The 54,947-nt window shown below is 67.7% G+C and carries 57 protein-coding genes and 1 tRNA gene (1 of these 58 running past the window's edge); 41 read left to right on the top strand and 17 right to left on the bottom strand.

What is annotated here, in order from left to right; all coding sequences use genetic code 11:
* Positions 1–1,228, top strand: the 3' portion of a protein-coding gene (gene recN / locus ACFYLW_RS15300; protein WP_312065134.1) for a DNA repair protein RecN. It extends 470 nt beyond the left edge of the window; 1,228 of the gene's 1,698 nt are visible here — the last part of the coding sequence; its start codon lies off the left edge, out of view; its stop codon occupies positions 1,226–1,228.
* Between the two features lie 5 nt (positions 1,229–1,233).
* Complete coding sequence (locus ACFYLW_RS15295) at positions 1,234–1,539, top strand: GIY-YIG nuclease family protein (protein WP_312065133.1); 306 nt, start codon at positions 1,234–1,236, stop codon at positions 1,537–1,539.
* A gap of 159 nt (positions 1,540–1,698) precedes the next feature.
* Here the strand turns inward: ACFYLW_RS15295 and ACFYLW_RS15290 are convergent, their stop codons facing one another.
* From ACFYLW_RS15290 to ACFYLW_RS15275, 4 genes are all read right to left on the bottom strand, one after another.
* On the bottom strand, positions 1,699–2,619 hold the full coding sequence (locus tag ACFYLW_RS15290; protein ID WP_312065132.1) for a cobalamin biosynthesis protein CbiG: 921 nt from the start codon (positions 2,617–2,619) through the stop codon (positions 1,699–1,701).
* Between the two features lie 88 nt (positions 2,620–2,707).
* Complete coding sequence (locus tag ACFYLW_RS15285) at positions 2,708–3,223, bottom strand: hypothetical protein (protein WP_312065131.1); 516 nt, start codon at positions 3,221–3,223, stop codon at positions 2,708–2,710.
* A gap of 3 nt (positions 3,224–3,226) precedes the next feature.
* Entirely contained in the window at positions 3,227–4,012 is a 786-nt protein-coding gene (locus tag ACFYLW_RS15280) for an exodeoxyribonuclease III (RefSeq protein ID WP_312065130.1), read from the bottom strand.
* A 103-nt stretch (positions 4,013–4,115) separates the two neighbouring features.
* A complete protein-coding gene (locus ACFYLW_RS15275; protein ID WP_312065129.1) occupies positions 4,116–5,078 on the bottom strand; it encodes a hypothetical protein in 963 nt (320 codons plus the stop codon).
* Positions 5,079–5,209: 131 nt separating this feature from the next.
* On the opposite strand from ACFYLW_RS15275, the gene ACFYLW_RS15270 reads away from it, so the two are divergent.
* From ACFYLW_RS15270 to ACFYLW_RS15245, 6 genes are read left to right on the top strand one after another with little or no spacing between them, the layout of a single operon-like run.
* Positions 5,210–6,283 carry an MBL fold metallo-hydrolase gene (locus ACFYLW_RS15270; RefSeq protein WP_312065128.1) on the top strand — a complete coding sequence of 358 codons (1,074 nt, stop codon included), beginning with the start codon at positions 5,210–5,212 and terminating at the stop codon, positions 6,281–6,283.
* Positions 6,280–7,056 carry an enoyl-CoA hydratase gene (locus tag ACFYLW_RS15265; protein WP_312065127.1) on the top strand — a complete coding sequence of 259 codons (777 nt, stop codon included), beginning with the start codon at positions 6,280–6,282 and terminating at the stop codon, positions 7,054–7,056. The genes ACFYLW_RS15270 and ACFYLW_RS15265 overlap by 4 nt, the downstream gene beginning before the upstream one ends.
* A gap of 51 nt (positions 7,057–7,107) precedes the next feature.
* Positions 7,108–7,617, top strand: coding sequence for an N-acetyltransferase (locus ACFYLW_RS15260; protein ID WP_312065126.1), 510 nt, complete (start codon positions 7,108–7,110; stop codon positions 7,615–7,617).
* 48 nt (positions 7,618–7,665) lie between these two features.
* Positions 7,666–8,217 carry a DUF1285 domain-containing protein gene (locus ACFYLW_RS15255; RefSeq protein WP_312065125.1) on the top strand — a complete coding sequence of 184 codons (552 nt, stop codon included), beginning with the start codon at positions 7,666–7,668 and terminating at the stop codon, positions 8,215–8,217.
* Positions 8,214–8,876, top strand: a complete 663-nt coding sequence (locus ACFYLW_RS15250; RefSeq protein ID WP_312065124.1) for a CoA pyrophosphatase — start codon at positions 8,214–8,216, stop codon at positions 8,874–8,876. The genes ACFYLW_RS15255 and ACFYLW_RS15250 overlap by 4 nt, the downstream gene beginning before the upstream one ends.
* On the top strand, positions 8,873–10,078 hold the full coding sequence (locus tag ACFYLW_RS15245) for a CCA tRNA nucleotidyltransferase (RefSeq protein WP_312065123.1): 1,206 nt from the start codon (positions 8,873–8,875) through the stop codon (positions 10,076–10,078). The genes ACFYLW_RS15250 and ACFYLW_RS15245 overlap by 4 nt, the downstream gene beginning before the upstream one ends.
* Here the strand turns inward: ACFYLW_RS15245 and ACFYLW_RS15240 are convergent.
* Positions 10,053–11,012 (bottom strand): endonuclease/exonuclease/phosphatase family protein, encoded by a 960-nt coding sequence (locus ACFYLW_RS15240; protein WP_312065122.1) that lies wholly within the window; start codon positions 11,010–11,012, stop codon positions 10,053–10,055. The genes ACFYLW_RS15245 and ACFYLW_RS15240 overlap by 26 nt on opposite strands.
* 221 nt (positions 11,013–11,233) lie before the next feature.
* Between ACFYLW_RS15240 and ACFYLW_RS15235 the strand changes: the two genes are divergently transcribed.
* From ACFYLW_RS15235 to ssb, 16 genes are all read left to right on the top strand, one after another.
* Positions 11,234–12,733 carry a DUF2793 domain-containing protein gene (locus tag ACFYLW_RS15235; RefSeq protein ID WP_313472554.1) on the top strand — a complete coding sequence of 500 codons (1,500 nt, stop codon included), beginning with the start codon at positions 11,234–11,236 and terminating at the stop codon, positions 12,731–12,733.
* Between the two features lie 5 nt (positions 12,734–12,738).
* A complete protein-coding gene (locus ACFYLW_RS15230; protein WP_292081763.1) occupies positions 12,739–12,894 on the top strand; it encodes a hypothetical protein in 156 nt (51 codons plus the stop codon).
* Positions 12,891–13,163, top strand: a complete 273-nt coding sequence (locus ACFYLW_RS15225; protein ID WP_312066116.1) for a hypothetical protein — start codon at positions 12,891–12,893, stop codon at positions 13,161–13,163. The genes ACFYLW_RS15230 and ACFYLW_RS15225 overlap by 4 nt, the downstream gene beginning before the upstream one ends.
* A complete protein-coding gene (locus ACFYLW_RS15220; RefSeq protein WP_312066117.1) occupies positions 13,160–13,477 on the top strand; it encodes a M15 family metallopeptidase in 318 nt (105 codons plus the stop codon). The genes ACFYLW_RS15225 and ACFYLW_RS15220 overlap by 4 nt, the downstream gene beginning before the upstream one ends.
* Before the next feature lie 62 nt (positions 13,478–13,539).
* The gene (locus tag ACFYLW_RS15215) at positions 13,540–13,965 is read left to right on the top strand and encodes a hypothetical protein (RefSeq protein WP_312066118.1); all 426 of its coding nucleotides are present in this window, start codon (positions 13,540–13,542) and stop codon (positions 13,963–13,965) included.
* A complete protein-coding gene (locus ACFYLW_RS15210) occupies positions 13,919–14,176 on the top strand; it encodes a hypothetical protein (protein WP_312066119.1) in 258 nt (85 codons plus the stop codon). The genes ACFYLW_RS15215 and ACFYLW_RS15210 overlap by 47 nt, the downstream gene beginning before the upstream one ends.
* Before the next feature lie 234 nt (positions 14,177–14,410).
* Complete coding sequence (locus ACFYLW_RS15205) at positions 14,411–15,268, top strand: flagellin (RefSeq protein WP_312066120.1); 858 nt, start codon at positions 14,411–14,413, stop codon at positions 15,266–15,268.
* Between the two features lie 115 nt (positions 15,269–15,383).
* Positions 15,384–16,190 (top strand): flagellin, encoded by an 807-nt coding sequence (locus tag ACFYLW_RS15200; protein WP_312066122.1) that lies wholly within the window; start codon positions 15,384–15,386, stop codon positions 16,188–16,190.
* A 113-nt stretch (positions 16,191–16,303) separates the two neighbouring features.
* On the top strand, positions 16,304–17,158 hold the full coding sequence (locus ACFYLW_RS15195) for a flagellin (RefSeq protein ID WP_312066124.1): 855 nt from the start codon (positions 16,304–16,306) through the stop codon (positions 17,156–17,158).
* Positions 17,159–17,271: 113 nt separating this feature from the next.
* The gene (locus ACFYLW_RS15190) at positions 17,272–18,084 is read left to right on the top strand and encodes a flagellin (RefSeq protein ID WP_312066125.1); all 813 of its coding nucleotides are present in this window, start codon (positions 17,272–17,274) and stop codon (positions 18,082–18,084) included.
* Positions 18,085–18,199: 115 nt separating this feature from the next.
* Positions 18,200–18,442 (top strand): flagellar protein FlaG, encoded by a 243-nt coding sequence (locus ACFYLW_RS15185; protein WP_292084606.1) that lies wholly within the window; start codon positions 18,200–18,202, stop codon positions 18,440–18,442.
* 133 nt (positions 18,443–18,575) lie between these two features.
* The gene (locus tag ACFYLW_RS15180) at positions 18,576–19,457 is read left to right on the top strand and encodes a flagellin (RefSeq protein WP_292084605.1); all 882 of its coding nucleotides are present in this window, start codon (positions 18,576–18,578) and stop codon (positions 19,455–19,457) included.
* Positions 19,458–19,712: 255 nt separating this feature from the next.
* Positions 19,713–22,403, top strand: a complete 2,691-nt coding sequence (locus ACFYLW_RS15175) for a transcriptional regulator (RefSeq protein WP_312065563.1) — start codon at positions 19,713–19,715, stop codon at positions 22,401–22,403.
* A gap of 132 nt (positions 22,404–22,535) precedes the next feature.
* The gene (locus ACFYLW_RS15170) at positions 22,536–23,213 is read left to right on the top strand and encodes a hypothetical protein (RefSeq protein ID WP_312065561.1); all 678 of its coding nucleotides are present in this window, start codon (positions 22,536–22,538) and stop codon (positions 23,211–23,213) included.
* On the top strand, positions 23,213–23,641 hold the full coding sequence (locus ACFYLW_RS15165; RefSeq protein ID WP_292084602.1) for a hypothetical protein: 429 nt from the start codon (positions 23,213–23,215) through the stop codon (positions 23,639–23,641). Before ACFYLW_RS15170 ends, ACFYLW_RS15165 begins: the two co-directional genes overlap by 1 nt.
* A gap of 89 nt (positions 23,642–23,730) precedes the next feature.
* Positions 23,731–24,240: a single-stranded DNA-binding protein gene (gene ssb, locus ACFYLW_RS15160; RefSeq protein WP_312065559.1), complete on the top strand. Its 510-nt coding sequence runs from the start codon at positions 23,731–23,733 to the stop codon at positions 24,238–24,240.
* A gap of 61 nt (positions 24,241–24,301) precedes the next feature.
* Here ssb and ACFYLW_RS15155 read toward each other — a convergent pair whose 3' ends face one another.
* The gene (locus ACFYLW_RS15155; RefSeq protein WP_312065558.1) at positions 24,302–24,874 is read right to left on the bottom strand and encodes a nucleoside 2-deoxyribosyltransferase domain-containing protein; all 573 of its coding nucleotides are present in this window, start codon (positions 24,872–24,874) and stop codon (positions 24,302–24,304) included.
* Positions 24,875–25,003: 129 nt separating this feature from the next.
* On the opposite strand from ACFYLW_RS15155, the gene ACFYLW_RS15150 reads away from it, so the two are divergent.
* The gene (locus ACFYLW_RS15150; RefSeq protein WP_312065556.1) at positions 25,004–25,906 is read left to right on the top strand and encodes a DMT family transporter; all 903 of its coding nucleotides are present in this window, start codon (positions 25,004–25,006) and stop codon (positions 25,904–25,906) included.
* Between the two features lie 4 nt (positions 25,907–25,910).
* Here the strand turns inward: ACFYLW_RS15150 and ACFYLW_RS15145 are convergent, their stop codons facing one another.
* Complete coding sequence (locus tag ACFYLW_RS15145) at positions 25,911–26,441, bottom strand: superoxide dismutase family protein (protein ID WP_390183220.1); 531 nt, start codon at positions 26,439–26,441, stop codon at positions 25,911–25,913.
* 213 nt (positions 26,442–26,654) lie between these two features.
* Here ACFYLW_RS15145 and gyrA point away from each other — a divergent pair, with 213 nt between their 5' ends.
* Genes gyrA through ACFYLW_RS15120 form a run of 5 tightly spaced genes read left to right on the top strand, consistent with a single transcriptional unit; the run spans position 26,655 to position 32,554 of the window.
* On the top strand, positions 26,655–29,423 hold the full coding sequence (gene gyrA, locus ACFYLW_RS15140; protein ID WP_312065553.1) for a DNA gyrase subunit A: 2,769 nt from the start codon (positions 26,655–26,657) through the stop codon (positions 29,421–29,423).
* Positions 29,424–29,452: 29 nt separating this feature from the next.
* Positions 29,453–30,253 (top strand): aminotransferase class IV, encoded by an 801-nt coding sequence (locus tag ACFYLW_RS15135; protein WP_312065551.1) that lies wholly within the window; start codon positions 29,453–29,455, stop codon positions 30,251–30,253.
* A gap of 52 nt (positions 30,254–30,305) precedes the next feature.
* Positions 30,306–30,788 (top strand): pantetheine-phosphate adenylyltransferase, encoded by a 483-nt coding sequence (coaD, locus tag ACFYLW_RS15130; RefSeq protein ID WP_312065549.1) that lies wholly within the window; start codon positions 30,306–30,308, stop codon positions 30,786–30,788.
* Between the two features lie 14 nt (positions 30,789–30,802).
* Positions 30,803–31,645: a peptidylprolyl isomerase gene (locus ACFYLW_RS15125; RefSeq protein ID WP_312065548.1), complete on the top strand. Its 843-nt coding sequence runs from the start codon at positions 30,803–30,805 to the stop codon at positions 31,643–31,645.
* 24 nt (positions 31,646–31,669) lie between these two features.
* The gene (locus ACFYLW_RS15120; protein ID WP_313472548.1) at positions 31,670–32,554 is read left to right on the top strand and encodes a peptidylprolyl isomerase; all 885 of its coding nucleotides are present in this window, start codon (positions 31,670–31,672) and stop codon (positions 32,552–32,554) included.
* Here the strand turns inward: ACFYLW_RS15120 and ACFYLW_RS15115 are convergent.
* The gene (locus ACFYLW_RS15115; protein WP_313472607.1) at positions 32,527–33,654 is read right to left on the bottom strand and encodes a Ppx/GppA phosphatase family protein; all 1,128 of its coding nucleotides are present in this window, start codon (positions 33,652–33,654) and stop codon (positions 32,527–32,529) included. The two genes, ACFYLW_RS15120 and ACFYLW_RS15115, sit on opposite strands and share 28 nt — an antisense overlap.
* A 148-nt stretch (positions 33,655–33,802) precedes the next feature.
* Here ACFYLW_RS15115 and hspQ point away from each other — a divergent pair, with 148 nt between their 5' ends.
* Complete coding sequence (hspQ, locus tag ACFYLW_RS15110; RefSeq protein ID WP_292084589.1) at positions 33,803–34,117, top strand: heat shock protein HspQ; 315 nt, start codon at positions 33,803–33,805, stop codon at positions 34,115–34,117.
* A gap of 72 nt (positions 34,118–34,189) precedes the next feature.
* The gene (gene phhA / locus ACFYLW_RS15105) at positions 34,190–35,065 is read left to right on the top strand and encodes a phenylalanine 4-monooxygenase (protein WP_312062299.1); all 876 of its coding nucleotides are present in this window, start codon (positions 34,190–34,192) and stop codon (positions 35,063–35,065) included.
* A gap of 327 nt (positions 35,066–35,392) precedes the next feature.
* Here the strand turns inward: phhA and astB are convergent, their stop codons facing one another.
* The 4 genes from astB to ACFYLW_RS15085 form a co-directional block, all read right to left on the bottom strand.
* Positions 35,393–36,727 carry an N-succinylarginine dihydrolase gene (gene astB / locus ACFYLW_RS15100; RefSeq protein WP_312062301.1) on the bottom strand — a complete coding sequence of 445 codons (1,335 nt, stop codon included), beginning with the start codon at positions 36,725–36,727 and terminating at the stop codon, positions 35,393–35,395.
* 174 nt (positions 36,728–36,901) lie between these two features.
* Positions 36,902–38,317 (bottom strand): succinylglutamate-semialdehyde dehydrogenase, encoded by a 1,416-nt coding sequence (astD, locus tag ACFYLW_RS15095; protein ID WP_313472547.1) that lies wholly within the window; start codon positions 38,315–38,317, stop codon positions 36,902–36,904.
* A gap of 14 nt (positions 38,318–38,331) precedes the next feature.
* The gene (locus ACFYLW_RS15090) at positions 38,332–39,339 is read right to left on the bottom strand and encodes an arginine N-succinyltransferase (protein ID WP_312062305.1); all 1,008 of its coding nucleotides are present in this window, start codon (positions 39,337–39,339) and stop codon (positions 38,332–38,334) included.
* A gap of 4 nt (positions 39,340–39,343) precedes the next feature.
* Entirely contained in the window at positions 39,344–40,594 is a 1,251-nt protein-coding gene (locus tag ACFYLW_RS15085; protein WP_312062307.1) for a hydrolase, read from the bottom strand.
* Between the two features lie 117 nt (positions 40,595–40,711).
* On the opposite strand from ACFYLW_RS15085, the gene ACFYLW_RS15080 reads away from it, so the two are divergent.
* The 3 genes from ACFYLW_RS15080 to arsC are packed head-to-tail and all read left to right on the top strand — an operon-like array spanning position 40,712 to position 42,085.
* The gene (locus ACFYLW_RS15080) at positions 40,712–41,185 is read left to right on the top strand and encodes a hypothetical protein (RefSeq protein WP_312062309.1); all 474 of its coding nucleotides are present in this window, start codon (positions 40,712–40,714) and stop codon (positions 41,183–41,185) included.
* Positions 41,186–41,207: 22 nt separating this feature from the next.
* Complete coding sequence (locus ACFYLW_RS15075) at positions 41,208–41,744, top strand: hypothetical protein (protein WP_312062311.1); 537 nt, start codon at positions 41,208–41,210, stop codon at positions 41,742–41,744.
* Positions 41,744–42,085 (top strand): arsenate reductase (glutaredoxin), encoded by a 342-nt coding sequence (gene arsC / locus ACFYLW_RS15070; RefSeq protein WP_312062314.1) that lies wholly within the window; start codon positions 41,744–41,746, stop codon positions 42,083–42,085. Before ACFYLW_RS15075 ends, arsC begins: the two co-directional genes overlap by 1 nt.
* A 132-nt stretch (positions 42,086–42,217) precedes the next feature.
* On the opposite strand, the gene ACFYLW_RS15065 is transcribed toward arsC, so the two are convergent.
* The 4 genes from ACFYLW_RS15065 to ACFYLW_RS15050 form a co-directional block, all read right to left on the bottom strand.
* Positions 42,218–46,435 carry a translocation/assembly module TamB domain-containing protein gene (locus tag ACFYLW_RS15065; RefSeq protein WP_312062316.1) on the bottom strand — a complete coding sequence of 1,406 codons (4,218 nt, stop codon included), beginning with the start codon at positions 46,433–46,435 and terminating at the stop codon, positions 42,218–42,220.
* A complete protein-coding gene (locus tag ACFYLW_RS15060; protein WP_312062318.1) occupies positions 46,432–48,225 on the bottom strand; it encodes an autotransporter assembly complex family protein in 1,794 nt (597 codons plus the stop codon). The genes ACFYLW_RS15065 and ACFYLW_RS15060 overlap by 4 nt, the downstream gene beginning before the upstream one ends.
* Positions 48,226–48,281: 56 nt before the next feature.
* Positions 48,282–48,560, bottom strand: coding sequence for a hypothetical protein (locus ACFYLW_RS15055; protein ID WP_313472546.1), 279 nt, complete (start codon positions 48,558–48,560; stop codon positions 48,282–48,284).
* A 110-nt stretch (positions 48,561–48,670) separates the two neighbouring features.
* Positions 48,671–49,765, bottom strand: a complete 1,095-nt coding sequence (locus ACFYLW_RS15050; protein ID WP_312062321.1) for a CaiB/BaiF CoA-transferase family protein — start codon at positions 49,763–49,765, stop codon at positions 48,671–48,673.
* A 185-nt stretch (positions 49,766–49,950) separates the two neighbouring features.
* Here ACFYLW_RS15050 and ACFYLW_RS15045 point away from each other — a divergent pair.
* The 6 genes from ACFYLW_RS15045 (at position 49,951) to ACFYLW_RS15020 (ending at position 54,244) form a co-directional block, all read left to right on the top strand.
* A tRNA-Lys gene (locus ACFYLW_RS15045) sits at positions 49,951–50,027 on the top strand.
* Between the two features lie 312 nt (positions 50,028–50,339).
* The gene (locus ACFYLW_RS15040; protein WP_390183212.1) at positions 50,340–50,612 is read left to right on the top strand and encodes a toxin-antitoxin system, antitoxin component; all 273 of its coding nucleotides are present in this window, start codon (positions 50,340–50,342) and stop codon (positions 50,610–50,612) included.
* Positions 50,613–50,680: 68 nt separating this feature from the next.
* Positions 50,681–50,875, top strand: coding sequence for a hypothetical protein (locus ACFYLW_RS15035; RefSeq protein ID WP_390183211.1), 195 nt, complete (start codon positions 50,681–50,683; stop codon positions 50,873–50,875).
* Positions 50,876–51,156: 281 nt separating this feature from the next.
* Positions 51,157–52,365, top strand: coding sequence for an NAD(P)/FAD-dependent oxidoreductase (locus tag ACFYLW_RS15030; protein ID WP_390183210.1), 1,209 nt, complete (start codon positions 51,157–51,159; stop codon positions 52,363–52,365).
* Positions 52,293–53,270 carry an NAD(P)H-binding protein gene (locus tag ACFYLW_RS15025; protein ID WP_390183209.1) on the top strand — a complete coding sequence of 326 codons (978 nt, stop codon included), beginning with the start codon at positions 52,293–52,295 and terminating at the stop codon, positions 53,268–53,270. The genes ACFYLW_RS15030 and ACFYLW_RS15025 overlap by 73 nt, the downstream gene beginning before the upstream one ends.
* A 140-nt stretch (positions 53,271–53,410) precedes the next feature.
* Positions 53,411–54,244 (top strand): IclR family transcriptional regulator, encoded by an 834-nt coding sequence (locus ACFYLW_RS15020; RefSeq protein WP_390183208.1) that lies wholly within the window; start codon positions 53,411–53,413, stop codon positions 54,242–54,244.
* 13 nt (positions 54,245–54,257) lie between these two features.
* Here the strand turns inward: ACFYLW_RS15020 and ACFYLW_RS15015 are convergent, their stop codons facing one another.
* Positions 54,258–54,671: a VOC family protein gene (locus ACFYLW_RS15015; protein WP_390183207.1), complete on the bottom strand. Its 414-nt coding sequence runs from the start codon at positions 54,669–54,671 to the stop codon at positions 54,258–54,260.
* Between the last annotated feature and the right edge of the window lie 276 nt (positions 54,672–54,947).

Here is a 54,947-nt window from a genome sequence, read left to right as displayed (position 1 = left end):
GCTGTCGGGCGTGGCCGCCGCCGCCGAGCGTCTGAAGGCGGCTCAGGGGCGTTTGGACCAACTGGAAGCCTCCGCCGCTGAAGCCGCCGCCAAGGCGGAGGAGATCGCGCTCAACCTCGCCGACCTCGACGCCCTGGACCCGCAAGCTGACGAGGAAACCGAACTGGCGGGCGAACGCGCCATCCTGGGCGCGGCGGAAAAGGCTGTCGCCGACCTGGCCGACGCCCGCAACCTGCTAGGCGGGGACAAGTTGAGCCAGCGTCTGGCTTCGGCCCTGCGCGCCGTCGAACATGCCCGCCAGCGCGCCGTTCAGGCCGGGGCTGAGGGCGACAACCCCATCATCGTCAAGCTGGCCCTGGCGGCCGAGGCCGTGGACCGCGCGCTCGTCGAGGCGACCGAGGCCGTCGCCGCCGTCGACTCCGCCGCCGACGCCTTCGACTTCGAGCCGGGCCGTCTGGACAAGGCCGAGGAGCGCCTGTTCAGCCTGCGCGCCGCCGCCCGCAAGCTGAACACCACGGTCGACGCCCTGCCGGCGCTGCGCGTCCGTCTGCGCGAGCAACTGCGCCTGATCGAGGACGGGGCCGAGGCCCTGACCAACGCCCGTCGTGACGTGGCCGTGGCGATCGAGGCCTATGATGTGGCCGCCATGCTGCTGACCTCGGCGCGCGAGGCGGCGGGCGATCGTCTGGTCGCCGCCGTCATGGCTGAGCTGGGTCCGCTCAAGCTGGATCGCGCCCGTTTCCGCGTGACGCTGGAGCCCATCGAAGGCCGGCGCGGCTCTCTGGGCGTCGAGACGGTGCGTTTCGAGGTCGCCACCAACGCCGGCACGCCCTTCGGCCCGCTGGACACCGTCGCCTCAGGCGGCGAACTGGCGCGCTTCGCGCTCGCCATGAAGGCGGCGCTCGCCAGCCGCGAGGATCAGCGCCAGCCGGTCATGATCTTCGACGAGGTGGATCAGGGCGTTGGCGGCGCCGTGGCCGAGGCCGTCGGCGGGCGCCTGCAACGTTTGTCCAAGGGCGCCCAGGTCCTGGTCGTGACCCATAGCCCTCAGGTCGCCTCGCGCGGTCACGCCCACTGGAAGGTCCGCAAGGCCGACGTGGACGGCCACACCCGCACCTCCATCGATGTGCTGGAATCCCATCCCCGCCAGGAAGAAATCGCCCGGATGCTGTCGGGCGCCGAGATCACCGACGAGGCGCGGGCGGCGGCGCGGGTGCTGATTGGGTAGCTGAGATGCGCGACGACGGCACGGAAGGTTTCTGGGTCTACATCGTCGCCAATCGCCGCAACGGCGCCATCTACACTGGCCATACGGAAAACCTGGGGCGTCGTGCGCACGAGCATGCATCTGGCCTGATGCCTGGCTTCACGCGCGACCACGGATGCAAGACCCTGGTCTGGGCCGAATGGCACGAAACCCGCGAAAGCGCTTTTCGGCGCGAGCGCGCCATCAAGGAATGGCGACGCGCATGGAAGCTGCGCCTGATCGAAGAACGCAATCCGACCTGGCGCGACATGCTGGCGGATTACGTGACCTGACGTCCAACCCAACCTCGCTCATCCCGGCGAAGGCCGGGATCCAGATTGTAAGGCGCGCCGCCTGTTTCAAATGGTGCGATCGCGTCCAAGACCTGCCGCGCCGTCATTTGATCTGGATCCCGGCCTTCGCCGGGATGAGCGGATTAAAAGAGGGGGCCGTCAGACCCCCAGGATCCAGCCCTCTTCGCTTTCGACTTGCGCGATTAGGGCTTCGTCCGCGCTCTTCGGCGGCGCAAACGCCTTCTGCAAGTCGCCGGCGTCATCCATCTGGGCGAAGGCTTCGGCGGCGGTGCGGACCTGGGCCTGGGTCTTGTATTCCTTGACGCCTTCGGCGCTGACCTGACGCTTGGCGTCGAACAGGGCAGGCCATACCTCGACCACGACGGCCGACAGCGGCTCGACGTCGGCCTCGGTCAGTTCACGCCAGCCGGTGTTGAAGGGCCAGACGGCGGTCGAGGCCCCCAACTGGTCCAGCAGGCGACGCAGCATGGGCACGCCTAACAGGGTCAGGCCGCCGACGGCGCCCGCGCCGTGCATCTGCCAGACGCTCTTGGGCGGCAGCTTGTCCTTGCGCGCGGCCAGTTCGGTGGCGCGGAACTCGGGAATGTCGGCGCCGGCGCCTTCGGGCGGCTTGGTCGTGGTCAGCCAGCGTTGCGCCTGGCTGGCCGGTGAGCCCCAGAAGGGCCAAGCCTCGTCCGTCATCAGGCGGTTCATCTTGGCCGCGACCTGATAGCGGTTGTTGGTGTTGTCGGCCTTGTCGACGATGTTGGAGGCCAGGAACTTGCCCATGGCGTCCCACGGACGACCGTCCAGCTTCAGACGCGCCGCCGTGCCGGCGGGGAAGCCGAAGTCGAAGTCGAAGCCGACCAGGACGCGGTCGCCGCGCTTGCGGTGTTCAGCCAGCAGGTCGGCGATCAGCTTCTCGCCCTCGGCGCGCGTGGCGACGTTGTGGGTCTCGGTATAGAGGCGGAAACGCACGTCGCGCTTGGCCACGCCGACCCACAGGGTCTGCTCGCCCAGCTTCTTGCCTTCGGCGGCGGTCCAGTCAGCGATGATGTAGGCGTCGAAGAGACGGGCCACGGCGGGCTCCTGAAGAAACGCAGTAAACAGCAGAGGCGGGGGTTCTAGCCTTCCGCAGCGATGCCGGGAAGGGGGCCGGGAAGGGCGATCAGCGCTTCATCAGGGCTTCGACGTGCGACAACCAGCGACGCCCCAGCCGCAGGGCCTCGGTCGGCGACCCGGTCGAAGCCGGCAGGTCGGCGTTCCACAGGGCCAGTTCGAACTCGGGACTGCGGGCGTCGTCGAACATCAGGCGCAGCACCACCTGTTCCGCCTCGGGCACGACCACGTCCAGGTCCTTGCGCAGGGCGCCGCGCCGGGCACGGGCGACCACATGGCCATCGACGATGATCTCGCCGCCCTCGACCTCATCGAAGGCATAGACCAGCCCCTGCGAACCGCGCTTCCACAGCACCACCACCTGTCCGCCGTCGAAATCGAGTCCGGCGGCGCGGCCCTCGGCCGGCGACAGGGCTTCGGTGTCGGCCTTGACGCCCAGCGACTTGAGTAGGGCCCGTTTCAGCCGCCGTTCCGGCTCCATCCACCAGGACAGCAACAGGGCGCCGGTCGTCAGGAAGGCGGCGGTCAGGGCGATTAGCAGGATGACCCTGAACGTCTCGCCCATGGATCAGGCTTCCAGATCGAGGTCGACCACCACGGGGACGTGGTCGCTGGGCTTGTCCATGTCGCGGGCCTCGCGATGGGTCTCGACGCCCCGGAACCGGTCCGTGGCCTGCGGAGACAGCAGGGCGTAGTCGATGCGGATGCCGTTGTTCCTCTGCCAGGCGCCGGCCTGATAGTCCCAGAAGGTGTAGGTGCCCTTGGGCTCGTCGCCGAGCTCATGGGCGTCCGACAGGCCCAGCCACTTCATGGTGTTCAGCGCCGCGCGGGTTTCCGGCTGGAACAGGGCGTCGTTGGCCCAGTCCTCCGGCTTGGCCGCGTCGTCGGGCGTCAGGATGCAGTTGTAGTCGCCGCACAGGGCCAGAGGCTCTTCGAAGGCCAGCAGGGCCTTGGCGTGGTCGTGCAGGCGCTGGAACCAGGCCAGCTTGTAGGTGAATTTCTCGGTTCCGAGCGGATTGCCGTTGGGCAGGTAGATCGACGCCACGCGCACCGGAACCGGCGCCTCGATCAGGGCCTCAAGATAGCGAGCCTGTTCATCTGCGTCGTCGCCGGGCAGGCCGCGCCGGATGTCGGACAGCGGGAACTTCGACAGGATGGCGACGCCGTTATAGGTCTTCTGCCCGTGGGTCTCGACGTTGTAGCCCAGGCTCTCGAAGGCCTCGCGCGGGAATTTCTCGTCCACGCATTTGATTTCCTGGAAGCAGACGACGTCAGGATTGGCGGCTTCCAGCCAGGCCAGCACGGTGGGCAGGCGGGCGTTGACCGAGTTCACGTTCCAGGTGGCGATGCGCATGGCCCGAGGCTAAGCCGCGTCGCGTTCGGCGAAAAGAGGTCGCCAAAAACAAAGACGCCGCCGGATTGCTCCGGCGGCGCTTCGTTTGACGATCAGGCCTCGCTTAGGCTTGCGGCGTCGCGGCCGGAGGCGTGGTCGTCAGCTTGCAGCCGCCGCCGATCTGCTGGGCCGTGGCGCAGGGATAGACCTGTTGCACGACGCGCTCGGCGTTCTGGCGAATGATGAAGCCGTCAGCGCCGGCGCAGGTCATCTCGATGAAACGGCCGTTTGCGTTCTGACCCATCAGACGGACCTGCTGCACGTCGCAGGCGGCAGCGTCCGTGCCGGGCAGCCAGGCCTTAACTGTCGCAGCCTGTTCAGCGGGCGTGGTGAACAGGCAGGTCGAGTTCTGGCTGAGGATTTGCAGGCATTCGGTCTTTTCCCAGCCCGAAACGCTCTTTTCGATCCAGTAGCCGTCAGCGCCGGCGCAGCCCACTTCATAAATGACGGCGCCTTCGCCCGATTGGCCCCTCACTTTAACTTCATCGACGGTGCAGGGGACGCTGGCCTGGGTTGCATAGGCCTTCAGGAAGCCTTGAATGTCCAGGTTGCCTGGGAGGGTGCAGGTCGGTCCGGTGGGGGCTTCAGGATTGGCCGTGCGAGCGGCTTGAGCTTGGCTGTCGAGAATGACGCAGTCGACGGCTTGGGGCGGCGTGGAGGCGACTACGATATAGCCCGGCGCGCCGGAGCAGGCCGTTTCATAAATTTTGGTCTGTTCAGCAGTTTGCCCCAGCAACTTCGCGTCGGTCACTTGGCACGTGACCGATGCAGAAGCGAGAACCGCTTCAGCTTCGGCTTTGATGACCGCCGGATCCACTGGAGCGGGCGCCTGGTTGCGTTGCTCGCGATTCTGGCGTTGGCGATCCATGCGTGACGGGGTGACGCGGCTGGACGGAGCCGAGATCGCGGACTGTGAGGAGGCCGGTCCGTTGCCGGTCCCGGTGCCGTCTTGCGCGTTGGCAGTTGAGGCGACCAGAGCCGCCAGGGTGAGCGCGCCGCCCAGCGCCGCCAGAGTTTTGTTCAACACGGGGTTCTCCTCAAACCAATTCCGTTAGCCTTGGCGACCGGATTCCTCGCGGTCAAGATAGCGATGTGGGGCTGAAACTCGCTGGACGTTGAAATAGCTGTTGGCTAAAACAGTTTTTTTTGGAGACGGACTTGGCCGACGGTGTCGCAGGATCAGAGGGGCGTACCGAGCGCGGTCTGACTTATCCATCGGGGCCGCCGCCCGAGGCTGGTCACGCGGTCGAGGTCGCGCCGGGCGTGCTGTGGCTGCGTTTGCCGCTGCCGATGACGCTCAACCACATCAACGTCTACGCCCTGGCCGACGGCGACGGCTGGACTCTGGTCGATACGGGGCTGAAGACCACCGCCTCGCGCGAGGCCTGGGAGGAGGCGTTTGCGGGGCCGTTGGGCGACAAGCCGGTCAAGCGTATCATCTGCACCCATATGCACCCTGACCACATCGGCCTGGCAGGCTGGCTGTGTGAACGGTTTAACGCACCGCTGTTGATGTCGCGGCTGGAGTACGTGACGGCGCGGATGCTGATCGCCGACGAAGGGCGTCCCGCGCCTGACGAGGGCGCGGTCTTCTATCGCGCCGCCGGCTGGAACGACGAGCAGATCGCGCGCTGGCGCACAGGCTACGGCGGGTTCGGCAAGGCGGTGGCGGCCATGCCTTCGGCCTATCTTCGGCTCAGCGAAGGCGATGTGGTGCGCATCGGCGACCAGGAATGGCGCGTGGTGATTGGGGAGGGGCACTGTCCCGAACATGTCTGTCTGTGGCGCGAGCGCGACGGCGTGCTTCTGTCGGGCGACCAGATCCTGCCGCGCATTTCCTCGAACGTCTCCGTCTGGCCGACCGAGCCGGAGGGCGATCCCCTCGGCGAATGGCTGCGGTCCCTGGCGGCGCTGAAGGCGCGGTTGCCCGGCGACCTGTTCGTCCTGCCGTCGCACGGCGAGCCCTTCTATGGCGTCACCACGCGGCTGGAGGCCCTGATCCGGGGGCATGAGGTGGCGCTGAAACGACTGGAGCGAACACTGAGGACGCCCTCGCGCGCCGTGGATGTGTTTCCGGCCTTGTTCGCACGCCCGGTGGGCGACGAGGTGCTGAGCATGGCGACGGGCGAGGCGATCGCGCACTTGAACTATCTGGTCCGCGAGGGGCGGGCCCGGCGCAGCCGCGATGAAGCGGGCGTCGATTGGTGGATGCTGACGGAGGCTGGACAATGAGCGAGCACATCAAACTCGAACGGGACGGCGGCGTCCTGACGGTCGCCTTCGACCGAGCAGACAAGAAGAACGCCATCACCCAGGCCATGTATTCTGCTCTGGCCGAGGCCGTCGAAGGCGCCAAGACCGACGACGCCGTGCGCGTCGTCCTGTTCCGCAGCGAGGGCGACTCCTTCTCAGCCGGCAACGACATCGCCGACTTCATCGCCCTCGGCTCTCAGAGCAGCGGTGATCTGGTCGAGATGGGCGTGTTCCGTTTCCTCAAGGCCTTGGCGGATCTGGACAAGCCTGCCGTGGCGGCGGTTCGCGGGCGCGCCGTGGGCATCGGCCTGACCTTGCTGCTCCATTGTGACATGGTGGTGGTGGCCGAGGACGCCCTGCTTTCTGTTCCCTTCGTCAATCTGGCCCTGGCCCCCGAGGCAGCGTCGTCTCTGCTGTTACCGGCGACCATCGGCCATCAACGCGCGTTCGAGCTGTTCGCCTTGGGCGAGGCCATCGACGGCAAGACGGCTCTGGCCTGGGGCATCGCCAATCGGGCGGTTCCGGCCGATCAGGTCGATGCCACGGCGCGCGAACTGGCTGGCAAGCTGGCGGCGCGAGCGCCCAACTCGATCCGCAAGACCAAGGTCCTGATGCGCGATGCGGAGGCCCTGTGGAACCTTATGCAACGTGAGGCCCAGGCCTTCGGCTCGCAGATGCGCAGCCCCGAGGCGATGGAGGCCTTCATGGCCTTCAGCCAGAAACGCGCCCCGGATTTCTCGAAAGCCGGCTGAATTCTCGCAAACGCGATTGATTCGAGGGGGCAGGGGGTCTAGGCGCCGCGCATGAACGCCGTCGCCGCCCCCGTGTCCGTCGAACCCGCAACGCCCGTCCGCATCGTGCGAGAACGATCGGGTGATGCGGCGGCCGTCGACGCCCTGGTGCTGGCGGCCTTCGGTCCCGGCCGGTTCGCCAAGACGGCGGAGCGGCTGCGGGAAGTCGCGGCTCTGGCCGCGGGCTTTTCGGCCTTTGAGGGCGAACGGCTGATCGGCTCGGTGCGGCTGTGGTCGATCTCGGTCGGCGTGGCGCGTTCGGTGTTTCTGGGTCCCATCGCCGTGGACGCCTCCAGCCGCCGCGGCGGACTGGGCGCCGAACTGGTGCAGGCCTGCATCGTCGAGGCCAGGGCAATGAAGCTGGACGGTGTGCTGTTGATCGGTGATCCACCCTATTTCTCGCGCTTCGGCTTTGTCGCGGCGCCCCGGGCCGTGTTCGCTGGGCCGGTGGATCAGCGCCGGGTGATGTGGCTGCCGATCAGCGAGGTCGAGCCGGCCGGGGCGGTGCGTCCCGTCGCCTGAGGTCGGACTGACCTTCCTTTGCCGGGCGACGCGCCCCATAGTCTGGATATGACGAACCCTGCGACAAAGCCTGGCCTGTCCGGCGTCGCCGAAGCCGCGCGACAGGCGCCGGGGCACGGCCTGCCGCCGGTGCATCTGTGGCATCCCGAACATTGCGGCGACATCGATATCCTGATCCGGGCCGATGGCGTCTGGCTGCACGAGGGCTCGCCCATCGGGCGACTTGAACTGGTGCGCCTGTTCTCGACGGTGTTGCGGAAGGATCAGGACGGCTATCATCTGGTCACGCCCGCCGAAAAGCTGAAGATCAAGGTCGAGGACCTGCCGTTTCGGGCTGTGTCCGTGCAGGCGGCGAACGGCGTGTTGAGCTTCACGACCGACGTCGGCGACGTGGTCGAGGCAGGGGCGGATCATCCCCTCGTGGTCGAGACCGACGCCGAAACCGGCGAGCCGTCGCCGCGCGTTCATGTACGGGCTGATCTCTGGGCGCGGATCGCGCGGCCGGTCTTCTATGAGCTGGTCGAGGGAGCCGAGGCGGTCGACGGGCAGTTGGTGGTGCGATCCAGCGGAGAGGCCTTCGCTCTGGGAGGGCTGGAATGAGCTGCGACAGCTTGAGGAAGCGGCTGGAGGCCCGGCTGGACCCGGTGACCTCATGGACGCCCGAACGGACCGCGATCCGGTCCGATTACGACCTGAACCCTGGCGCGGAACGACCCGCGCGCGAACTGCGGCCCGCCGCTGTTCTGGTGCCGATCATCATGCATGATGACGGTCCGACAGTTCTGATGACGCGGCGTTCGGACAGCCTGGCCAGCCACACCGGCCAGATCGCCTTTCCCGGCGGACGGCTGGACCCGGGCGAGACGGCGGGGCAGGCGGCGCTGCGCGAAGCCTTCGAGGAGGTGGCGCTGGACCCCGGCGTGGTCGAACTGCTGGGGCTAGGCGATCCCTATGAGACCGGGACCGGGTTTCTGGTGACGCCGGTGGTGGGCTGGCTGACGAAACCGCCGCTGGTCACGCCTTCACCGGCTGAGGTGGCCGAGGTGTTCGAGGCGCCATGGGACTTCCTGATGGACCCGGTCAATCATCGCCGGGACTACTACGACCCGGAGGAGGGGCCGCGTCGTTGGTTCTGGGCCATGCCGTTCGAGGACCGCTATATCTGGGGCGTGACAGCGGGCATTCTGAAGGGGTTGTTCGGGCGTCTGTACGGCGACGAGGTCGAGCCCCTGTCGGCCGCGGCCGAGGACGCCGCGTGAGCCGACGACTGCAAGGACAGGACTGGCTGACGGCTCCGGCGACGCATGCGGTCATGGCGGCACTGACGGCGGCGGGCGGGGCGGACTGCGCGCGGTTTGTCGGCGGCTGCGTGCGCAACGCCCTGATCGGCGCGCCCATCGACGACATCGATATCGCCACGACCTTGACGCCCGACGCCGTGGTCGCGGCGCTGAAGGCGGCAGGATTGAGATCTGTCCCGACCGGCATCGAGCACGGCACCGTGACGGCGATCTCGGAGCATCAGCCGTTCGAGATCACCGCCCTGCGCCGCGATGTCTCGACCGACGGACGGCGCGCCACCGTGGCCTTCACGACCGACTGGGCCGAGGATGCAGGGCGGCGCGATTTCCGCCTGAACGCCCTCTATGCCGATGCGAACGGCGTCATTCTGGACCCCACGGGCCAAGGGTACGACGACGCCATGGCGGGGCGGATCGTCTTTGTCGGTGAACCCGAGGGGCGCATCCGCGAGGACTATCTGCGTATCCTGCGATTTTATCGCTTTTACGCCTGGTACGGCCGGGGCGCGCCCGATGCGGCGGCGGTGGCGGCTTGCGCGGCTCTGGCCGAGGGCGTCGAGCAGTTGTCGGCCGAGCGGGTGTCCAAGGAACTGCTGAAGTTGCTGGGGGCGCCTGATCCGCGTCCGGCTGTGCGGCTGATGGATCAAGCAAGCGTCTTGGAACGTGTGTTACGCCAACCTGTCGAGCTGGCGCTGTTCGAGGCGATGACAGAGCTGAGCGGCGACGCGGTATTGCGGCTGTCGGCCCTGTTGCCGAATGATCCCGCGCGGGTGGCCGAGATTGCTCGCGCTCTGCGCCTGTCCAACGCCCAGCGCGACCGGCTGGTCGAGGCGGTCAGTGGCGAGGCGACGACGCGCCTGACGGACCCGCAGGCGCGGGCGCTGATCTATCGCGACGGGCGTCAGGCCTTCGAGGACCGCGTTATGCGGGCCTGGGCGTCGGGCGGCGATCCTGACGGCACGCGGCGGCTGCTGGCTTTGGCGCGGGGCTGGGCGCGGCCGTCTCTGCCGGTGGGCGGGCGTGATCTGGCGCGGCTAGGCTTAAAGCCGGGGCCAGAGACTGGGCGGGTGCTGAAGGCCTTCGAGGCCGGCTGGATCGCGGACGACTTCCCTGATCATGGCCACGACGACCGGCTCAGGGCGCTTCTGCCGCCAGCGTGAAACGGGTGATGACCGGACGGTGGTCCGAGCCGTTCTTGCGACCCAGCTTGCGCTCCAACAGGGCGAGGTCGGGCGAGCGCCAGACCTGATCGATAGTCATGGCGGCGCCCGCCGGCAGGGCGGAGGGCCAGGTGCCGGGCCAGCCGGGGGCGGGGATCAGGCCGGTCTCAGCCTGGACCTGACGGCCGATGCGGGCGCTGGACACGCTGTTGAAATCGCCCGCTGCGATGACCGGGCCGCTCATATCGGCACGAATGGCGGCCAGGGCCGTGGCCTGATTGATCTGCCCCCACTGATACTGGAAAGGCCAGGGACGGGTCAGGTGGGCCCCGATGATGTTGACGGGGCCTAGCGGCGTCTGGACCATAGCGGCGACCGAGACCAGGCCGTCGGGGCGGTCAGCGATGGCGGTCAGCGGATAGCGTGAGGCGATCGCGGCCCGCGCGGCTCCGCTGGGCCGGTCCACGCGGGCGTTCAGGACGCGATGCGGATAGCGCGCCAGCACCTGGTCGAGCTGAGCCGCCGGCGCGTCGCCCAACTCGACCAGGATGACGATGTCAGCATCGGACTCGGCGATGGAGCGGGTGATCGCCACGACGTCAGTATTGGGCGCCCAGAGATTGGCGGAGTAGAGCGTCAAAGTCGGCGCGCCCTCGCGCGGAAGGGCAGCGCTGCGTGGAAACCATTGGGGCCAGACGGCGAGAACCAGCAGGCCGGTGACCGCCAGCCCCGCGATCATGCCGGGTCGCAGTCGCAGCAGGGCATAGGCCAGCGTCAGAACCAGCGTCGCCCCAAGGGCCGGGGCGGGGAACTGGGCCAGCAGGTCTGTCCAGCGGTGCCCGATCCGCGTCAGGGCGGACATGGCGACGGCGGCGGGCGCGGCCATCAGGCCCAGCGCTGCCAGGTGGATCGCGGTCTTCAAAGGAGAGATCAAGCGGACTTCCTCGCGGACTGACGCGGCGGACCGCCCCCTTGGCCTATCCGACCCGAACGCGTCGTGTCGAGGGGCTTTCCTGCAAGTCCCAAGCGCGACAGCGCGCGCAATCGGACGCGCCAATGCCTTCAAATTTCTGGGTTTGCGGGGCGCCCGACGTGTTCAGCGCGCCGCAGCGACGGTCGTCAGCAGACTGATCCTCCAATCCTTGGAGATCTTCGATGAGCGACGACGTCAGCGCGCGGCTGGGCCTACCCTATCTGGCGGCAGGGCAACTGCAGAAACACGTGACCCTGAACGAGGCGTTGACGCGTCTGGACGCCCTGACCCAGACGGCGGTGGTCAGCCGCTCGACCGCCGCGCAACCGACATCGCCAGCAGATGGCGCTCTCTACATCCTGCCGCCCGGCGCGACTGGCGCGGACTGGGTCGGACGTCCGGCGGGCGCCTTGATGCGCGCCGAAGCCGGTGGCTGGCTGGCGCTCGACGCGCCCGACGGCCTGCTGGCCGTGGTGCTGGACAGCGACGAGGTGCTGGTGCGGCGCGCCGGGACCTGGGCGCCGCTGTCCGGGGCAGTCGAGCCAGTGACGGCCCTGCAGAACCTGACTCGCTTGGGTGTGAACACTGCGGCGGATGCGACCAACGTCTTCGCGGCGCGCCTGAACAAGACGCTGTGGACGGCGCTGGAGAGCGAGAGCGGCGGCGACGGCGACCTGCGCTTCACCTTCAATAAACAGGGGGCGTCGGACGTCCTGTCGTTGCTGTTCCAGAGCGGCTGGGGCGGCCGGGCCGAACTGGGCCTGATTGGCGACGACGACCTGAGGCTCAAGGTCAGCGCTGATGGTGGAACCTGGCGCGACGCCTTCTGGGTGGAGCGCGCGACCGGGCGGATGACGTTCGCGCGCGGTGCGGCCCGATGCGAGACGACGGTTCTGACGGCTACCGGGGCCTGGACGCCTCCGGCCTGGGCGCGGTGGGTCGAGGCGGTCTGCGTGGGCGGCGGGGGAGGCGGCGGTGCTGGCGCGGCGGGCGCGTTGGGCACGGCGCGCTATGGCGGCGGCGGAGGCGGAGCGGGCGGCGTCTCGGTTGCCCGCTGGCCGGTTGAGGCTCTGACGGGGGCGCTGACGGCCGTCATCGGCGGCGGCGGGGCCGGAGGCGCAACGGCAGGCGCAAACGGCGCGGCCGGGGCCAATAGCAGCCTCTCGTTGGGCGGGAACGGGCTTCTGACTGCCGAAGGCGGCAAGGGCGGTGCGGGAGGCAGCACGACGTCGGGTCTGGGCGGCGCGGGCGGGGGTGGCCTGGTTCGGTCAAACGCGGGCGGCGACTCGTCGATCGCGGCGGCGGGAGGCGGGGGGGTGGCGTCGACCCGGCCGGATGGGCCGGGAGGCGGCGGCGCCGGCGGCGGCGTCAGCACCTCGAATGCGGGAACCAGCGGCGGATCGGGCGGCGATGGCGCGATCTTGCACGTCCGCGCGGCGGGCGGGCTGGGGCGGACGACGACGGGCCTGGCGGGCCAGGCTTCGCCTCTGCCTGGCTTGTCGTGGGCTGGCGGCGGCGGCGGCGGCGGCGGCGGGGCCGTTGAACTGTTCGGGGCCGGGTCCGCCGGCGCGTCCGGGGGTCTGTACGGCGGCGGCGGCGGCGGGGGCGGCGGCGCTGTGACGACGGTCGGCACGGGCGGCGCGGGAGCAGCGGGCGTCATCTGGCTGACGGCGATCGGATGAGCGCCATGACCCGATACTTCGACCGCCTCCTCGAACCCGACCTGCTGGACGAAGAGGTCTGGGCCGCGCCCGAGCGGCTGACCCCCGATGACTGTTTTGACCAACTGGGCAGCGACTGGCGCAGGCCCGTCGCTCCCTGCGACCCGGAGGATGAAGCATGAGGGTGGCCGGTGGCAACGAGATGGGCCTGGCCGAAGGGCGCTGGCTGTGGCGGCGTCTCTATATCTTCATCGCCAGCGCAGCGCTGTGGTGGTTGCTGGCGCGGGCGGTGGGGCGGACGCCCCCCGCCGACCTGCCGCGCGTGGCGGACGGCTTGATGGGGCTGATCGCCCTGATGCTGGTCCTCTATCTCGTGGCGCCGACAGCCCAGCAGATGGTGGCCATGCTGGCCAATCTGCGGCTGAGATTGGCGGCGGGAGGCAAGGCATGAGCTTTCGCCTGTCGCAGCGTTCGCGAGCGCGGATGCGGGGTGTTCACCCGGATCTGATCGCTGTTGTCGAGGCAGCGATCCGCCGGACCGACGTGGACTTTATGGTCACGGAGGGCTTGCGCGATGCGGCCCGTCAGGCGGCCCTTGTCAGGGCGGGGGCCAGCCGCACGATCAACTCGCGCCACCTGACCGGTCACGCGGTCGACGTGGCTGCCCTGGTCGAGGGCCAGGTGCGCTGGGATTGGCCGCTGTATGGCCGTATCGCCGAGGCCTTCAAGGCGGCGGCGCGCGATCTGCGCATTCCGCTCACTTGAGGCGGCGACTGGACCCGGCTGCGGGACGGCCCGCACTTCGAACTGGACCGGAGGGCCTATCCATGAGGGTGCGGGACTTGATGCGGACGCTGACGCCATTGGGCTGGCTGGCCTTGGCGGGAGCGGCAGCGGTGCTGTTGACGATCACCGGGCGGGGGCTGGGGCTGAGATGGGATCCGTTCAACCTGCAGCAGCGGCGGCTGGAAGTCGTGGAGGCGCGCGCGACCCAGGCCGCGAAGGATGTCGAGGCCCGTCGCCTCGAGGCCGAGGGCAGGGCGGGGCAGACGGCGCGTCTCGACATCTATCACCGACAAACCTTGGCCGTGGAACGGGCGACCGTCGCGGCCGTCACCCAGGCGAGGAGCGCCGAGGATGCGAATGACCTGCTGGACCCTGTGCGGTCTGATCGCCTGCGGGCTCATGACCGCGAACTGTGCCGGCTTGCCCCCGATCTCGACGGTTGCGCCGCCTCGCCTGGTCCTGCCTGAGACGGCGACGCGCCCCTGCGCACTGGCGACCCTGCCTGAAGCGCCCAGTCTGGCAGATCTGGAGGCGGCCTATCTGATGCGCGGGGCCCAGATCCTCGCCTGTGACGGCGCGCGGCGGCTGGCGGCCGAGACCCTGATGGCCGAGCGGGCGATGCAGGACCGGTGGGCCGGGGCGGGAAAGGGCTGGAAGAAACGGCCCAAACCCGGCTGATGCAGCGCTTTTTGCCGGGTAACCCGGAAAAATCTGCCGGTCATTATCGTTGGGCGGCAAAATATGCCGGGCTGAAAACGTGGTTTACCAAAACTAACGTATAAAAATCAGTAGCTTGAAAATCGAAGGGGTGTCGTCGCTTCTGGCCCTGTCCTTGCTGAGTGTCTTCCCGAGCAGAAAGCTCCCGGCAGCCAAAATGGCGTCGGACATGTCGAAGACACAAGGGCAGCCAAAATGGCTAACAGCATCAATACGAATGCCGGGGCTCTCGTCGCCCTGCAAAATCTCAACGCGACCAGCCGTGACCTCAACGTCACGCAAAACCGCGTGAACACAGGCCTGAAGGTTTCCTCGGCCAAGGACAACGGCGCGATCTTCGCGATCGCCACCAATCAGCGCGCCGAGATGGGCGCATTGGACGCCGTCAAGAATTCCATGCAGCGCGGCCAGTCGATCGTCGATGTGGCCCTGGCCGCCGGCGAGACCGTGGTCAAGGCTCTGGAAGAGCAGAAGAGCCTGGCGGTCGCCATTTCGAACGCCACGGGCGACGCCCTGAAGGCCTACGTCACCGACTACAACGCCCTGGGCGCCGAGATCACCAAGGCCCTGGCTGGCGCCACCTTCGACGGCGTGAACCTGTGGACCGACACCACGGCCGCCGGCGCCACCATCAGCGTCAAAACCGGCACGGGTACGACCGACAACTTCGTGCTGAAGGGCGGCGCGGCCGCCACGACCGCTACGGCTCCGGCCAGCGCCACCGCCCTGGTCATCTCCAACTACACGACGCCCAGCGCCGCCGACATCACGGCCATGCAGGGCCTGACCACCGTCGTCACTGGCTCGATCACCTCCTTCACCAGCGAACTGGGCGCCATGGGCACCAAGTCGAAGTCGCTCGAGCGTTCGCTGATCTTCACCAACAAGATCCAGGACGCGGTCGAGGTCGGCATCGGCAACCTGGTCGACGCTGACCTGGCCAAGGAAAGCGCCAAGCTGACGGCCCTGCAGACCAAGCAACAACTCGGCGTCCAGGCGCTGGGCATCGCCAACCAGTCCAGCTCGATCCTGCTGGGTCTGTTCCGCAGCTAAGAATTGGAAGCGGGCCTTCAAGGTCCGTCTCCCGATACCTCACTACCCACCGAGCAGAATGCTCCCGGCAGTCAAAACGACGTCGGAAATGTCTGAAGACTAAGGAATTACCAGTATGGCTAACAGCATCAACACCAACGCCGGCGCTCTCGTTGCCCTGCAAAACCTGAACAACACGAGCCGTGATCTGTCGATCACCCAAAACCGTGTGAACACCGGCATGAAGGTTTCTTCGGCCAAGGATAATGGCGCCATCTTCGCCATCGCCACCAACCAGCGCGCCGAAATGGGCGCCCTGGACGCCGTCAAGCAGTCGATGCAGCGCGGCCAATCGATCGTCGACGTGGCCCTGGCCGCCGGCGAAACCATCACCAAGGCGCTTGAAGAGCAGAAGAGCCTGGCGGTGGCGATTGAATCCTCGGTCGCCGGTTCGGCGGCTGAGACGGCCTACCTGGCCGACTTCAACGCCCTCGGCAATGAAATCACCAAGGCTCTGGCGGGCGCCACCTTCGACGGCGTGAACCTGTATTCGGCCGCCGCGGCGGACGTCGAGGTCAAGACGGGCACCGGCGCAACGGACAAGTTCGTCCTGAAGGCCACCGGCGGGGCTACGGCCGTGGCCACTGCCGGCGGCGCGATCCTTCGTGCGGGCGCCACGGCCACGGCTGTGGACACGGCGCTGAAGGCCTTCACGGCCGAGCTGGGCGCCTTGGGCACCAAGTCCAAGTCGCTAGAACGCTCGCTGACCTTCACCGGCAAGATTCAGGACTCGATCGAAGTCGGCATCGGCAATCTGGTCGACGCGGATCTGGCCAAGGAAAGCGCCAAGCTGACGGCGCTGCAGACGAAACAACAACTCGGCGTCCAGGCGCTGGGCATCGCGAACCAGTCCAGCTCCGTGCTGCTGGGCCTGTTCCGATAAACAAGATTGAAAGCGGGCCTGCGGGCCCGTTTTTGATGAAGGAGACTACCCCGAGCAGAACGCTCACGACGTCAAAATGACGTTGAAAATGTCAAAGACAAAGGAAAGCCAAAATGGCTAACAGCATCAACACTAATGCAGGCGCACTGATTGCTCTGCAGAACCTCAACAACACGAGCCGTGATCTGTCGATCACGCAGAACCGTGTGAACACCGGCCAGAAGGTGTCGTCCGCCAAGGACAATGGCGCCATCTTCGCCATCGCCACCAACCAGCGCGCCGAAATGGGCGCTCTGGACGCTGTGAAGAACTCGATGCAGCGCGGTCAATCCATCGTCGACGTGGCCCTGGCCGCTGGCGAGACCGTGGTCAAGGCGCTGGAAGAACAGAAGAGCTTGGCGGTGGCGATCTCCAACGCGACCGGCGACGCTCTGAAGGCCTATGTGACCGATTACAACGCCCTGGGCGCTGAAATCACCAAAGCCCTGACCGGCGCCACTTTCGACGGCGTGAACCTGTTCACGGACACGACCGCCGCTGGCGCGCCTATCAGCGTCAAGACCGGCACGGGCGCCACCGACAGCTTCAACCTGAAGGGCGGCGTGGCTGCGTCCACCGCAACGACCGTGGCCAGCGCCACGGCTGTTACCGTGGCCGACTACAACGCGCCGACCGCCGGCGAGAAGACGACCCTGACCGGTCTGACCGGCGTGGTGGACGGGGCCATCAAGGCCTTCACCGCCGAACTGGGCGCCCTGGGCACCAAGTCCAAGTCGCTGGAGCGTTCGCTGACCTTCACCAGCAAGATGCAAGACGCCCTTGAAGTGGGCGTCGGCAACCTGGTGGACGCCGATCTGGCCAAGGAAAGCGCTCGCCTGACCGCCCTGCAAACCAAGCAACAGCTGGGCGTGCAGGCGCTGTCGATCGCGAACCAGTCGAGCTCGGTTCTGCTCGGCCTGTTCCGCTAACCGAATTGAGGGCGGGGCTGCGGCCCCGTCCTTGATGAGACCACCCCGAGCAGAATGCTCCCGACCGCCAAAACGGCGTCGGAAATGTCAAAGACAAAGAAGGAAAAGCTAAAATGGCTAACAGCATCAACACCAACGCAGGCGCCCTGGTTGCTCTGCAAAACCTCAACAACACGAGCCGCGATCTTGCGGTCACGCAAAATCGTGTGAACACCGGCCAGAAGGTGTCGTCCGCCAAGGACAACGGCGCCATCTTCGCCATCGCCACCAACCAGCGCGCCGAAATGGGCGCCCTGGACGCTGTGAAGCAGTCGATGCAACGCGGTCAATCGATCGTCGACGTGGCCCTGGCCGCCGGCGAAACCATCACCAAGGCGCTTGAAGAGCAAAAGAGCCTGGCGGTGGCGATTGAATCCTCGGTCGCCGGTTCGGCTGCCGAAACGGCCTACCTGGCTGACTTCAACGCCCTGGGCAATGAAATCACCAAGGCTCTGGGCGGCGCCACCTTCGACGGCGTCAACCTGTTCTCGGCGACGACGGCTGACGCCATCTCCGTCAAGACGGGTACGGGCTCTGGCGATGTCTTCACGCTTAAGGCGGCTTCGACCGCAGCTACGGCGGTGGCGACGGCTGGCGGCGCGATCCTTCGCGCTGGCGCTACGGCTGCGGCCGTGGACACGGCTCTGAAGGGCTTCACGGCTGAACTGGGCGCCCTGGGCACCAAGTCCAAGTCGCTGGAGCGCTCGCTCAGCTTCACCAGCAAGATGCAGGACGCGCTTGAAGTCGGCGTCGGCAACCTGGTGGACGCCGATCTGGCCAAGGAAAGCGCCAAGCTGACCGCCCTGCAAACCAAGCAACAGTTGGGCGTGCAGGCGTTGTCGATCGCGAACCAGTCGAGCTCTGTTTTGCTCGGCCTGTTCCGTTAACAAAGTGGTCGGGGGCGGGTCTTCGGGCCCGCCTCCGTTCGCACATCAGGAGACAGGAGGCGCGGCGTCGCCGCGTTAAGGGGAAATGGCAGATAATGTCGCAAGACTGCCGAACGTGACCCTCGTTCAGCCTGACGCCTATGGTCAGGGCGTCGAGGCGCAGCCGAAACCGGTGCGGGACGAACCCGACGCCGGCCGCTATCGCCTGACGATCGAGGAGGGGCCGAACGGCTTTGTTTACAAGACCTTGGATCGCGTCACCGGCGAAGTCATCCGCCAGTTGCCGCGCGAAGAGGTGATGAAGATGAGCGCCAGTCCGGCCTACGGGGCAGGCGGAGTGATCAAGACCAAGGTCTGATCCTCGACAGTAGCTTGGAACCGCAGCGCCGCCGGCTCGCCGGACGGCGCCGCGTTCGTTTCCACGCCGTTAACCATACGCTCAGGAATCAGTTTCATTCTGCACGTCAGAATTTGAACTGGGGCTAGAAGCCATGACCAACAGCGTTCTCACCAATGCGTCCGCGCTCATAGCGCTCCAGAACCTCAATTCGACGAACAACAAGCTGGCCGCGACCCAGAGCCGCGTGAACACCGGCCTGAAGGTGCAGGGCGCCAAGGACAACGCCGCCACCTGGGCTATCGCCCAGAACCAGCGAGCGGACACCGGTGCTCTGGAATCGGTCAAGACCAGCATGAACCGCGCGACGTCTCTGGCCGACGTGTCATTGGCGGCCGGCGCGCAGATTTCGGACCTGCTGATCGAACTGCGCGAAAAGGCGACGGCCGCCGCCGATCCCTCGGCGACGACCGCGTCGCGCAAGGCCTACAACGATGAGTTCCAGTCGCTGTTGAAGTCGCTGGACTCCTTCGCCAAGAACGCCACCTTCGACGGCGAGAACATCCTGAATGGCACGGCCACGACGGCCCTGGACTTCCTGGCCAACGTCGGCGCCACCGAAACCATCTCGATGAACCGCCAGGACCTGTCGCTGAACGGTGTCGGCCTGCAACTGCCGGCGCGCGCGGCCAGCGCCGGTCCGCCGGTCGTGACGGCGCGTCCCGCCGGCCCGCCGCTGCTGGACACGCTGGAAAACGCGCAGGAAGCCTTCACCGCTGTCGTGTCCGCCCTGGACGACGCCAACGCCAAGCTGGCTGAGCTGGGCGCACAGTCCAAGCAGATCGAGAAGCACAACATCTTCGTCGGCAAGCTGATGGACTCGTTGGAAGTCGGCATCGGCAACCTGGTCGATGCGGACATGGCCAAGGAAAGCGCCCGCTTGCAGGCGCTTCAGGTCCAGCAGCAGTTGGGCGCGCAAGCCCTGTCGATCGCCAACCAGGCGCCGCAGATCATCCTGTCCCTGTTCAAGGGTTGATCTATCTGAAATAGCGAGGCGCGCCGTGGCCGAGTGAAATCGGCGGCGGCTTGCGCCTGCTTGGGCGCGGGGTCAGCCCGTAAAGGCTGGCCAACTTCATGAGCAACCAACGCACATAAGCCATAGGGCGAAATCCCTGACCGGTGACCGGAGCTTGACTGTCGCCTAACGTGAACCAGCCTTGGCTGTTCCGCGGCCAATCTTAAACACTTCGTTACCAGCTTGGCGGCAGACTGAACGCAGGAGCGTCGGACTGTGATCAACAACAGCTATCTTCTGGGTTTGTACGGCGGAACCTCGACCTTCTCGGGGGGGCTCGGCTCGACGTCGGTCGCCGTGAAGAAGCAACCGACCGCGCCATGGTCGACCTCGGTCAAGCCGCAGAGCCAATCGGACCTGCTGCGCGCGGCCCTCAGCGGGCGTCGCCTGATCAATGAGGACAACGCTGTCCTGGACGTGAAGAACACCTCGTCCGGCGACTACCGCAAGATCTTCGCTATGTATCAGGGCCTCACCATGCTGGAGGCCGTGGCAGATCGGGCGGGGCAGAAGAACCTGTCGGCGCTTGAACGGGCGCAACTGACCAAACGCATGGACGCCGGCTTGGCTGAACTGTCGGCCTATCTGGGCGCGGCCCAGTTCGACGGCGTACGCATGGTCCAGGGCAAGTCCGAAACCAAGGCCCAGACCGGCGCCGCCGTGCCGCGCGACTCGGCCAAATACGTCACGGGGGCGGTCCACACGGGCGCTCTCACGGACGAGGGCGCCGCCTTCCAGGGCGACGTGAAATTCAACATCACCATCAAGAAGACCGGTGGCGATCAGGTCATCACGATTGATCTGGCCGAGATGGGCTCTGACCCGCGTACCATGCAGTCGGTGGTGACCCACATTAACAGTAAGCTGGAGGCGGCGGGCGTCGAGACTCGCATGGGCCGCGAGCAGTTGCCGTCCGAGCCCAAGGTCATCAAGTCCGGCGAGACCACCATCACCTTGCCGGCGGGGCCGGATAAATGGGCGCTGAACCTTCAGGGCGTGTCCTATGAGAAGGTCAGTTTCTCGCCGGTGGCCTCGTCGGACGCCGTCTATGTGGTGCAGGGCGTAGGCAAGAGCGGCGGCCACGAGGTTCTGAAATTCCAGGAAGGCGTCGGTCAGACCAGCGGCCAGGCCTTCTGGGTCGATGGTCAGGTCGGTCAGTCGGGGCTGCCGGACGGGGTCGAGACCGTGCGCGCCAGCGCTACCGGGCCAGACGGCTCCATGTGGATCGTCGCCGACGTCAGCGCCGGGACCTCGACCCAGCCGATCAAGGGGCAGGGCGACGTGGTCCTGATGAAGCTGGATTCGGCGGGCAAGGTGGTGCTCAGCCGCGCCCTGGGCGCCGCCTCCACCGCCAGCGGTTACGCCATCGCCGTGGACGCTGACGGCCGTGTGGCCGTGGCCGGCTCCGTGGTCGGGGCTCTGGTGCCGGGCGCCTCAGGCGCCGACGCCAATCTGGCCGACAGCTTCGTCACCGTCTTCGACGCCAAGGGCGTGGAGCAATGGACCCAGCGGCGCGGCGCCAAGGCTGCAGACGAAGCCACGGCCGTTTCGTTCGGCGCCGACGGCCGCGTCTATGTCGCGGGGCGCTCGCAGTCCTCCATGCCGGGCGCGCTCGGATCGGGCGGCTGGGACGGCTATGTCCAGGCCTTTAGCGAAAGCCAGATCCACAGCCTGGCGCCGATCACGGCGACGGCGACCGGGATCAATCAGTTCGGCACGGCCGGGGACGACAATGTCCAGGCCATGACCACGGACGGCGACAAGCTTTACACCGCCGGGGTCGAGAACGGCCGCATGGTGGTGCGCCAGTTCCAGATCGACGCCACGGGTTCGCCGACCCTGCTGTCGTCGCGCGACCTGGGCCACGCCAGCGGCGAGATTGCGGGCATCTCGGTCTCCAACGGTCAGGTGATCCTGGCGGGCACGACGCGTAACGGCGCTCTGGACATCGGCCAGGTCAACACTGCCCATTCCGGCGGCACGGACGCCTTCGTCGCGGTGATCAACAGCGACCTGAGCGCTTCGGCCAACGACCGGCTGACCTACTACGGCGGGCCGGGCGACGACACGGCCGCCGATGTGAAGATCGTCGACGGCAAGGTCTGGCTGACCGGGATTTCCGACCGCACCGTCGGGGCCAAGGCCGAGGATCCGACCTCGGGCTATCTGGCGCGTCTCGATCCCACGACAGGCGCGGTGGAGTGGAGCCAGACCTGGACTGGGGCGGATCGTCAGGCCGCCCCCACCACCATCGCCGTGGCCTCGGGCGGGGCCAGCGTCCTGGATCGGCTAGGCCTGCCTCAGGGCGAGATACCGCAGTCGGATTCCAAGCAACTGGTGGACGCCACCTCGCTGCGGGCGGGCGATCGCTTCTACGTCACCTCGGGCACGACCGGGCGTTCGGTCGCCGTCACCATCGACGCCAAGGAGACGTTGCAGACCCTGGCGCGCAAGATCGAGACCGCCTCGGGCCGTACGCTGAAGGTCACCATCAAGACCGACAAGGACCATGTCACCGGACTGGACGGCGACACCAAGATCACGGCGGGCGGCGTGCAGCGCCTGTCCATCACCTATGCCGATGGCCGCGAAGGCGCGGTGCTGCGGGCGGGCGAGGCGGGGCGCGACGCTCTGGCCGGCCTGGGCCTGACGCCGGGCTATATCGGCCCGAGCACGAGCGATCTGAAGACCTTCGGCCTGGATCTGCCCAAGACTCTGAGCCTGAAGGACGCCGAGGCGGCCAAGGCGGCGACCAGCACCCTTCAACTGGCGATCAAGGCCCTGCGCGACGCCTACAAGGCTCTCGACCCTGACAGCAGCAAGCCCAAGGTCACCGGGTCGGCGCCGCCCTACCTCAAGGCGCAACTGGCCAATTATCAGGCGGCGCTGGCCCGCCTGACGGGTTGATCCCCGGCGAGACGCGGCGGAGAGGCGATTCCTCCCCAGCCGATCCGGCTCGGGAGGCGTGGACCCCCGCTTTAGGTTGACGCGCGCGGCGTCGCCGGGGTTATTGGGGCCATCATTGGCGTCGAGTCCCGCATGGCCCTTCCTAAAGACAATCGCACCGTCCTGCTGGTCGGGGGCGGCCTGGCCGTCGTGGCGGCCGTGGCGGCCGCCCTGGTGTTCAGCGCCGGACGCGACAAGCCGACCGAGGCGCCGCCTGCGTCGCAGGGCGGGCTGACCATCGACCTGGCCGAGGCCCCCACGTTGGAGCCCGCGCGAGAGCTGCGCTGCTTTGTCGACGGACAGTTCGTGGGGCAGGCGACCCTCGCCGACTGCGCCCAGCGCAACGGCGTGGCCACCAGCGCCCTGGACGTGGGTCTGGACGCCACCGGCGCCCTGGCCGCCGCGCCCACCGCCGCCTTTGCTCCGCCGCCGGAGCTTCCGGCCGAGCCGAGCGTCACGGTGACGCCGACGGAGGAGGGCGCGTCGCCCGCCGAGCCCAGCCGTCCGGCGCCGGCGGCCTCCTCGGCCACGGCCTGTCTGCGGCACACCGGCTCGGAATGGCGCTCGATTGGCAACGGCATGAGCCTGGGCGCTTGCGTCCAGGCCCTTTACGCCGGCACCTGCGTCCGTCCGGGCGAGGCCCAGTACGGGCGTTGGGGCGATACGACCCTGCGTCTGGTCCCGCGTCGCGTTGAGCAGTCGACCGACAACACCCGCTTCCGCACCCTGGCTCAACAGGACCGGAGCTGCCAGTTCCCGGAGCTGGGCTGATGAGCCGCAAGATCCTTTCCGCCGCTGCAATCGCCCTTTTGGGTCTGACCGTCTCCGCCTGCGCCCAGAAGGGCGTCGAGGCCCCGACCGAGCCGGGCGTCTGCTATCACGTGGTCATGCCCGAGGACGGCAAGTCCGCCCCCCTGATCAACGTCGTCGCCCGCGATCAGCCACAGATCGAGTTCTGCGCCGCGCGGCTTGAGGAAATGCGCCTGCGCTTCCTGCGCATGGGCGGCAACAATCGGGACATGATCGGCGCCTATCAGGGGCAGTTCATTTTCATCGACCGGGGCGGTGTGAAGTTCGGCAAGACGCTGACGGGGCAGCGCTTCTTCGCCCTGACGCGCACGGGCGACGGCCGTCTGGCCATTCCGGGCGCCATTCAGCGTGAGATCGACGGTCGTCCCGTCGCCGTCGCCCCCAACTAGAATTCCGCCCGCTCGGGCGTGAACAAAACTGGAACATTCCGCCGATATCCGCTAGGGATCGACGGCAAGAACATAAAAGGACATCGGTCATGGCCGGCAGCGTCAACAAGGTCATCCTCATCGGCAATCTGGGCCGCGACCCAGAAATCCGCACGCTGAACAGCGGCGACCGCGTCGCCAACCTGCGCATCGCCACCTCGGAACAATGGCGCGACAAGGCCACCGGCGAGCGCAAGGAAAAGACCGAGTGGCATGCGGTCGTCATCTTCAACGAGAACATCGTCAAGGTGGCCGAGAACTACCTGAAGAAGGGCTCGACGGTTTACATCGAGGGCGCGCTGCAGACCCGCAAGTACACCGATGCCCAGGGCGTCGAGAAATACTCGACCGAGATCGTGCTGCAACGCTTCAACGGCCAGCTGACCATGCTGGGCGGTCGTAACGACAGCCAGGGCGGCGGCATGGGCGGCGGCGATCGCGGCGGTTACGGCGGCGGCCGCAACGACGACGACTACTCCTCGGGCTTCTCGACCGGCGGCGCCAACAAGCCGTCGGGTCCCAAGGAAAGCTACGACCTGAACGACGACATCCCGTTCTAAGGTCGGGTCGACCGAAAGATCAGGCCGCGTCTTCCGAGAGGAGGGCGCGGCCTTTTTCGTGTCAGCGCGCGAAGCGGCCCTTGGACGCGGCGTCGCTCAAGGCCTCGCGGACGGCGGCGGTCAGTTCGGGCAGGGACTGGACCTGTTTGACGCCGTAGGCCTGGGCCGTGATGTCGACATTGCCTTTGCGCCAGAATCCCTCGGGAGCCAGGACGATCAGCTTTCCGCCGCGCGCGTGCAGACCCATTTCCAGCAGGCTGATGGGGCTTTGCGTGCCGGGGGCGAAATACATGACGATGACGTCGGCGGATTCCAGCGCGGCCAGCTCCCACTCGACCTGACGGCGGAACTCGGGCTCGTCGGCCTCGGGGCGCCAGTTCGGGTTCCAGTCTGGGCGGCGGGGGTTCAGGATCACCACGTCCATGTCGGCCAGGGCCGAGGTCATGGCCGCCTGCCAGTCCGGCGCGCCGCCCATGTCGATGCTGCCGCCCAGGAAGAGGCGCGGACGGCTGTCGTCGATGGGCAGGGGCTGGGGCGAGACCACGGCGGTCGGTCTCTTGGCGGTCTGCGCCAGCGAGGGCGTGGCCGCCATGGCGGCGACGGAGATCATCAGAGCGGCCAGCGTGCGGTTCATGTCTGCCTCGGGTTCGCGAAGGGGCGGGGCATAGCATCTCGTCGGGCTAAGAGTAGGGCGACGGCGACGGAAAAGAGCGGTCATCGAACGTGACGGGCCTTTCGCGGCGGCCTGTGGCATCAGGTCACGGTGTCCAGCCATCGCCATTCCCCGCTCAGCCTGCTCGAGATCGCCGCCATCATCGCGGTGATGCTGATCTGGGGCGTCAACAACGCCGCCGCCAAGATCGCCACCGAGGTCATGCCGCCGCTGATGGTGGGAGCCCTGCGCTTCGCCATCGCCGCCGCCTGCCTGGTCTGGTTCGTGCGGCCGCCCTTTCCGAACTGGAAAAGCCTGCTGATCATCGCCGTGGTGGGCGGCCCTATCCATTATGGCCTGATCTATCTGGCCTTCTGGCTGGCCCACGACGTCAGTCCGGTGACGGTGGCGACTCAGCTGTGGATCCCTCTGACCTCGCTGTTCGCCTTTCTGCTGCTGGGCGAGCGGATCAGTCGGATGGCCACCATCGGGCTGGTCATCGCCTTCGTCGGGGTGGCCTGGATGACGCTGGACCCGCACGCTCTGCAGGACTGGAAGGCGATCGCGGTCGGGGCCCTCGGCGCCTCGGCCTGGGCGCTGACGACGGTGATCGCGCGCCGCACCACCTCCATCCCGCCGCTGAAGATGCAGGGGCTGCTGGCCCTGATGGCCTTCCCGGCGCTGACCATCGGGTCGCTGGTGTTCGAGACGGGGCAGTGGGAGGCGGCTCAGATCGCGCCGCCCGTCGTCTGGGGCACCCTGGTCTGGGCCGGTCTGATCTCGTCGGTGTTCGCGACCAGTCTGGTTTTCTGGCTGGTGCAGCGGCGTGAGGCGGGGCGGGTGACGCCCTATCTGCTGGGCTCGCCCCTGGTGTCCATCCTGATCGGCTGGCTGTGGATGGGCGACGTGCTGACGCCGCAGATCCTGACCGGGGTGGCCATTGCCCTGATTGGCGTGGTCACGGTCGCCCTGGGGGAGCGCGGCCTGCGCGCCGGCGCCCCCGCCAAGGTCTGATCGTTTAGTTCGCGCTGAGGACGGCGCAGGCCACGCGGTCGCCCGCGCCGCCGATGGGCTGGCTGTTGTGGTCGTCGGGGTTGGCGTGGATCACCAGGGCCGAGCCGTCGGCGTCCCACAGCCACTGGCCGGGACCGTCCTGGCTGATGCGGGCCTTGGTGGTGAAGAACTCGCCGTGAGCCGAGCCGTCAGCGGCAGCGAAGAGGTTGGGCAGGTCGCCGTCGTCCGGGCCCTGGACGTTCAGCAGGCCGTGCGGCGTCTTCGGATCGGTGTGGTTGATGTGGGCGCCCGCCGAGGTGAAGGGGGCGGCGCACTGGCCCGTGGCGTGGATGTGGATGCCGTGCCAGCCGGGCGTCAGGCCCGCAGCCTCGACCTTGATCAGCAGGCCGGTGGCGCCTTGCGTCAGGGTCGCCTTGCCGATTTCGGCGCCGGCGCCGTTGATGATCGAAGCCTGACCTGTCTGGCCCGGCGTGGCGCGCGGGATCATGGCGGAATGGTCCATGGCGGCGGCCTGACCGTGCGCGCCGTGGCCCATGGCGGCGTGATCATGGCTCTGGGCGAAGGCGCTTGCGGCGAGCAGCGAAGTCGCTGCGAAGGCGGTAAGGGCGGCAGCAGTCAGACGCATGGTTTTCCTGTCCTTTTGGGCATGGGGATATCAGCGGCGTTTCTTTGCCACAGCGGCCCCCGGATGCTAGAAACCGGAACAGCGGATCACGTTCCGATTCCGGCCATTTAAAGCCTGATTTCCTTGACCGACGACAGCTACGACAACGCCGCACCTTCGGCGCCCGGCGACATCTCCATCATCACGATCGAGGACGAGCTGAAACGCTCCTACCTCGACTACGCCATGAGCGTCATCGTCAGCCGCGCCCTGCCGGACGCGCGCGACGGTCTGAAGCCGGTTCACCGTCGCATCCTCTATTCGATGCACGACCTGAACATGACGCCCGAGCGGTCGTATTCGAAGTGCGCGCGCGTCGTTGGTGACGTGCTGGGTCGCTTCCACCCCCACGGCGACGCCTCGGTCTACATGGCCCTGGTGCGGATGGCGCAGCCCTTCTCGATGGGGCTGATGCTGGTCGACGGTCAGGGCAACTTCGGCTCGGTCGACGGCGATATGCCGGCCTCCATGCGTTACACCGAGGCCAAGATGGCCCCGGCGGCGGTGGCCCTGCTGACCGATATCGAAAAAGACACGGTCGATTTCCAGCCGAACTACGACGAGAAGGAGCTGGAGCCCGTCGTCCTGCCGGCGCGGATTCCGAACCTGCTGGTCAACGGCGCTGGTGGTATCGCCGTCGGCATGGCGACCAACATCCCACCGCATAACCTGGGCGAAGTCGTCGACGCGGCCGTGGCGCTGCTGGACAACCCCGACATGGGCGACGAGGCCCTGCTGGACATCGTGCCGGGGCCCGACTTCCCGACGGGCGGCGAGATCATGGGCCGCACGGCGCCGCGAAACGCCCTGCGCGACGGACGCGGCTCGGTAATCGTGCGCGGGCGCGCCTCGGTCGAGGAGATCCGCAAGGATCGCGACGCCATCGTCATCACCGAACTGCCGTTCCAGGTGAACAAGCAGACCCTGATCGAACGCATCGCCGAAATGGTGCGCGAGAAGCGTCTGGAAGGCATTTCCGACGTCCGCGACGAGTCCGACCGTCAGGGCATGCGGATCGTCATCGAGCTGAAGCGCGACGCTTCGGGCGACGTCATCCTGAACCAGTTGTTCCGCTACACGGCGCTGCAAAGCTCGTTCGGCGTCAACATGCTGGCTCTGAACCATGGCCGTCCTGAGCAGATGGGCCTGCGCAAGCTGCTGGAGCTCTTCCTCGAGTTCCGCGAGGAAGTGGTCGTCCGCCGCGTCAAGTTCGAGCTGGCCAAGGCCCGCGATCGCGGCCACGTCCTGGTCGGTCTGGCCGTCGCCGTCGCCAATATCGACGAGGTCATCCACATCATCCGCAGCTCGGCCGACCCGGCCGAAGCGCGCGAGCGGCTGCAGGCCAAGGCCTGGCCGGTCGGGGACATGATGGCCCTGGTCGAGCTGATCGCCGACCCGCGCACGGTTCTGGTCGAGGGCGACAAGATCCGCCTGACCGACGAACAGGCCCGCGCCATTCTGGCCCTGACCCTGTCGCGTCTGACGGGCCTCGGCCGCGACGACATCTTCGGCGAGGCGCGCGGTCTGGCCGACACCATCCAGGGCCACCTGACCATCCTGTCGGACCGCGCCAACGTCCTGGCTATCATCCGCGAAGACCTGCTGCTGGTGAAGGAGCAGTTCGCCGTGCCGCGCCGCACCCTGATCGGGGAAGGCGACGCCGAGATGGAGGACGAGGACCTGATCCCGCGCGAGGACATGGTCGTCACCGTCACCCACGGCGGCTACGTCAAGCGTGTGGCCCTGAACGCCTATCGGACCCAGCATCGCGGCGGCAAGGGCAAGTCGGGCATGACGATGAAGGACGAGGACGCCATCACCGGCATCTTCTCGGCCTCGACCCACACCCCGGTTCTGTTCTTCGCCACCAACGGCAAGGCCTACAAGTTGAAGACCTGGCGTCTGCCGCTGGGCAACCCGCAGTCGCGCGGCAAGGCCTTCGTCAACCTGCTGCCCATCGAGCCGGGCGACAGCATCATGAACGTGCTGCCACTGCCCGAGAACGAGTCCGAGTGGGACAACTACGACATCATGTTCGCCACCAAGTCGGGCGACGTGCGGCGTAACAAGCTCAGCGATTTCGCCACGGTGAACCGTGCGGGCAAGATCGCGATGAAGCTGGAAGACGACGACCGCATGGTCGGCGTGGCCATCTGCAACGCCGACGACGATATCCTGCTGACGACCAAGCTGGGTCGCGCCATCCGCTTCAAGGCCGATGACGTGCGCGTCTTCAAGGGCCGGGATTCGACCGGCGTGCGCGGCATCCGTCTGCAAGGCGACGACGAGGTCATCTCGATGGCCGTTCTGGGCCGTGTGGACGCTTCGCCGGAAGAGCGCGCCGCCTACGTCAAGCACGCCAACGCCATGCGCAAGGCTCTGGCCGGCGCGGACGTGGACGAAGAGGTTACGGCTGTTGAGGCGGACGACGAGGTTGTCGGCGACGCCGCCCTGTCGGTCGAGCGCATCGCCGAACTGGGCGCGGCCGAGCAGTTCATCCTGACGGTCACGGAAACCGGCTTCGGCAAGCGGTCTTCGGCCTATGAATATCGCCGCACCGGTCGCGGCGGGCAGGGGCTGACGGCCCACGGCCTGGGCGGTCGCGCGGGCACGCGTCTGGCTGCGGCCTTCCCGGTCGAGGACAGCGACGACCTGATGCTGGTCACCGACGGCGGCCAGATGATCCGCACCCCGGTCAGTCAGGTCCGTATCGTCGGCCGCTCCAGCCAGGGCGTGACCATCTTCCGCACCGGCAAGGACGAGAAGGTCGTCTCGGTCGAACGCCTGCCCGACTCGGGCGGCGACGATGACGGCGCGGACGAGGCTGTGATCGAAGAGGGCGGCGAGGGCTGATCGGCCCTTCCGCCAGGCCGGAGGTTTGCATGACAGCTGAAATGCAGATCGACGGCCGGCCCGCCGGCGCCGACGATCTGGGCCATTTCGTCCTGTCCAACTACGGCGCCTTCACCTCGATGCAGGTCGAGGACGGGACGGTGCGGGGCCTGGACCTGCATCTGGCCCGTCTGGAAGCCGAAGCCGTCGACCTGTTTGGCCTCGCTGTGCCTGAGGCGACGTTGCGTGATCGGATGCGACAGGCGCTGGACGGGCGATCGGGCCGGTTCAGTCTGCGGGTCAATCTCTTCTCCGACGCCATCAGCCTGCGCGCGCCGGAGGCGGTGGTTCAGCCGCGCGTCCTGACCACGCTTTCAGCCCCCGCCGCGCCGCTGACGGCGTCGTTGCGGCTTCAGACCCAGGTCTATGCACGCGAAGTCCCGCACCTGAAGCACGCGGCCACTTTCGGCCTGACCCGCGTCCGGCGGCAGGCGGTTCTGGCCGGGTTCGACGACGCCCTGTTCGTTGATGGCGCGGGGGCGATCTCCGAAGGCTCCATCTGGAACATCGGCTTTCTTCAGGGCGAGACGGTGGTCTGGCCCGAAGCGCCCATGCTGGGCGGAACGGGGCAGGCCTTGCTGCAACGCGGGATGATGGATTTCGGCCTGAGCAGCGTCATCCGCTCAGTGCATCTGTCCGATCTGGCGCGCTTCGACGCGGCCTTCATCTGCAACAGCGCCACGCCCGCCTGCGCTGTCGCGACTATTGACGGCCATCAGTTCGGCCCGGCCGACTCTGCGATCTCGCGGCTGATCGACGCCTGGCGATCAAACCCGCGTCAGAAAATCTAGGCCGTTGATTTCGCACCTGCTAAACGGGTCGAAACGCGGGGAGGCGAAGGCCATGCGCATCGGACTGTATCCGGGGACTTTCGACCCGGTCACGAACGGCCACATGGATATCATCGGGCGGGCCATCAAACTGGTCGACCGCCTGGTCATCGGGGTGGCGCAGAACGACGACAAGGGCCCCCTGTTTTCGACCGCCGAGCGCGTCGAGATGCTGAAGGCCGAGGTCGCGCGGTTTGATGCCGACATTCAGGTCCAGCCCTTCAGCAGCCTGCTGATGCATTTCGCCGAGGAGGTGAACGCCAACGTCATCGTGCGCGGCCTGCGCGCGGTCGCGGACTTTGAATACGAGTTCCAGATGACGGCCATGAACCAGCGCCTCAACAGCGACATAGAGACCGTGTTCCTCATGGCCGATCCGCGCCATCAGGCCATCGCCTCGCGGCTGGTCAAGGAGATCGCCCGTCTGGACGGTGCGATCGAGAGCTTCGTCAGCCCGGCGGTCGCCGCCCAGGTGCGCGCCAAGGTGCAGCGCTAGATTTCAGGATAGACATGACCTTCAAGACGCTTCTGGCCGCCGCTGCGGTTTCCTTGATCGCGGGCTCCGCCGCCGCCCAGACCGCTTCGGAATGGCGCACGGTCGCGCCTGAGAACCTGATGGTGATCGACACCTCCAAGGGCCGGGTTCTGGTCGAGCTTGAGCCGCGGGCGGCGCCGAACCACGTCGAGCGCATCCGCACCCTGACCAATCGCGGCTTCTATGACGGGCTGAAGTTCCACCGCGTCATCCCCGATTTCATGGCCCAGACGGGCGACCCCGAAGGCACCGGCGCGGGCGGCAGCGATTTGCCGGACGTGAAGGGCGAGTTCAGTTTCCGCCGCGGACGCGACAGCGGTTTTGCGCCCGTTGAAAACAGCGGTCCCGGCGTGCGCGGCATCATGGGCAGCCTGCCGGTCGTGACCCAACCCGATGCGCAGATGTTCGTCACGGCTGACTTCAAGGTCGGCGCACAGGGGCTGTTCTGCCCCGGCGTGGCGGGGATGGCCCGGGCGGGATCGCCCGATAGCGCCAACAGTCAGTTCTTCCTGATGACGGGCCAGAACGACAACCTGAACGGCGGCTACACGACCTTCGGCCACGTCCTTCAGGGTCTGGACGTGGTGAAGTCGCTGAAAGCGGGCAGCGACGCCGAGGACGGCAAGGTCGTCGATCCTGACGTCATGACCAAGGTGCAACTGGCCTCGGCCCTGCCGGAGGGACAGCGGCCGAGCGTGCGCGTGGCCGTGCCGGGCTCTGCGCCGTTCAACGCCGCTGTTGAAGCAGCACGCGCCGCACGCGGCGCCCAGTTCAGCATCTGCGACGTGCAGCCTGTGGTTCAGGTCACGGGCGGCTGAGTTTTCCAATCGGGGGAGGGGACGATGATGCGCTTTTCAACGGGTTTGGCGGCGGCGTCCGTCCTGATGCTGGCCGGAGCGGCCTGGGCGCAGGAAGCGGCGCCGAGCGCCTCGGCGCCGGCCGTCGTCGCCAGCGAGTGGCGCACGGTCGCGCCCGAGAACCTGCTGGTGATCGACACCAACAAGGGCCGCATTCTGGTTGAGCTGGCCCCCGAGGTCGCGCCGGGCCATGTCGAGCGCATCCGGCTGCTGGCGGGGCGCGGCTTCTATGACAACCAGGTCTGGCACCGGGTCATTGATCAGTTCATGGCCCAGACCGGCGATCCCCTGGGCACGGGCGAGGGCCAGAGCGCCTATCCTGACCTGAAGGCCGAGTTCACCTTCCGCCGCGACGGTCAGACGCCGTTCGCGGCGGTGGCCGCGCCCGCCGGGGCGGTGCTGGGCTTCCTGCATTCCCTGCCGGTCCAGACCCAGCCCGACGCCTATATGGCCACGACGGCGGACCGCAAGGTCCACGCCTGGGGCCTGTATTGCCCCGGCGTCGCCGGCATGGCGCGCGACGAGGCGCCCGACAGCGCCAACAGCCAGTTCTTCCTGATGCGCCAGCCCTATCCCTCGCTGGACAAGCGCTACACCATCTGGGGCCGGGTCGTGTCGGGTCTGGACGTAGTGCGGTCGCTGAAGGCCAGCCCTAACCCCGACGGCATCGTCACCGGTCCCGATCAGATGAAGCGGGTGCGGGCGGCGTCCGACCTGCCGCCGGCCGAACGCCCGACCGTTCGCGTTCTGGATACGGCGTCGCCGCAGTTCCTCGCGCTAGCCGACGCGGCGCGTCAGGCCAAGGGCGCCGACTTCTCGGTCTGCGACATCGACCTGCCGGTTCAGGTCGCCGGAGCGCCCGCCGCCTGATTGCCGGCCTGACCGTTGTTGCGGCCCCGGCGACGGCGTCGGCGGGGCTTCTGGCGGTCCTCGCGCATCCTTTGCAGCAGCAGGCCTTCGCGCAGGCCCCGGTCGGCGACGCGCACGCGCTCGCAGGGCCAGGCGCGCTGCACGGCTTCCAGGATCGCCGCGCCCGCCAGCACCAGATCGGCGCGATCGGGCCCGATGCAGCTTTCCGCCGCCCGGCCCGCGGGGCCCAGCCGCTTGAGGCGCAGCGCCGCCGCCTCGCAGTCGGCGCGCGTCATCCATAGGCCGTCCACCAGATCGCGCTGATAGCGGCGCAGGCCCAGATGGATGCCCGCCAGGCTGGTGATGGCCCCCGAGGTGCCGACCATGTGCACCCGCCCGCTTTCGAACAGCGGACGCACCGAGGCGTCGCTGGGGCCGCCCAGCGCCAGCGCGGCGCTGACGTCGGCGACCATGGCTTCATACCAGGCCTCGGTGTCGCCGGACGGCTCGGGGTGGCGTTCGGCCAGGGTGACGACGCCCATGGGCGCCGACATCCAGCCCTTGTTCTCGAATCCACGCGCGGTGCGGGCCATCCAGGACAATTCGGTCGAACCGCCGCCCACGTCGATGACGAGAACCGCCTCGGCGCGCGGGTCGAACAGGTTGAGGCAGCCGGCGACCGACAGGCTGGCCTCCTCGGCGGGATCAATGATCCTGAGCTTCAGCCCGGTGCCGCGACGCACCCGTTCGATGAATGCCTCGCCGTTGTCAGCGGCGCGGCAGGCCTGGGTGGCGACGGCGGTCAGGCGGCTGGCGTCCAGGCCCTTGCGGGCCACGCGTTCGGCGCACAGGGCGAGGGCGTCATAGGCCCGGTCCATGGCGCGGTCATCCAGGCGTCCGGTGAGGGACAGGCCTTCGCCCAGCCGGACGATGCGGCTGAAGCTGTCGACCACCCGGAACCCGTCGCGCGCGGGGCGCGCGATCAGCAGGCGGCAGTTGTTGGTCCCCAGGTCGAGCGCGCCATAGAGGGGCGCATCGCGACCGGAAGTCCCTGAATCGCGGGACTTCGTGGGCTGGGACCGCGCGTCGCGCCGTGCAGGCGCGCCAGGGGTCTCCGGCATGGGCCGAGCTTTCATGTGGGCGGTCCAGAACGGCGCCCGTCGGAACCAGCGTAAACCGGGACTAACGGCCACGCCAAGTCCTTCCTGTCGGAAAGATGAACAGACCGGGATGCATCCGCTTCAACTTCGGGGGCGTACTAATTGCAACATGACCCAGGTTCACACAGCCCGGTTCGGCCTCGGACAGATCGTCCGCCATCGCGACCACGCCTTCCACGGCCTGGTCATGGATGTGGACGCCTCCTACGCAGGCCCGGCCGCAGAGACGGGCGTGGTCGCCAGCGATCAGCCCTTCTATCGTATCCTCATCGCCGACACCGAGGGCGGCGTGATCGCCTATGCCGCCGAGGAGGCCCTGGTGGCGACGCCCGAGATCGAGCCCCTGTCGCCCGAGGATGAGCGGGAGTGGTTCACCGTCGATGCGCAGGGGCGGCACGCGCCGCGTTTCCAAACGCTGCAATAGACGTGCGTGACGACGGCTAGAGGGCGCGCTAATCTGCCCTCAACGGCCGTCAGAGCCGCGAGGAGCGTTCCCATGTCCGATTTCGAACACGTCTTTGAAGCCCCGCCCGAAGGCGCCGCCGCCGACTGGACCATCCCGCAGAACTGGGCGGCCTATACCGACGTCGAGCACGAGACCTGGAACACCCTCTATGCCCGGCAGATGAAGATTCTGCCCGGGCGGGCCTGCGAGGCCTATATGCGCGGGCTGGACGCCCTGGACCTGAACATGGGGGGCATCCCCGACTTCGAGGTGATGAATCCCAAGCTGCAGGCCCTGACCGGCTGGACCGTGGTCTGCGTGCCCGGTCTGGTGCCGGACGACGTCTTCTTCGACCATCTGGCCAACCGTCGCTTCGTCTCGGGCCAGTTTATCCGCAAGCCGGATCAGTTGGACTACCTGCAGGAACCGGACATCTTCCACGACGTCTTCGGTCATGTGCCTATGCTGACCGACCCCGATTTCGCCGCCTATATGGAGGCCTACGGCAAGGGCGGGCAGCGGGCGCAGTCGCTGGGGATGCTGAAGAACCTGGCCCGCCTCTACTGGTACACGGTCGAGTTCGGCCTGATGAAGGAGGCCGACGGCCTTCGCATCTATGGCGCAGGCATCGTCTCGTCGGCGACCGAGAGCGTGTTCAGCCTGGAGGACGCCTCGCCCAACCGCCTGGGCTTCGACCTGGAGCGGGTGATGAAGACCCTCTACCGGATCGACGACTTCCAGCAGGTCTATTTCGTCATCGACAGCATCGAGAAGCTGAAGGAAGTCACCCTGCAGGACTTCGGGCCGATCTATGAGCGACTGAAGGGGGCCGAAGAGCTGCCGATCGAGTCGGTTCTGCCGAGCGATCGCGTCTTCACGCGCGGGACCCAGGCCTATGCGGCCAAGGGCGGGCGCTTCGCAGCCTGAGGGCGGCGGGCGAAAAGCAGAGTCCAATTCGTCTGAATCGTCTGAAATCCCCTCCGTGGCGCTGACCGGGAGGGGATGATGACGCGTGGCGAAGGTGGGGTGCGCGGTTTGGCTCTAGCTTTGCCCTAGGCTTTGAAAGTCTTTAATTTTTTGGTCGCGGATATGCGCGACATCCGATCTTCTCTTGCCGTCATCCCGGCCTCGCCTCGCGACAGCGAGGGGAGAGCCGGGACCCAGGCGTTCAAGCTGGACGGGACGCACTAGTGACTTGCCGCCTGGGTCCCGGGCTCGGCTGCGCCGCCCCGGGATGACGGCGGGGCAACAGACTTAATCCCGCTGGAACGGATAGAAGCCGCCGCCCAGCCCCAGAATCCCCGTCAGTTCGTCAAGGGCGCCGCGCGTCTCGTCCAGCAGGGCGGGGTCGGCCAGATCCTGGCCCGTCAGGCTGTCGCGATACCAGCGCAGGGCCCAGACGCTGAGGGCGCCGTGCAGTTCGTCGGTCATGCGCATGGCGGGGTTGGTCGCGGCCAGTTCATCGTCGGTCAGCACGACGCGCAAGCGCAGGCAGGCGGGGCCGCCGCCGTTGCGCATCGACTGGCGCACATCGACATATTCGACCCGACCGATGGGGCCGTTGGAGGCGGCAAGACGTTCTGCGACCGCATGGCTGCGAGCATTGTCGCGGGTTTCGGTCGGGCAGATCAGGGTCAGGCGGTCCTCGCCTGGAATCTGGATCAGCATGGAGTTGAACAGGTAGCTGCTGATGGCGTCGGCCAGCGGCAGGTCGGCGGCGGAGACCTCGACGAACCGAGGCTCGAACAGGCCGTCGGCGGCGCGGCGGATGGCGGCCTTGGTGGCGTCCGTGTCCTCGAACGCCAGTTCGTGGAAGAAGAGGGTGTCCAGGGCGCCGACGCAGACCACGTCGTTGTGGAAGGTGCCGCCGTCGATGGCGGCGCGGGACTGCTGGGCCAGAACCGGGCGACCGGCTTCGTGGCGGCGGATAATGGCCTGGCTGGCCTCGCGCGTCTGGCGGGCGGGGAAGCGGCCTTCCCAGGGCTCGAAGGCTTCGCGGCCCCAGACCAGAAGATTTACGCCGCGACCGCCATGCTCGGCGCACAGGCGGACGTGATTGGCGGCGCCCTCGTCGGCCAGATGGGCGACGGCGGGCAGGGCGTCATGGACGGCGAACTTGCGCGCGTCAGGGAAGAGGGCGTCCAGCGCCCGCTTGGTCTGGGCGTGCTCCAGCGAGCGGTGCAGGTTGGTGTGCAGGTTGGCCGGGGTGAAGTGGACCCGGCCGTCGGCGGCGTCGGCGCTGGGCGTCACCGTCGCGGCGTTGGCGGCCCACATGGGCGAGGCCGAACAGGCGGCGGCGGCGAAGGCGGGTGCGTCGCGCCAGGCCTTGGCCAGCACCGTCTTGTCGTTGCCTGAGAAGCCGAGCGAACGCAGGAAAGGGATGTTCGGCCGCTCGTGCGGGGGCAGGACGAACTGGGGCAGGCCCAGGTCGGCCAGCCGCTTCATCTTGTCGAGGCCCTGCAAGACCGCCGCGCGCGGATTCGACGCCTCGCCCTTGTTCAGGCTGGAGGCGAGGTTGCCCGGCGACAGCCCCGCATAGGAGTGGGTCGGCCCGATCAGACCGTCAGCATTGGCTTCGATGGCCTTCATGCGTCCTTCTCCCCTTGAGGGAGAAGGTGGGCGCTGAAGGCGCTCGGATGAGTGGTGACGGCGGCGCCATACCCAATCATCCGGGACCTCGAGTTCGAAATATCAATCATGGCGCTCACACCCCTCATCCGTCTCGCTCCGCGAGCCACCTTCTCCCTCAAGGGGAGAAGGAAGTCAGCGCAGTCCCTTGATCTCGCTTTCGATATTCTTGACCGCGCCGGCCTCGAAGCTGGCGACGGGGTAGGCGCAGTAGTCGGCGGCGTAGTAGGCGCTGGGGCGGTGGTTGCCGGAGGCGCCGAGGCCGCCGAAGGGCATGTCGCCCGCCGCGCCCGTGGTCGGGCGGTTGAAGTTGACCACGCCCGCGCGGATGCGGTTGATGAAGCGGTCCCAGTGCGTGGCGTCATCGCTGACCAGACCGGCGGACAGGCCGTATTTGGTGGCGTTGGCGGCGGTGATGGCGGCGTCGAAGGTCGGGACGCGGATGACCTGGAGGAAGGGGGCGAACATCTCTTCGTCGGCCACGTTCAGGCCGGTCACGTCGATAATGGCGGGCTTCACGAAGGCGCCCGGCAGGTTATCGACGGGGCCGGAGGCGCGGATGACCTTGGCGCCCGCGTCGATGCGTTGCTGCAGGGCCTGCAGGGCGGCTTGCGCGGCCTTTTCCGAGATCAGCGGCCCGGCGTAGGGCTCGGGATCGCTGTCCCAGGGGGCGAAGTTCAGGCGGTCCGACATGGCGGCCACGGCCTCGACGATGGCGTCGCCCGCCGCGCCTTTCGGCAGGATCAGGCGGCGCGCGCAGGAGCAACGCTGGCCGGTGGTGACGAAGGCGGACTGGACCACGATGCTGGCGACAGCCTCGGCGTCACGTGCGTCCCAGACGACCAGCGGGTTATTGCCGCCCAGTTCCAGCGCCAGGATGACGTGGGGATCGTCGGCGAACTTGCGCCGGAAGTGGGCGCCCGCCGCGCCCGAGCCGGTGAACATCAGGGCGTCGATCGGTTGGTCCAGCAGGGCCGCGCCGGTGTCGCGCCCGCCTTGCACCATGTTGAACACGCCCTTGGGCAGGTCGGCGGCGTCCAGGCATTCGGCCATCAACTGGCCGGTCAGGGGCGTTTCCTCGGACGGCTTGAACACGACCGTGTCGCCCGCCAGCAGGGCCGGGACGATGTGGCCGTTGGGCAGGTGGCCGGGGAAGTTGAACGGGCCGAGCACCGCCGAGACGCCGTGCGGGCGGTGACGCAGGGTGGCGCGACCGAAGGCGGTGTCGGTGGTGCGCTCGCCGGTGCGCTCGTCATAGGCGCGGATGGAGATGTCGACCTTGCCCGCCATCGAGGCCAGCTCGGTTTTCGTCTCCCATAGGGCCTTGCCGGTTTCGCGGCTGATGGCCTCGGCCATTTCTGGGGCGCGGTCTTTCAGGATGGTCTGATAGCGTTTCACCGCGTCGATGCGGTCCTGACGCGGGCGGTCGGCCCAGTCAGGGAAGGCGGCGCGGGCGGCCTCGACGGCGGCGCCGACCTGCTCGGTGGTGGCGGCTTCGCCTTCCCAGACGGTTTCGCCGGTGGCGGGATTGGTGGAGGCGAAGCGGGTCATGGCGGCTACTCGGTTCAGGATTTCACGCGGACGACGGCGCCGTCCTTGATCTTCAGGGCGGCGGCGACGTCGGGGGTCATGCGGGCGACATCGCCGTCGATCAGGACGCGGGCGCGGACGGCGCGGAAGGCCGAGACGCTGTCGGTCGAGACGAGGCTGGGCAGTTCGACCTCGACCTCTTTTTCGATGCGGGCCGTCAGGACGCGGGCGTCGCGCACGGTGCGGATGTTGTCGCGACCACAGGCCACGGTGGGGCCGGCGTCGAAGATGTCGACCAGGCCGTTGGGGCGGAAGCCTTCGCTTTCCAGCAGGGCCATGGCCGGCACGCCCTGCGGGTGGACCTTGCCGATCACGGCGCGGGCCGGTTCGGGCAGCAGGTCGATGTAGATGGGGTGGCGGGGGGCCAGGTCGAGGATGAACTGCTTGTCGGTCGAGCCGCTCATGCGGTCGGCGTCGTCGAAGTCCATGGGGAAGAACTTGTGCGCCACATGGTCCCAGAAGGGGCAGTAGCCATCGGGGGTGAAGACGCCCCGCAGTTCGGCCAGGACGTTGTCGGCGAACAGATCCGGCTGGGCGCCGATCAGCATGTAGCGCGACTGGCTCAGCAGGCGCCCGGCGCCGCCCTTGCGACGGTCGGCTTTGAGGAAGAGGGAGCCGACCTCGGTCCAGCCGGTGCACTCGTTGACCAGAACGAGCGTCTGATGGTTCAGCTTCATGCCCAGCGAGGGTGACTGGACCGTGTTGTTGACCACGCGGAACGAGAAGAAGGGGCGCTTCAGCCCCACCGTCGCCTTGACCGAGCCGATGCCGTCGATGTCGCCCGTGTCGCCGTCTTCCAGCATCAGGGTGTACCAGGCCTCCTGCGGCGGGACGCGGCCCTCGAAGCTGGCCTGGCTGAGTTCCAGGCGCTCGCTCAGGACGTCGGCGTCTTCGGGCAGGCTGGTGAAGCCGGGGCCGGACAGGATGGCCAGTTCAAGCAGGTGGTGGAGGTCGGCGGGGCCGGCGGGGCGAACAACGAGCATGCGGTTACATGGTCTCCAGTCGGAGCTGTTTCAGTTTCAACGCGTCAATCTCGCCCGAGGCGATCTTGCACAGGATCAGGGCGGACAGTTGGGCGCGTTCGACGAAGCTGGCGGGCCAGGCGAACTCCTGATCCGAATGGATTTCGCCGCCGACGACGCCGAGGGTGTCGACATTGGGCAGGCCCGCGGCGTGCAGGTTATTGCCCTCGCAAACGCCGCCGGAGGGCTTCCAGGCGATGGTCTGCCCCAGCAGTTCGCCCGCGTCGCGGACGGCGTGGAACAGGGCGGTCTGGCTGGCGTCCATCGGCTTGGGCGCGCGGGTCATGCCGCCGTGCAGGTCCAGCGTCAGGCCGGGGAAGGGCGGCTCGGCGGCGATGGCGCGCACCGTGGCGTCGATCCAGGCGGCGGCCTCCTTGTCCGGCACACGGACGTTGAAGCGGACCACGGCGTTGTCGGCCACGACGTTCAGCGGGCCGCCGCCGGCGATCCTGGCGACATTGACGGTGACGCCCTCGCGCTGGCCGTTCAGGCCGTGCAGGCGGGCGGCGATGATGGCGGCGCCGGCGACCGCATTGGCGCCCTCGTGGAAGGCGCGGCCCGCGTGGGCGGCCTTGCCCGTGACGATCAGGTGGAAGTTGCCGCTGCCCTTGCGCTCGCCCGCTAGCGTGCCGTCGGACAGGACGGGTTCATAGGTCAGGCCGACGTGGCCACGCGCGCCGAGGGCCGCCAGCAGGGGGGCCGAGGCGGGCGAGCCGATCTCTTCGTCGGGGCTGAGCAGCACCGTCCAGCCGACGCGGGCCTTGTCCGGGTGGGTCTCGAAGGCTTCCAGCGCGGCCAGCATGACGCTGATCCCGCCCTTCATGTCGGCGACGCCGGGACCGTTCAGAGCGCCGTCGGGGCGCATGACGACCTTTTGGAAGGCGCTGTCGGCGGGGAAGACGGTGTCGTAGTGCCCGGTCAGGACCACCTGGATCGGCGCCTCGGGGCGGGCGGTGATGGTCAGGCAGTCGGCGTAGCTTTCGGGGATCACCGCGCCGCTGTCGGCCACGGTGGTCGAGGCCTTCGTGGGTACGCGCGCGACGGCGGCGGGCAGGCGGCGGGCCTCGGCCTCGAGCACGTCCAGCATAAGCGCCAGACCGGCGGCGTTACGGCTGCCGGAGTTGATATTGGCCCATTCGATGGTCCGCGCGACGATCACGTCGCCCTGGGCCGCGACGTGGTCGAGAACGGCCTGGTCGTGGGGTTCGATCCGCATGACGGCGACCCTAGACGGGGGCGGGGCAAAGGTGAAGGCGAGGCGGTTTCTCGCTCACAGGCTTGGGAAATAGGGGGCGCGCGGGATAGGTTTGCCGCAGCAGTCGAGGAGTCGCGCATGAACCGTCGTTTCAGCTTCCCCAACCCCTTCGGTCCCGTCGATTCGGGTTCGACGGCGGTGGACATGGCGCGGTTGAGCGCTCTGGCCTTCGGGTTGTGGGCGGCGACGGGTCTGATGCAGGCGGGGCTGGTCTGGTACGCCTCTGACGCCGCCTATGCCGAGTTCCGGGGCGCGACGACGGGGTTCGCCGTCTTCTTCGCCCTGATCGCGGCATGTCTGGGATGGGCGCAGTGGCGACGGCCCAACCGCATCCTGCCGGTCTTCGGCCTGGCCTGGGCGCTGTATGAGTTGAGCTCCACGGGCGTCAGCCTGATGGTCGGGGCGCCGCTGGGCGTGGCGGGCGTGCCGGCCTGGGGCGGGATGATCGCAGCGACGGCCATGCTGGCCTGCGCGATCCTGCATGTCGGCGGCCTGCGCGGCTCGGCTGCGCTGGCGCGGCTTGCCACGGCGCCGACTGCGTCTAAGAGATAGGGTTTGCAGCCGGGGGGCGATGATGAACCAAAACGCCAAACTGTGGCTGCGCGCGGCCAATCCGTTCACGCCGCCGCGTGGCATGGCCGAGGCGCAGAGGGCGGCGCGAGTTGGCGCGGTGGCGCTGGGGATCGGCCTAGTGCAGTTGTTCGTCGGCCTGCTGTCTATGCCGAAGGCCGAGGCGCTGGCTCAGGTGCTGGCTGCTCAGCAAAAGGGGCAGGTCATGACGGCTCAGCAAGTCGCCATTCAGGACGCCATCGTGGGCATGCTACCCGTGTTCATGCTGGTCACCACCTTGGTGCTCGCAGTTGTCTATGTCGTTCTGGCGGTGGCGCAGTGGCGGCGCATGACCTGGGTGATCCCGACGATCATGCTCGCCTTCATGGCCTATGGCCTCTTGAGCGGGTTCGGCGCCCTTTTGAAAATCGGCTCGTCGATCGAGTTTGAGTTCGCCTTCGTCAGTGCGCTGATGTGGCTCGTCAATCTCGCGACAATAGCCATGTATGTCGCTGCGTTCCGCGGCGGACGCATGTTTGAAAAACTGAAACGGACCTACTGATGACCGTCACCCTCTTCCACAATCCGAAATGCTCGACCTCGCGCAAGGCGCTGGAGTTGCTGCAGGAGAAGGGCGTCCAGCCGGTGGTGGTCGAGTATCTGAAGACCGGCTGGGACGCGGCGACGCTGGACCGGCTGGCCAAGGAGACGGGCGTGGGCCTGTCGGGGATGCTGCGCAAGCGCGAGGCCAAGGCGGTCGAACTGCTGGAAAGCGGGGCGTCGGACGACGTGATCCGCGCGGCCATGATCGCCGAGCCGGTGCTGGTCGAACGCCCCATCGTCGAGAGCGACAAGGGCGCCCGGATCGGGCGCCCCGTCGAGAGCATTTTGGAAATCCTCTAACACTCATTTTCGTCATCCCGGCCGCAGGCTCGCGTTAGCGAGACGGAGAGCCGGGAGCGCCCAGGACGCAGGCGAATGCATATCTTGCGGTCCCGGATAGCGGCTGCGCCGCTTCCGGGATGACGTAGAGGCTTAGCGGCTGCGGTTGCGGCGCCGGTCGGTTGCGCCGCCGCCGGGCCGGTCGCTTTCGCGACGCCAGCGAACCGAAATGCTGGCGTCGCCTTCGCCGCCGAACTTGGAGCTGACGGCCAGGTTGCGGCGCACCTGCCATTCGACGTTGACCGCCGCCCCGCCTTCGCCGCCGCCGATGATCTCCAGATAGACGTCGTCGGTGATGTAGCGGCCGCCGGCGACAGTGAGGCTGGAGGCCTCGCCGCCGAACGACAGGCGGTCCAGACCCGCCAGTTCGCGCAGGTTGCCGATCACGTCGAAGCCGCCGCCGCCAGCCAGCGAGGCCACGGCCGAGGCCAGTTGCGCCGCCTCGAAGCCCGACAACTGCGACGCTGAACGGCCGAACAGGACCTGCGACAGGATTTCGTCCTGGGGCAGGGAGGGGCTGGAGGTCAGCTCGATCTTGGGCTGGGCCGCGGTGCCCGTGACCTTGATGGTCGCCGTCAGTGCCGGGTCTTCGCGCACGGCGGCCAGGTTCAGACGGATGCGCGCCGGGTCGGTCGACAGAGTCACCGACCCGCTGTCGTCGAAGACGAAGCGCTTGCCTGCGAACTCATAGTCGCCGCGCACGACATTGGCCGTGCCGGTCAGCTGTGGACGGGTGATGGTGCCGCGTACGCGGGCGTTGGCGGTCAACTCGACGTTGAGGCCGCGGCCGCGCACATGGATTTCACGGCCCGTCAGGTTGAGGTTCAGGCCGATCTGCGGACCGCGCGCCCTGGTTTCGGCCTCGACAGGATCGCCGCCAGGGCGGTTGATCTCGACCACATCCATCTTCACCACGCCGTTCGAGCCGGGCAGATTGGGCGAGATCTCGGCCTGGTCGATGTTCAGATCGCCGCTCAGCTGGATATTGCCGTCCGCGCCGCGCACGGCGGTCAGCACCCCGTTGGCGCGGGCCTCGGCGATGTCGTTGTCGATGACGCGGAAGCGGGTCAGCTCCAGCCTCAGGGTGGAGCCCGAGCCCTGACGCAGGCCCAGGTTGCCGTTGCCGGTCACCGTGCCCTTGAGCCCGTCGGCGGCCTCGAAGCGCTCGATCACCGCCTGGTTGTCGTCGAACCGGCTGGCCAGGCTGACGCCTTCGAGACGCAGACCGGTGATGCTGTCGCGGAAGGCGCCCTGTGTCAGGTCCAGACGGCCGTTCAGGCGCGGGTCGTTCAGGGTGCCGCCGAGGGTGGCGCGGCTGGCGATCTGGCCGGACAGCGACTGGGCGCCGCCGAGGAAGAGATCCCATATGGGCTGGATCTGGCCGTTGACGGCGATCTGACCGGACATCTCGCGGGTGCGCTCGACCGCCAGGCGCAGGGGCGCGGCCGAGGCCACGACCGGCAGGCTGACGTCGGCGGAGGCCTGAACCGCCGTGCCGTCGTTGGCCTGGGCGCGGATGCGCAGGACATTGTCGTTGAGGTCGGCGTTCAGGGCGCCGTCCACGGCCAGGCCCCGCGGGGCGTCGATGCTGCGCAGCTGCTTCAGGTCGACATTGGCCGAGCCGTTCAGCCTGTCGCCCGCGCCCTGCAGCGAGACGCGGCCGGTGACCTGACCGCGCAGGTCGGGGACGAGAGAGCCCATTTCGACATTGGTCAGCTCGGCCTGAATGGCGCTGCCGGCCTTGTCCTGACGCAGCTCGCCGGTCAGGACGCCGCCGCCGACGCCCAGGTCGACACGGACGACGCGGCCGTCGCCGTTCAGGGCGATGACGGCCGGGGCGCGGGTGGTGAAGGCGACCTCGCGCACGCGGCCGCCGCCGCGCAGGGTGACGCTCTGGGCCGGGCCCTGGCGCGAGTATTCGCCCGTGCCGTTGAACTGCACCGGATTGGGCCCGCCGACGTCGGCGGCCAGGGAGAAGGGCAGGCGCTCGAGCGTGCCCTGGCCCTTGAGCGACAGGCTGCGGACGACCCAGGTCGATCCCGCCAGGCGGACGTTGCGTCCGGTGACGTCGAGAACGGCGCTCTGATCGCCGCCGCCGTCGGTCAGGCGCACCCGGCCGTCCGCCTGACCCGAGGCCAGGAAGGCGCCCTGACGCGCGGTGAAGGTCAGGTCGGCGCTGGAGGGGTAGTTGTTGGACAGGGCGATGGCCCCCTGGGCCGTCACGCCGCCCGCGTTGACGTCCACCTCGGTCAGGCGAAGGCTCTTGCCGCCGAGGAAGAAGTTCCCCGACGCCCGCGCCGGGCCGTAGTTGGAGCCGGAGTTGAGCACGATCCGTCCGTCAGACGCGTCGGCGCCCTTGCGGAAGCTGAGGATCAGATCGGCGTTGGTCAGGATCAGGCCGCCGGCCGCGACCTTGTCGAAGGCGGCGCGCAGGTCAGCCCTGGGCTGGGCCAGGGTGCCGGTCAGGGCGCCGTTTCCGCTCATGGCGCCGTCGATGGCCACGGGACCGACGCCGAACGGCCCGTGCGCGTCCCAGTCCAGGGCCAGACGCAGCTTGCCGCCCTCGATCAGGCCCTTGGCGCCCATGCGCCCGGCGGCGCCCGTCAGCTCGCCCCGGTTGATGGCCAGGACACCCCGGTCATAGGTTCCGGCCATGGCCAGACGCGGGGTCTGACCCAGAAGGCGATCCAGTTCGTCCATGCCGACGCTCAGGCGCGACGCGCGGCCGTCGAAGCTGATGGTCCACGGCCCGTTGCGGGCCTTGCCGGCCTGGATTGGTCCCTTGAAGGAGCCCTTGGCGCCGGGGCGGATACGCGAGATGTCGGTGATGTCTGCATCACCGCGGAAGCTGAGGCCGCCGGTGAGGTTGCGGCCGCCCGATCCGGTCAGGGTCAGGGCCTGACCTCGCCCGTCGATCTTCTTCAGCAGATAGGCGCCGTCGGAAGTGCGCGAGCCTTCCAGCTTCACATGGGGGGTGGCCCCCAGCAGGGCGCCGATGATGCCGGCCGTCGAGCCGCCGACGGCGCGGGCGTCGGTGACGACATCGAACTGGCCCTTATTGTAGCTGAGGGCGAGCGGCCCCGAGACGCGGGCGGCGCGATAGCTGGCGATGTCTGTGTCCTGAAGGCTGGCCGAGCCCTGCACGCTCCAGCGGTTGGCGTCGCCCTTGAACACGCCCGTATAGGTGGTCGCCCCGGCCAGGGTCGGGCCGGCCAGACGGGTGAGCGAGGGCGTCGCGACCGTCAGCTTGACGCCGTCCGGCGCGGCGCGCTGCTTGAGGTTGATCAGGCCCGAGGCACGGGTGGTGATGTTCTCGGCGGTCAGGGTCCAGCTCATGGCCTGGACATCCTCGGCGTCCCGAACCGGCAGGCTGGCGAAGCCGAAGCGGGCCCTCTGGCCAATGCGGCGGGCGAAGGGCTCCAGCAGGTCCGAGCCCGAGAAGTCGGCGGCGCCGCCGATGCGGGCGCCGGTCTTGCCGTAGCGGCCCTTGACGGTCAGGGGGGTGAAGTCGCCGGTCTTCACCTCGACGTCGACCAGTTCGCCGTTGACGACGGCGATGGCCGAGAAGGGCTTGTCGGGGGAATAGCCCAGCGCGCCGGCGATCGGGCCGCCCTGGGCCTCGCCCGCGCGCAGGTTGACCCGCAGGTCCTCGGGCTTCTTGCCGATGATCGCCTTGAGCAGCAGATGGTCGCCCTGGCGGTTCAGGCTGAAGGCGTCGACGTTGATCTTCTTGTCGCCCCGACGCGGAACCTCGGCGTCGCCGCTCAGGGTCCAGCGGCCGTATTCCTTGGAGAAGCCCTCCATCAGCTCGACCCTGGCGCTGAACTTGTCGATGTCGATGCTCAGGGCCTGGGGGCCGCCGGGCTCGGTCCGCGGCTCGAACTGGGGACGGCGGAGCAGACGGATCTGGTCCGCGCGGATCTCGGTCGCATGGAAGCGCCGCATCAGCAGGGGCCAGTAGGACCAGTCGAGGCGAACATTGGTCGCCTCCAGCCAGACGCCGTCCGCATCGGTGATGGTCACCCGTTCCAGGGTGAAGTCGTCGAACAGGTCGCCCTTCAGGCCCTCGACGTTGATGCGGCCATAGCGGCTGATCTTCTTGCCGGCGACGAAACTGGTGATCAGTTCGCGGCCGGAATCCGAGACCAGATACATTCGCCCGCCAATCGCCAGGACGATGCTCAGGGCCAGCAGGGCGGCGACCACGACGCCCGAGACGAAGGCGATGAGCTGCAGACGCGTGCGTTTGCGCTTCTCGGCCTTGGCCGGCGTTTCCGCTTCGGGTTCATGAGGCGGAGGAGTGTCGGTCAAAACGCCTGGCCGATGCTGATGTAGAGTTGGAAGGCCGCGTCGCCCTCGCGCTTGTTCAGCGGGACGGCGATATCGGCGCGCACCGGGCCGAACGGCAGCTTGTAACGGACCCCGACGCCTGCGCCGTAGCGCATGTTGGTCAGGTTGGGCGTCTCCTGGAAGCCGATGGCCCCGGCGTCGACGAAGCCGACGGCCTGGAACTTCTGGCCGATGTCGTGGCGCACCTCGATCGAGGTCTCGAACAGCGACAGGCCGCCGCGCGGCGTGTTGTCGGGCAGGCGAGGGTTGATGCTCTGATAGGAATAGCCGCGCACCGAGCCGCCGCCGCCGGAATAGAAGAGGCGGTCCGACGGCACCGTCAGCTCCTCGCCGCCGACGATCGAACCGATACGGGCGCGGCCAGCCAGCACCGTTTTGGCCCCGTCCTGCAGGGGCAGATAGGCCGTGGCCTGGCCCTCGGTCTTGAGGAACAGGACGGTGTCCTCACCCGTCACGGCCGTCGGCTGGGCCGAAACGTAGAGACGATAGCCGCGGGTCGGATCCAGCGGATCGTTGGAGCGATCCATGAAGGCGATGGCGCGCCCCGTCACGATGGCCAGGTCGCGATCGAAGGTGATCGGCGCCTGGGTGATCGGGTCGAAGCGGTTCTCTGTGTACTGTCCCGCGTCGACGCCGAGGCCGTAGGTGAAGAAGGAGGTCTTGCCGATGCGCTGCGACAGGTCGGCGTTCACGCTGACAGCGCTGCGGTCATAGGCGTCGGTCTGCTCGTTGATGAGGTAGCCGGACAGCTTCAACGTCCGGCCGGCCTTGCCCCAGTGGGGGAAGCTGGCCTCGGCGCCCAGGCGGCTGTCGATGCTGGCGTAGCGGCCGCCGTACTTCAGCGTCGCGGCGCGGCCGAAGCGGTTGTAGCGGGTTTGGAAGACGTCGATGCCGACGCCTTCGGCGGTCGAATAGGTGGCGCCGGCCTCCAGCAGGCTGCGCGGACGGTCCGACAGGCCGACGACGACCGGGCGCAGTCCCTCGGGCGTCACCTGATCCAGCGAGGCCAGGGAGACGTTTACGCCGTCATAGACGCCGGTGTCCAGCAGACGCCGCTCCAGTTCGGCCACGTCCTCGGGGTCGTAGCGGTCGCCGGCCTTCCACGGGGCCAGATTGGCGACCCAGTCTGGGTTGGTCGGCCCCCGGGTGCGCACCAGCACGCCGTCCAGCCGCACCAGTTCGCCCGAAGCGATGTTGAAATTGGGCTGCACGGTGAAGGTGGCGTGATCGACGACCACCCGGCGGGGTTCGGCCTTGGCGTCGGCGTAGCCTTCGCGCGTCAGGTTGGCGACGATCCGGCCTTCGGCGTCCAGGATGTCGGCGGCGCGACCCGGATCGCCCGGCTTCAGGCCGATGTCGGCGGTGGCGGCGGACTGTGCGGCGGGGTCAGGCACGGGGGCGACCCAGTTGACCTTGGTCTCGCTCAGTTCAAAGCGCCGTCCGGGCATGACGGTGACGACGGCGACCGGCTTTTCCTCGCCCTCGACGTCGTCCTGCAGCGTCGGCTGGTAATAGCCTTCAGAGCGAAGCAGGGCCTGGGCCGCCTCCATGGCCGAGCGCGCGCGGCGGCGGGCCTCGAAACGGTTGGCGGGGGTTTCGTCGACCTGACCGACGGCCTGCTCCAGCCGTCGACGCAGTTCGGCGTCGACGTCGCCGCGAATCTCGGCCTTGGGCTGGGCGGCGACCGCCGCGTGGCCGCACACGGCCCAGAGCGCCACGCTGGCGAGAAGGAGATGAGACCTCGACGTCAAACTGGAGCCTTGGGTTCAGGGCGCGACAACCGGAAGCGAACGCCGCTCAAGCGGAATCAGTAGAACAGCGTATCGCTTTCCGGCTGCACCGTCTGTTCCGAGGTGCGGGTTTCGGGCGGCAGGGCGTCGACCGGAGGCGGGGCCTCGGTCGCAACCGGAGCCTCGGCCACGGCGGGCGCGGCCGAGTCTTCGGCGGCGGGGGCGGCGGGCTCTTCGGTCTGGACCTCGACGGCCTCGTAGTCGTTTTCCGAACGCGGCTCATCGCAAGCCGCCAGGGCGGTGGCGGCGGCCAAGCCTGCGGCCAGGAGCAAACGTTTTACAATCAATCGGTTCATCTGGTTTTTCTTCCCCCTGTGGGGTGGCAAACGTCGTCTGCCCGGCTGGGTTCCCTCGGCTTGTCTACCGAACGAGAATGAACCGCAACTGAACCCTTTTCGTCACGGCTTCAGGCGTTTTCGTTCGTCCAGTCGGCCAGGGCCTGATCCAGCGGCAGGAGAGGGCGGTCGGCGCTGATCGGCGCGGCTGCGGCGGCGAAGCGCGGCGCGGGGGCGGGCTGATCGATTCCGGCGCTCACGAAGGTCCCGCGCGCCTGGTTGTGAGGGTGCGCCGGCGCCTCGCTCAGGGACAGGACGGGGGTGACGCAAGCCTCGGTCCCGGCGAAATGCGCCGCCCAGTCGTCGCGGTCGCGAGTGGCGAACAGAGCGGTGAAGCGGGCCTGCAGGGCGGGCCAGTTCTCCCGGTCGAACTGCGGCGCTTCGTCAGGCGTCAGGCCAAGCCCCCTGATGAGGGCGGCGTAGAAGCGCGGCTCCAGCGCGCCGACGGCGACGAAGCCGTCGTCGCGGCAGGCGTAGCAGCGATAGAAGGGCGTGCCGCCGTCCAGCAGGTTGGCTTCACGCCGCTCGCTCCACAGGCCGCGCGCCCGCAAAGCGTGGAACAGGCTGGTCAGCAGGGCCGAGCCGTCGGTCATGGCGGCGTCGACGACGCGCCCGCGTCCGGTGGTCTTCGCCTCCAGCAGGGCCGCCAGCACGCCGCTGACCAGCATCATGGCCCCGCCGCCGTAGTCGCCGACCAGATTCAACGGCGGGCAGGGCGGCTGATCGCCCGCCCCCATGGGATAGAGGGCGCCGGACAGGGCGAGGTAGTTGATGTCGTGGCCGACCTGATCGGACATCGGCCCGGTCTGACCCCAGCCGGTGACGCGGCCATAGACCAGGCGCGGATTGACGGCGGCGCAGGCGTCTGGCCCCAGGCCCAGGCGCTCCATGACGCCGGGCCGGAAACCCTCGATCAGGGCGTCGGCGCCCGCGATCAGCGCCAGGATCTTGTCGCGGTCCTCGACTGATTTGAGATCGACGGGCACGGCCGTGCGGCCGCGATGCAGCACCTCGCCGCCGACCTCGTCGAAAACAGCTGCGGGGGCGGCGCCGCCGCGCGTCAGCCGCAGAACTTCGGCCCCCATGTCGGCCAGCACCATGCCGGAGAAGGTGACGGGCCCCAGGCCGTCGATTTCGATGATGCGCAGTCCGGCGAGAGGTCCCATGCCGCCACGCTAACCGTATGGACGGGCTGTGGAAGGGCGGTCGTGACGATTTCCTCACAAAATGCGCATCTTCGCGCGCTGCGGCCCTTGACCTCCATCCGCGAATGAACCAGAAACCGCCTCCGCAAACAGGCGCTTCGCCTGTCGGCGGCGAAGCAGCCCAAGTGGTTGATTTCAAAGAGTGTGCGCCCCTAGCTCAGTTGGTTAGAGCATCTGACTTTTAATCAGAGGGTCCTCGGTTCGAGCCCGAGGGGGCGTACCATTTTCCCCTTTATTCATAGATAGTTGTTGACGGGTGCTTTAGGCCTCGTCCAGCTGGTTGTGCTTTTGGGGTCCATATGGGGGCCAAAGGGCTGTATTTTTTCACCTCGTTTCAGCCGGTTTCATTTTTCTGCTTCGGGCTCAGAGTTTTGATGGAAATGCGGTGATCGCCTAGCTGGGAGACAGTCTGGGTTGACGCCGAGTGGAAGCCGCGGAGAGCGGCTTTTCCTGACCCCTCGGGACCTGTATGGAGCGTCGCTTGTTTCAGGGCGCGAGCTGTCGCGCGCGGCGTCAAGGAAACGAGCCCGATCTTATGGCCAAGTACGAGCCCCTCGTTCGATACCTGCGTCGCCAAAAGGCGATAGAGGTTGAGCTGAGTTTTCGGGATATCGAACGGATCGTTGGCGGTTTCCTGCCCAAGGCGTCCGCTGACGTGAAGTGGTGGCGCGTCGAGGACGCGCCGTCAGCCATGCCTCAGCAACGCGCCTTCGCTCAGGCGGGGTTTACCCCTGAACCGGAACTGCGAGCCGAGAAGGTGAGGTTCGTGCGTTCGGGGTCGACCGGCGGCCCACTCGGTCACAACTGATTTTTCGCGGAAGCGCCGTTCAGAAGGCGGCGGAAGTCGAGCTGAGCTTTCGCGATATCGAGCGCATCATGGGCGGACTTCTGTCGAAGTCATCGAGCGCCTCGAAATGGTGGCGGGCCGAGGATACGCTTTCGGCCCTGCCGCAGCAGCGGGCGTTCGCCCAGTCGGGATATGTCCCCGAGCCGCAACTGAAAGCCGAAAGCGTTCGCTGCGTGCGCGCGGCCTCGCGGAACCCGACCGCGCCAGAGGCGCGGGCGAACTGAGGTCGCCGACGGAGCCTGGTGAATGGCGGTCGCTTAAGCCCGCTTTCCCCGGGGGAGATCGGCGTCGCTGCCGTGAGCGCGAAAGCCTTGTGCGTCGAGCCGGGCAGAAGGATTTCGACGGCGACGTGCCTGGAAGCGGGGGCGTCGCGAAAAGCATCCTGGCGCACGCCCCACACTTCTGGGCTGGACGATTTTCAATTCTCAAATCACAATCAAATTCTTCATGTAGATGGTCTTCGGCGTTCGGGGTTCTGGAGGTCGGCTAGAGGGACGGGATCAAAGTGAGCGCAATCATCATCGGGGCAGGCCACGCGGGGGGAAGTGTCGCGGCCATGCTGCGCCAGAACGGCTATGCCGAGCCCATCACCCTGATCGGCGAGGAGCCGCATCCGCCCTACCAGCGCCCGCCCCTGTCCAAGGGGTGGTTGAAGGGCGAGCTTGCCGAGGACGGGCTGCTGTTGCGGCCTCGCGACTGGTATGCGGAAGTCGGTATTGATCTGCGAACCTCCACGCGCGTGGTCCAGATCGACCGCGCCGCCAAAACCCTGACCCTCTCTTCGGACGAAACCCTCGCCTATGACACCCTGGTGCTCGCCACGGGCGCACGGGCACGTCGTCTGGTCCTTCCGGGGAGTGAATTGAACGGCTTTCTTGAGCTCAGAACGATCGACGACGCCGAGAGGATCAAGGCCTATTTCAAGCCCGGTTTCCGTCTGGCCGTCATCGGCGGCGGCTATGTCGGTCTTGAGGTTGCAGCGTCGGCGCGCAAACTCGGCGCCGACGTCGATGTCCTGGAGCGCGAGGACCGCCTTCTGGCCCGCGTCGCCGGTCCGGTCCTGTCCGACTTCTTTCGCGCGGAACACGAGGCGCAGGGCGTGCGGTTCCACTTCGGGGTCGAGATCCAGGGCTTCGAGGGGCTGGACGGCCATGTCTCGGGCGTACGGCTGGCGAACGGCGGGATGCTGCATTGCGACGCGGTCCTGGTGGGGATCGGGGCGATTCCCAATGACGATCTGGCGCGGGAGGCCGGGCTGATCTGCGATAACGGAGTTGTCGTCGATGCTCAGGCGCGCACCTCGGATCCAGACATCTTCGCCGTTGGCGATCTCACGCACAGGCCGATGCCGCTCTATGGACGGAGCCTTCGCCTCGAAAGCGTGCCCAATGCGCTCGAGCAGGCGCGCCAGGCTGCGGCGGCGATCAGCGGCCAACCCGAACCCAGGCCGGACACCCCATGGTTCTGGTCCGATCAGTACGACCTCAAGCTGCAGATCGCCGGCCTGCCGTTCGATGTGGATCAGGTTGTCACGCGCGGAGATCCGGCGGATCGCAAGTTTGCGGTCTTCCACCTCTGCGGGGAGCGGGTCCAGGCGGTCGAGGCGGTCAACGCCCCGCAGGAATTCATGGCCGGGCGACAATGGCTGGCGTCGCGGCGCGAGGTCGATCCCTTGCGCCTCGCGGATGTGACCATTCCCATGAAGGAGGTCTGACGCCGCAGGCGGTCGGACAGGATCGGAACCGGGAAGAACGAGCGATGAAGATCGGCGTAAGCGGGGCGAGCGGAAAGCTCGGGGCCGGGGTGGTGGCGCATCTGGGCCTTCGCCCGGGCGTGGAAGTCGTGGGGATCACGCGCACGCCGAAGACATTGGCGGGCCATGAGACCCGTTTTGGCGACTATGACCAGGCTGAAAGTCTGGACGCCGCTTATGCCGGCCTGGATCGCCTGCTGATCATCCCGACCGTCGCCCTGGCGCCGGGACAGCGCACCCGGCAGAATTTGGCGGCCATTGACGCCGCCCGTCGGGCCGGCGTGCCCCATGTGGTCTTCATGTCGTCGGCCGGCGCGAGGGCGCGGCCGGAGCCAGACGTCTGGGCGTCCTACTTCGCTGCGGAACAACATCTGATGCGCACGGCACCGCGCTGGAGCATCCTGCGCATGAACTACTACGCCGAGTCCTTCGCGGACGAGGCGAAGGCCGCCCTGGCCCAGGGCGCGCTGGTCGGACTGGGGGAGAACCGGGTCGCCTTCGTCTCCCGCGCGGACCTCGCCGCCGCGGCCGCCGGGCTCCTGGCCGGGGAGGGACATGAGGGCGCAGTCTATACAGGAACAGGACCGCGGAACTGGACGGGCGCCGAGCGCGCCGATCTAGTCGCGAGGCTGTCCGGAAAGGCGCTGAACCATGTGGTCATGCCCGTCAAGGACCTGCGGGCGCGATTTCTGGCTGCGGGGCTGCCGCCCCATGTCGTCGAGGTCGTCCTTTCCATCCGTCAGGGGTTCGTCGCCGGGGGATTCGACATCGTCACGGGCGATATCGAAAACCTGTCGGGGCGGGCGCCGCAATCGCTCGAAGCGATCCTGATACAGGCCTTTGCGGACCAGGGGGCGTCAGCCTGAGCCGACGGGCCAGACGGCGGCTGATCCGGTCAGGGGGGTGCAGGGCGGACGGGGCGGTTTCCCCGTTTCGCTTCAAGCTCAATGCCTGCTAATCAGAGGCCGTGATCGCGGCCGGGGCCGCAAGATTCAACGGGGTGCGCATGGCGCGATCAGCCGCAGGAAAAAGCAAGCACGACGACGTCGAGGGACAGGCCGACGCCGCAGCCGCGACCAATGACGTCTCCGAGAAGATGGTCTTCGTCAAACCGGCGGCCAATGCGATCCGGATCCTGAAATTCCTGGTCGAGGCGGGCGGCCCCACCCGGTCGGTGACCATTTCGCGCAGCCTGGGGCTGAACGCCAGCACCTGCTTCAACATACTGCGCACCCTGGTGATGGAGGAGGTCGTGGAGTTCGATCCCGTCGCCAAGACCTATTCGGTCGGCGTGGGTCTCACCACCCTGGTCGGGAACCTGCTGACCGAGGGGCAGCGTATCGCGGCGGCGACGCCCCAGATGCGGGATCTGGCGGACCGCTTCAATATCACCGTGACGCTGTGGAAGCGGCTGGGCGTCGACAAGATCGTCCTGATCAAGGGCGTGCCCAGTCCCGCCAATGTGCGTATTGAAATGGCCGAGGGCCAGCGTCTTCCGGTCCTGATGGCTGCGACCGGCCGCGTCATGGCCCCCTATCTCGGCTGGAGCCGGAAAGAGCTGAAGTCGGCCTTCAATGTCCTGCGCTGGCAGACGCCGCTGACGTTCGACGCTTACTGGGACGAAGTTGAAGCCGCCAAGGCGAGGGGATGGGCCGTCGACCGGGGCTATTTCACGCGCGGCGTCCAGACCGTGGCCGCGCCGGTCTTCGATCGGGCCGGCGAGGTCGCCTTCACCATCGTCGGCGTCATGCTCCAGGGGCAGTACGAGGGCGAGGCGCTGGAGGAGATCGGCGTCGCCCTTCGTGACGCCGGCCACAGGCTGACGTCAGCCCTGACCTGAGCCGTCCCCCGCGTCACCGCGGTTCGAGACCGGCGTGCTCCTTCCAGTCGGCCGGCGGAAGCTCGTCGGCGGCGAAATCCAGTTCCACTTCGACGCCGTTGGGATCGAACAGGAACATCTGCCACAGGCTGAAGGGGCGCGGAGTGCGGATCACGCGATAGGGCACGGCGGCGGCCGTCGCCCGCTCAGCCGCCGCGATGAAGTTCTCGGCGAAGAAGGCCATGTGATCAAGCGCGCCGCGCCGGGGGTCCGGCATGCGTTCGGTTTCGACCAGGTGGAGCACGGGGCGGTCGTCGGCGTAGAGCCAGGCTCCCCCCACGCCGAAGTCCGGCCGCGGGCCGGGGACCAGTCCCAGCATCCCGTAGAAGTCCACGCTCTCGTTCAGGCGATCGGTGACGATGGTGAAATGGTCCATGCGGCGGATCATGGCGTCTCCTTGAACGATATCCGATTGGCGCGGGAGCCGGCGCGTCCAGCGGTGCGCCTCATATTTTCTAGACACTTTTGCGATTTTTGTTCTAGAAAAGAATTCTGAATGGCGCGAGTCCATGCGACGGCGTCCGAATTCGAGGCGGCGCCAAGCCGTCCGTGGAAACGAGGAAGAGCCCCATGACTGTCGATGACCTGATCCTTGTGAGCGTGGACGATCACGTGATTGAGCCTCCTGGGGCGTTCACGCCGCACTGGCCGGCGCATCTGAAGG

Source organism: Brevundimonas sp. NPDC007368, from assembly GCF_042869015.1.
In the GTDB taxonomy this organism is placed as follows: Bacteria; Pseudomonadota; Alphaproteobacteria; order Caulobacterales; family Caulobacteraceae; genus Brevundimonas.
Note: the sequence above shows the minus strand (reverse complement) of the source record. Positions and strands in the feature narration are given on the sequence as shown.

Excerpts from the sequence above, each read along its gene's own strand:
- ACFYLW_RS15230 (WP_292081763.1), top strand. The coding sequence starts at position 12,739 with ATGACCCGATACTTCGACCGCCTCCTCGAACCCGACCTGCTGGACGAA.
- ACFYLW_RS15055 (WP_313472546.1), bottom strand. The coding sequence starts at position 48,560 with ATGAACCGATTGATTGTAAAACGTTTGCTCCTGGCCGCAGGCTTGGCC.
- ACFYLW_RS15205 (WP_312066120.1), top strand. The coding sequence starts at position 14,411 with ATGGCTAACAGCATCAATACGAATGCCGGGGCTCTCGTCGCCCTGCAA.
- ACFYLW_RS15170 (WP_312065561.1), top strand. The coding sequence starts at position 22,536 with ATGGCCCTTCCTAAAGACAATCGCACCGTCCTGCTGGTCGGGGGCGGC.
- ACFYLW_RS15295 (WP_312065133.1), top strand. The coding sequence starts at position 1,234 with ATGCGCGACGACGGCACGGAAGGTTTCTGGGTCTACATCGTCGCCAAT.
- ACFYLW_RS15050 (WP_312062321.1), bottom strand. The coding sequence starts at position 49,765 with ATGGGACCTCTCGCCGGACTGCGCATCATCGAAATCGACGGCCTGGGG.
- ACFYLW_RS15125 (WP_312065548.1), top strand. The coding sequence starts at position 30,803 with ATGACCTTCAAGACGCTTCTGGCCGCCGCTGCGGTTTCCTTGATCGCG.
- ACFYLW_RS15145 (WP_390183220.1), bottom strand. The coding sequence starts at position 26,441 with ATGGGCCACGGCGCGCACGGTCAGGCCGCCGCCATGGACCATTCCGCC.
- ACFYLW_RS15135 (WP_312065551.1), top strand. The coding sequence starts at position 29,453 with ATGACAGCTGAAATGCAGATCGACGGCCGGCCCGCCGGCGCCGACGAT.
- astB (WP_312062301.1), bottom strand. The coding sequence starts at position 36,727 with ATGAAGGCCATCGAAGCCAATGCTGACGGTCTGATCGGGCCGACCCAC.
- ACFYLW_RS15015 (WP_390183207.1), bottom strand. The coding sequence starts at position 54,671 with ATGATCCGCCGCATGGACCATTTCACCATCGTCACCGATCGCCTGAAC.
- ACFYLW_RS15195 (WP_312066124.1), top strand. The coding sequence starts at position 16,304 with ATGGCTAACAGCATCAACACTAATGCAGGCGCACTGATTGCTCTGCAG.
- ACFYLW_RS15020 (WP_390183208.1), top strand. The coding sequence starts at position 53,411 with ATGGCGCGATCAGCCGCAGGAAAAAGCAAGCACGACGACGTCGAGGGA.
- ACFYLW_RS15080 (WP_312062309.1), top strand. The coding sequence starts at position 40,712 with ATGAACCGTCGTTTCAGCTTCCCCAACCCCTTCGGTCCCGTCGATTCG.
- ACFYLW_RS15120 (WP_313472548.1), top strand. The coding sequence starts at position 31,670 with ATGATGCGCTTTTCAACGGGTTTGGCGGCGGCGTCCGTCCTGATGCTG.
- ACFYLW_RS15250 (WP_312065124.1), top strand. The coding sequence starts at position 8,214 with ATGAGCTGCGACAGCTTGAGGAAGCGGCTGGAGGCCCGGCTGGACCCG.
- ACFYLW_RS15165 (WP_292084602.1), top strand. The coding sequence starts at position 23,213 with ATGAGCCGCAAGATCCTTTCCGCCGCTGCAATCGCCCTTTTGGGTCTG.
- phhA (WP_312062299.1), top strand. The coding sequence starts at position 34,190 with ATGTCCGATTTCGAACACGTCTTTGAAGCCCCGCCCGAAGGCGCCGCC.
- ACFYLW_RS15085 (WP_312062307.1), bottom strand. The coding sequence starts at position 40,594 with ATGCGGATCGAACCCCACGACCAGGCCGTTCTCGACCACGTCGCGGCC.
- ACFYLW_RS15225 (WP_312066116.1), top strand. The coding sequence starts at position 12,891 with ATGAGGGTGGCCGGTGGCAACGAGATGGGCCTGGCCGAAGGGCGCTGG.
- ACFYLW_RS15200 (WP_312066122.1), top strand. The coding sequence starts at position 15,384 with ATGGCTAACAGCATCAACACCAACGCCGGCGCTCTCGTTGCCCTGCAA.
- ACFYLW_RS15035 (WP_390183211.1), top strand. The coding sequence starts at position 50,681 with ATGGGCGGACTTCTGTCGAAGTCATCGAGCGCCTCGAAATGGTGGCGG.
- ACFYLW_RS15155 (WP_312065558.1), bottom strand. The coding sequence starts at position 24,874 with ATGAACCGCACGCTGGCCGCTCTGATGATCTCCGTCGCCGCCATGGCG.
- ACFYLW_RS15215 (WP_312066118.1), top strand. The coding sequence starts at position 13,540 with ATGAGGGTGCGGGACTTGATGCGGACGCTGACGCCATTGGGCTGGCTG.
- ACFYLW_RS15255 (WP_312065125.1), top strand. The coding sequence starts at position 7,666 with ATGACGAACCCTGCGACAAAGCCTGGCCTGTCCGGCGTCGCCGAAGCC.
- ACFYLW_RS15040 (WP_390183212.1), top strand. The coding sequence starts at position 50,340 with ATGGCCAAGTACGAGCCCCTCGTTCGATACCTGCGTCGCCAAAAGGCG.
- ACFYLW_RS15180 (WP_292084605.1), top strand. The coding sequence starts at position 18,576 with ATGACCAACAGCGTTCTCACCAATGCGTCCGCGCTCATAGCGCTCCAG.
- arsC (WP_312062314.1), top strand. The coding sequence starts at position 41,744 with ATGACCGTCACCCTCTTCCACAATCCGAAATGCTCGACCTCGCGCAAG.
- ACFYLW_RS15090 (WP_312062305.1), bottom strand. The coding sequence starts at position 39,339 with ATGCTCGTTGTTCGCCCCGCCGGCCCCGCCGACCTCCACCACCTGCTT.
- hspQ (WP_292084589.1), top strand. The coding sequence starts at position 33,803 with ATGACCCAGGTTCACACAGCCCGGTTCGGCCTCGGACAGATCGTCCGC.
- ACFYLW_RS15190 (WP_312066125.1), top strand. The coding sequence starts at position 17,272 with ATGGCTAACAGCATCAACACCAACGCAGGCGCCCTGGTTGCTCTGCAA.
- ACFYLW_RS15075 (WP_312062311.1), top strand. The coding sequence starts at position 41,208 with ATGAACCAAAACGCCAAACTGTGGCTGCGCGCGGCCAATCCGTTCACG.
- ACFYLW_RS15115 (WP_313472607.1), bottom strand. The coding sequence starts at position 33,654 with ATGCCGGAGACCCCTGGCGCGCCTGCACGGCGCGACGCGCGGTCCCAG.
- ACFYLW_RS15285 (WP_312065131.1), bottom strand. The coding sequence starts at position 3,223 with ATGGGCGAGACGTTCAGGGTCATCCTGCTAATCGCCCTGACCGCCGCC.
- astD (WP_313472547.1), bottom strand. The coding sequence starts at position 38,317 with ATGACCCGCTTCGCCTCCACCAATCCCGCCACCGGCGAAACCGTCTGG.
- coaD (WP_312065549.1), top strand. The coding sequence starts at position 30,306 with ATGCGCATCGGACTGTATCCGGGGACTTTCGACCCGGTCACGAACGGC.
- ACFYLW_RS15220 (WP_312066117.1), top strand. The coding sequence starts at position 13,160 with ATGAGCTTTCGCCTGTCGCAGCGTTCGCGAGCGCGGATGCGGGGTGTT.
- ACFYLW_RS15265 (WP_312065127.1), top strand. The coding sequence starts at position 6,280 with ATGAGCGAGCACATCAAACTCGAACGGGACGGCGGCGTCCTGACGGTC.
- ACFYLW_RS15280 (WP_312065130.1), bottom strand. The coding sequence starts at position 4,012 with ATGCGCATCGCCACCTGGAACGTGAACTCGGTCAACGCCCGCCTGCCC.
- ACFYLW_RS15260 (WP_312065126.1), top strand. The coding sequence starts at position 7,108 with ATGAACGCCGTCGCCGCCCCCGTGTCCGTCGAACCCGCAACGCCCGTC.
- ACFYLW_RS15235 (WP_313472554.1), top strand. The coding sequence starts at position 11,234 with ATGAGCGACGACGTCAGCGCGCGGCTGGGCCTACCCTATCTGGCGGCA.
- ssb (WP_312065559.1), top strand. The coding sequence starts at position 23,731 with ATGGCCGGCAGCGTCAACAAGGTCATCCTCATCGGCAATCTGGGCCGC.
- ACFYLW_RS15025 (WP_390183209.1), top strand. The coding sequence starts at position 52,293 with ATGGCTGGCGTCGCGGCGCGAGGTCGATCCCTTGCGCCTCGCGGATGT.